The following is a 55,209-nucleotide window of genomic DNA, read 5'->3' on the forward strand; positions in this document are numbered from 1 at the left end:
GTGCGCCACCCGGTTGCGATTGCCGACGGCGTGGCGCAGAGCATCATCGTGCCGCTCGATGCATCGCACCTCGTCGCTCGGCCGGTCGCGACCAAGGGCGGCCCGCTGTTGCCGACCGCCATCGTGACGGTGAGTTCGAGCGAGTCGCCCGTTTCGATCTCGCGCGGCGGCGTTGCGGATCTCTATCTCAAGCCGGGCGAATACCACGTGACGGTCGCCGATGGCGCGGCACGATCGGCAGAGACGCTTAGCCTCGCAACCGGCGACGCCAAAACGCTCGACATCGCGCTCGCGAGCGGCCTCCTCAAGGTTTCCGCTACGGGACCTAATGGCAGCGCGCTTCAGGATGTCCTTTACACCGTCGATACAGACGATCCGGAAAGCCCGGACGGGCGGCGCGAAGTCGCGCGATCGCGCAGCCCGGACGCGAGCTTCACGCTACCGGAAGGCACCTATTATCTCGGGGCGATTTCCGGAAACGGCAGCGTCAGCAAACGCATCGCCATCGGCGCCGGACAGACGGTGACCGACAAGCTTCCGATCGTATTGGTTCCGGTCTCGATTTCGGCGCTCATTGCCGGGACTCCGGCACGCGCTGACGAAAACATTTTCTATCGCGTCGATCGTATCGACGGAGATCGCGTCAGCATCGCCCGGACGATCGGCCCTGGGACCACACTCGATCTTTCTCCCGGCCGCTACCGGATCAGCGCCTCGATTGCCTCTGCGCATCTGGCGGCGACGAAGGAATTAACAGTCGAAGCAGGCAAGCCTGCAAAGGCCGTCATCGACATCGCATCGGGCCAAGTGAATTTCGTACCGGCCGCCAATGCAGCTCCGACGTACGGCGACATTTCCTGGGAAGTGGCCGATGAGAACGGCATGCCGATCTGGCGGGCGAACGGAACGGATGCGACCGCAATCCTGGCGCCTGGACGGTATACGGTGCGGTTCGATGCACGAAACAGTCACGGCGAGGCATCGTTCGAAGTCCAGGCCGGCCAGACGCAGAAAATCGAGATTGGACCAGGATGAGCGCCACGTTGGGCATCATACGGCAGAAAATTCATTGCTCGCCCGGCCGCGCCGTCGGTGTGCTGTTGGCCGCGATGCTTTCGTTCATCACCGCTTCGGCGTCGTTTGCGCAGGAGCCCATTCCCGACGGACCAGCGCCGGCGCCGTGGGGTCCGAGCGGCGACAAGCGCAAGAACACGACAACGGTCGAGCGCGCAAAGACAAAGGGCGGCGTCAGACTCGTTGCGCTTCTGACGGGCGACGGCCAGCAGATCGAGCAAGGAATCGTGTGGCGCGTCTTCAAAGCGCCCCGGTCGGGGAAGGCGAAACTCGTGATGGAATCGCGGGAGGCCAGCCCGCTTCTCAAGCTTCCGCCCGGCGACTACACGGTCAATGCTGCGTTCGGACGAGCCAACCTGACGCGAAAGATCACGATCAAGCCGGACGGGCCGCCGTTCGAACCGTTCGTTCTCAACGCCGGCGGCTTGCGCGTTTCGGCCATGATAAATGGCAAGCTCGCGGCGCCGGGATCGGTGACGTACTCGATCTTCACGGACGATCGCGACGACGTCGAAGGCAATACGGCGATCATCACGGGCGCAAAACCGAACCTGATCATCCGGCTCAATTCCGGCATCTACCGCATCGTCTCACTTTACGGCGACGCCAACGCCAAGATCGAAACGGACGTGACGGTCGAAGCCGGAAAGCTGACGGAGACGACCGTGACGCATACTGGCGGCAAGGCGACGTTCAAGCTGGTGACGCGAACGGGCGGCGAAGCCATGCCGGATACGCGCTGGACCATTCAGACGGACGACGGTGAAACGGTAAAGGAGAGCGTCGGCGCGCTACCGACGCATGTGCTGGCACCGGGCGACTATCAGGTGACGGCGTCGTCGGGTGGACATCTGTTTCAAAACAAATTCTCGATCAAAGACGGCGACAACATCAGCGTCGAGGTTCTGATGACAAACGCCGCGGACGACGGCGACGACCATGTGTCGAGCGGAGCGACCACGATCGCGCCGACGACCGGTGTCGCACCGATGGACTTCAAAAATCCGTAAGTACCCAGTCGGTCGGGCAGCCGTTGTCGCGCATGCACTTGTCAACGCGCGCGTGCTGGACGGTGTCGCCGCTTTCGAGAAACGCTGTCCGGGCGAGCTGCCATTGCTCGCAGGCGGTGGTCAAATCGCCGGATTGGCGTGCGGCATCACCCAGCGCAAGGCGCGCGGCCGCGTGCGCCGCGTGAGGTCCATGGAGCGCGCCATAGCCGGCGGCGGATCGCAGTGCCGCCATGCGGGCACTCGAATTGCCATCTCGTGCGTGCGCCTCGGCGAGTTCGACATATAGACTTGCAAGTCGGCTCTTCTCGCCGTTGGCAACGGCCGCTTCGATTTTGGCGGTAATCGCTTCGGGGGTTTCATGGGCGACGGGCTCGGAAAGTGGCGGCTCGACCACCGGCCGGACCTGGGGAACGGCATGAAACGGTTCGCGGCCGACTTCTGGAGGGGAAGGCAGATCACCACGCCGATGACGACGCGCCGATCTCCATAGCGAGAAAAGTGTGAGGAGGACCGCGATCGGGATCGCAAACGCGATCAGCTCCAGCAGCTTGTGGTACGTGGGGTCGATTCCCATGGCATTTCCGTCGTCACGGACCGCGCAGCAATTTTCTTGCAGTGCAGCGTATCAGCGAAACGGCTCGGCGTACATGAGGCCGCCCTTGCTCCACAAGTTGTTGAGACCGCGCTCAAGCTTCAGCGGCGAACTCTGGCCGAAGGTGCGATCGAAGATCTCGCCGTAATTTCCGACCTGGCGAACGATCTGGTAGGCCCAATCACGCGACAGGCCGAGCGGCGCGCCCAAGTCGGCGTCGAGGCCGAGGAAACGGCGAACCTCATGCGACGGCGAGGCCTTCATGGTATCAATGTTGCTGCTCGAAATATTCATCTCTTCGGCGGCGATGAGCGCCATCGCCGTCCAGCGGACGATGGCGAACCAGCCGTCGTCGCCGAGGCGGACGGCGGGGCCGTACGGCTCCTTGCTGATCATCTCGGGCAGCAGCATGTGGTCGGCGCCGTTGGCCAAGCGGTTCTTCTCATAGGCGAGCAATGTCATGTCGCCCGTCAGCACCGTGCAGCCGCCGGAAGAGTATGTCTTGATCAGGTCCTCCCAGCGATCGGACGTGATGAGCTGGTATCGCATCTTGCGGCTGCCGAAGTAGTCGGAGATGGCCGCTTCGTCGCTGGTATCGACGAGGACGCAGATCGAAGCACCGGAGAGTTCCAGAACGCTCGCGATCGAGTGGTTGCGCGGGATGATGAATCCCTGGCCGTCGTAATAGAGTGGCGCGGCAAAGCGGGCGCCGAGTTCGGTGTCGCGCGTCAGAGTCCAGGACGTGCCGAGAAGAACATCAACGTCGTTGTCCTGGAGAGACTTGAAACGGTCGGCGGCGTTCAAGCTCAGGAATTTGACGGCGTCGCGATCGCCCAGGACCGCCGCAGCAAGTGCGGAGCAAAATTCGATATCCATGCCGCTCCAGACGCCACGCGTGCTGACCTCGCTGAAACCGGGGGCATGGTCCTGGACGCCGCAGACGACTTTGCCCCGCGCCCTGACGGCATCAAGGACGTTGAGCGGCGCTCCGATTGCGTCAATCGATGTGTTCAGTGCCAATATGCAGAGCCAGATCGAGGAAACCAAAACCCGCACTGCGATGTTCATCTGCACTCTTTCGGCCAATGCTTCACTCGGGCGGTAATCATTTCAGTCAGGGAGATGTCACGGACCGACAGCCCTGAAGCGGACGTCTGCGATAGTGCGCCGCCAGACATCTCGCGTCAGCAGGCAATGGTCAAGGCCTTGACCGCGCATCGAACTTGCGTCACGACGGCCGAACCCGCCCAGGAAGGTTAGAATGTCTGTAAAGAGAGAAGGCTCCGACAGCGAAGAGCAGCCCGAGACGGAAGTCGTTCACCTTGGGCGCAAGCCGTTCGAGCAGCACGGCTTCGTAAATACGCCCGTTTATCGGGGGTCGACTGTTCTTCATCCGACGCTTGCGGCGCTTCGCGCCTATTCGCAGCCCTATACCTACGGGCGGCGCGCAACGCCGACGACGCGGGCTCTAGAGGAAGCGATCGCGCATCTTGAAGGCGGCGCCGCTACGATCCTGACATCATCCGGACTTGCGGCAGTCTCTACGGCGGTCCTGGCGTTCGTGCAGGGCGGCGATCACGTTCTGATCGTGGACAGCGTCTATCAGCCGGCGCGCGCCTTCGCCGACAAGATGCTGAAGCGTCTGGGCATCGAAACGACCTACTACGATCCGCTGATCGGCAGCGGAATTGACGCACTGTTCCGGCCTAATACCCGGCTCGTCATGGTCGAAGCGCCCGGATCGCAGACATTCGAGATGCAGGACATTCCAGCGATCGCGGCTGCCGCGCGCGCCAGGAACATCTGGGTTCTGGCCGACAACACCTGGGCGACACCGCTTTACTGCAAGCCGCTGGCGCTCGGCGCCGATGTCTCGATCCAGGCGGCGACCAAATACATCGTCGGACATGCCGACGCGATGCTCGGGGCCGTCACCGCCAATGCGAAGGCGGCGAAATTCATCGACGATGCCAAGGAGCGGCTCGGCACATGCCCGGGTTCGGAGGAAACCTACCTCGGTCTGCGCGGCCTCAGGACATTGGCGGTTCGGCTGGCGCAGCATCAGCGCTCGGGCATTGCGGTAGCGGAATGGCTGAAGGCGCGGCCCGAGGTGGACCGGATCCTGCACCCCGCTCTCCCCGGCGATCCTGGGCACGCGATCTGGAAGCGCGACTTTACGGGCGCCAGCGGACTTTTCACGGCAGTCCTCAAGCCCGTCTCCGAGAAGAAGCTTGCGGCGTTTCTCGACGGGCTCAAGCTGTTCGGGATGGGCTATTCGTGGGGCGGCTATGAAAGCCTCGTCGTGCCATTCGATCCGACGTCCTATCGGACGGCGACGCGCTGGCATGGCGCGGGCCCGGCATTGCGATTCCACGTCGGGCTCGAGGCTGTCGACGATCTGATCGCCGACCTCGCCGCCGGATTTGAACGGATGAGAGACGCGTAAGCGCCGCGCTCCGCTTCGCGTTAGAAGCCCAGCACCTGGCGGATCATATCGCCGACACTGCCGTCGTATTTCTGATAGTTGCTGTTGGTGAGACCCATCGGCGGGTCGAGCTTGCTGTCGTTCTGACTGAAGCGCACTTTCTTCAGCGCTGACGTATCGACAGCGGCCAAGTGATCCCTGCCGACGTCAATCTGGTCCCATTTGCCAGCAAGCGCGAGCGTGATGCGGTTCTGGTGGCCGTACCAATCATTGTAATAATGCGCCTCGCCGTCGTCATCGACCCACACAGTGAAATAGCCGACGTGGACGGGAATCGGATGTTCGAGCGTGAACTCGTTGTCCATCGGCCCCTTGCGCACGAGCCTCTTCACATCGGGCGCCGCGGCACCGCGATCGATATCGAAAATCTGTTGCGCGAACACCTGCGGATTGCGAACCCGCATGCAGCCGTGGCTGAAGAGCCTAACGGACTCGTTGAAGAGCGACTTCGACGGCGTGTCGTGCAGATAGACCGAGTGCTTGTTCGGGAAGAGCAGCTTCACGAGGCCCAAGGCGTTGTCGTCGCCCGCCGGCTGATAGAACGTGTAGGCGCTCAAATTCGCTTTGGCCCAGTTCACCTTTGAGCTGTCGATGCGGCGGCCGTTGCGCATGACCACATAACCTTGACTCTCGATCGAGCGGCCGGACAGGAGCATCGAGAGCTTGATAGAATCCGGGATGTTCCAGCGCGGCTTCAAGACAATCGAGGTCATGTCCTTGGAGAAAATCGGCGTCTGCTTGTCTGTCGTGCCGACGACGACGCGATCGTCAAAGACTGTCTTGCCGTTGTCATCGAGCGCGATCGAGAACGAGGGAACGTTGACGAGAATATGCGTGTCGCCAAGCGAGCGCGGCATCCATCGCCATTCTTCCATATTGGCGATGACGGCGCTGATCTTGTCTGCTGCCGACTTGGTCTCGCTGCCGGAGAGCGCCGCGCGCGTCATCGGACCGACGATACCGTCGTCGGACAGGCCCTTCGACTGTTGAAAGCGTTTTACGGCGTCGGCGAGCTTTTCGTCGAAGAGCTGTTCGTTGCCGGGCTCAGAGGCGACGTCGAAGCGCTGCTTCAGCACCGCAACGTCGGGATCGCTTACGCCGCCTGCCAGCATCTTGCCGCGCTTCGGGATGACGAAGAGGCTTGCCTTGTCGCTCGGCCCGGCTCGCAGAGTGGCGAGGAGAGCTTTCAATCGCTGAAACTGTTGCTGCTGCGGTTGGAAGCCTCTCAGAAGCTCATCGGGATCAGGCTTATCGGCGAGGCGCGCGAGAACATCGGCGGCAGGTGTGATGACCGGCGTGCGATCGAGATAGGATGAGAGTTGCGTCTCGGGGTTGGGGATGCGGCCGCCCTCGGCTTGATGCGCATAGCGCAGAACGGCGGCGGTGAGGTCGACTTCAGCGGATGCGAGTTGATCGTCGGACCAAGTTGCTTGCACCGGCGATTGAACCGCTGTCGCAAATTTGAAATCCGACGCATCAAGGCCCCACTCACCTGCCCGCTCGAGTTCAGCGATCGCGAGATCCGCTGCTTGCGTTCGGCCCTTTTCGTCGACCCAAAGCGGGCGGCACCCCCTGCTCTGGTAGAAGGCTGTTACTGCCGCGCGGTCGCCATCAGCGAAGGCATTGGTGCCTGGGGCGGTCAGCTTGGCGCAGATTGCGGCGGGAAGGCCGGTCAGCGTCGGCGTTGGTTGGGCTGCCTCGGTCAGGGTGAGCGCAGGCTGTGTCGTCGTTTCCGGCGGCGAGAGAGGTTTTTCCTCCGCTACGGCCATCGATGGCGCCAGCGACATGCTGAGCGCGCAGCAAGCCGCGAGCAGCAGCCGCCTATGGTGCTGTTCAAGCAATGAAGATTTTGGAGGGTTCGAGGACAACGTCATTTTACGCACTCACTGGATATCATTCGATGACGGTCGACGGATGCAAAGTAAAGCAGCTGCGCCCAACTGCCACCATTCAGTTCGAGAAATGCACCCTGTGGTTAAATGTACATAACCAGTCCGGGTCAGATTTCCATCGCAAACAACCGTGCGACCTGCGACTTACCTATCCAATTGGCGATCCCGGCAGGGGTCGAACCTGCAACCTTCGGAGTCGAATTCCGACGCTCTATCCATTGAGCCACGGGACCGTGGAGTGAAGTTTCGCGAAACCAACAATCGCCTCTTTCGCACGTCATGAAAACAGTCGCACGATCGATTCTGCAATGCTCATTCCGAACGGCACTATGGTTGCCATATTCCGATTTGCGAAAAAATGCATTCGTTCGGGCAACTGACATGCGCAATCGTGGTTTGCAAGACAGCGGGGATGTCGACTTTTTCTGAGGGGGACCGTCGCGATTATGACGTTTGTCGAACAATCCTGCCGTCACCACGCCGGCGAGGTCTGGCGTTCGTGCGCCGATCTCGGTGAACGGCGTCACGAAATCTTCTCCTACATTTTGCGCTATTGCGATGTTTCCGGCGGCGAGCCGACGTCGTCGGCGTCGATCGCATTCCTAAGATGCGTTGCCTCTGCGAGCGCCGAAGCCTATCGCAGAAAGTCTCCGGCGGTCTCGGAACTGAAGGTCTCGCTGGCGCGCGAACCGAGGCTGATCGGCCGGAAATTTTCCGAATTTTATGCGAAGGCAGAAGCGGAAGTGCGGCTGCACCAGGACGTCTGCTCGAAGCTGTTCAAGCTTCCGTACGAACGCGCACGCTGAAGGCGGCGCGAAGTGCCCAAACCTCTGCTTTGCCGGCCGAATTCCATGTCCGGCGAGGCGCGGAACCATCGGCGCTCGGGGGCTGTTTCCGGTACGGAAACGTCAACAGCAAAAAGGAGAGACGGAATGAAACCCTTGAAAACAGGCGCCGTAGCGCTCGCGCTCCTTGCGGCGGGTTCGTTCGGGGCGTTGGCGGCCGATTATAGTTCGGGTGTCAGTCCGCAGACGCCGGGCTCGAAGCCGGCAACCGTGATGCCTGCACCCGCCGATCAAGGCGCAAGCTCGGGCGAAGCGGGTTCGGCGCCGACGTCGCCTGCTGGAATCCCGGCAGACCCGACGACGAATGAAAATGTTCAACCGGGTCCGTCGACCAACACGCCCAACGATCCAGCGGCAGGTTCCAATCCGGACGCGCGGGTGCCCAGCTCGCCCGCAGGGACCGGAACTTCCAGTCCGTAACTTCCGCCAAATGTAAAGAAGGCTCCCGATCATATCGGGAGCCTTCTTTTTTATTCGTGCGTATCCGGCTCCGGGCTCAGTACTCGCAAGCGCGATACCGCCGCCACCAGTATGAACTTCCGGTCTGGATGGCGCGGCGATAGAGCCAGGCGCAATCATCGCCGTCATCGCTGACATAATAATCGTCATAGTAGTAGTCGTCGTAATATGGGTAGCCCGCGTAGATCGGGTATCGGCGCCAGTAACGGCCATGGTGATGCCGCCAATTCTTGCCACCGTTCCAGTGGTTGCGGTTGTAATTGGCGTAGCCCCGGCCCGGGCCCCTTCCCGGCCGGAAAGCGCGGTCACCGCGCGGGACACGGCCCATGCGCGGTCCATCGAATGACCGGCTGCGGAAACTTTGGCCGCGGAAACTGTTGCCGCCAAAGCTCGGCCCGCTGCGGAAGGATCGCGCAGAGAAGCCTCCGCCTCCGGAATGTCCGGCGAAATTCCCGCCGCCTCCGAAGTGTCCGCCGCCGCCGCCGAAACCGCCTCCGCTAAAATGCCCCCCTCCTCCACCGCCGTGACCCGCGTTGGCGGGCACGCCTGCCAGGGCCAGGAGCAGGGCCGCTCCTAGCGCCGCGATAATGTTAAGCTTCATTCGAAGTAACTCCTTGGTCTCTCGGTATGGATGCCCTCACGACATCCGGTATCGCTTTAACCTGCCCGCAATTGCCGCAGTTCCTGGGGTCGGAAGGGCCCGCGCGTCCGCCGCTGCGCGCGTCTTCAGCCCTTTTGGAATGCGGCTGCGGGCAAGCGCTTCCGTTAGATAGGAAGCGGCGGCGCGGAAGCGAAGTATCTTTTCGTCTCATCGCGGCCATCGTTTCAATCGGCTTCACGGAACAAATTATCTCTGCGGGCTGTTTCATCTTCAGACGAATGCAACAGCATTCGTCAGGCGCCCGTTAAAAGGTGCCCGGACCGTGCGGGAGCGTCACCGCTCCCCGCGGTCTTTGCCTTGATCTAAGTCTAACGCGGACGCATGCTTGAGCCGTAAAGTCGTTGTTCAAGCTAGCCGTGCGAATTCCAAACGAAATGGCGAAGAAAAAGCTTTCCGAATATCGCGCCAAACGCGATTTCACGAAAACGGCCGAACCGAGCGGCACAGCGGTTGTGCGCCCGGCGCAGCACTTGCGTTTCGTCATCCAGAAGCACGACGCAACGCGGCTTCATTACGACTTCCGGCTCGAACTCGACGGCGTTTTCAAATCATGGGCCGTGACGCGCGGACCTTCGATCGATCCCAAAGACAAGCGTCTCGCCGTCGAAGTCGAAGACCACCCGCTCGACTACGGCGATTTCGAAGGCACTATTCCCAAGGGCCAATACGGCGGCGGCACCGTCATGCTGTGGGATCGCGGCTACTGGGCGCCGATTGGCGACAAAAGTCCCGAACAGCAATTGCGTGACGGCGAGTTGAAGTTCGTGCTGGCGGGCGAGAAGCTCGAAGGCAGCTGGGTTCTGGTCAAAATCAAGAACGATCGCTTCGGCGGCGGCAAGCGCAACAACTGGTTGCTGATCAAGCACAAGGACGAAGGTGCGCACGCTGGCGATGCCGACAAGATTCTATCGCTCGACCGTTCGGTGGCATCGAAACGAACGATGACGCAGATTGCGGCAGGGACAGGACGAGGGCCGGAGCCGTTCATTATGCGCGGAGGCCGGGCGAAGCGACCCGATGCTGTCTGGAATTCGAATGCTTCGTCAGGAGACGACGACCCTGAGCCCGCGGCTCGCAAAAAGCCGCTGAAACGGATGCCGGTGCGCACGATGGCAAAGGCCCGCTCCATGAAGCCTTCATCAAAAAGTACGGGAGCGGATGCGGTGCTCGGCATCGCGATTTCTCGCCCGGACAAAGCGCTTTGGCCGAAGTCCGATGGCGCGGCAGTCACCAAGCTCGATCTCGCGCACTATCTCGAAGCCGTCGGCGACTGGATGCTTCCGCATATCAAGGGTCGACCGTGCTCAGTGGTGCGGGCGCCGGACGGGATCGATGGTGAACAGTTTTTCCAGCGCCATGCCATGCGGGGAATGTCAGCGGAGATCGATCTCGTCCGGATCTCCGGCGATCGGGAGCCCTACATTGAAGTCAATTCCGTCGAGGGCCTGGTTGCCCTCGGCCAGATTGCGGCGCTCGAATTTCATCCGTGGAATTGCGCGCCGTTCGAGCCTGATGTTCCGGGCCGGCTCGTGTTCGATCTCGATCCGGCGCCCGATGTCGCGTTCGGTCGCGTCGTCACCGCCGCCAATGAATTGCGCGAACGGCTGGAAGCAGTCGGGCTCGCCGCCTTCTGCAAGACGACGGGGGGCAAAGGCATTCATGTCGTTGTACCCCTCAGAACGCGCCGCGGCGACGGCGTCGGATGGGACGAGGCGAAGATGTTTTCCGGCGCGCTATGCCAGCAAATGGCCAAAGACAGTCCGAACGATTATCTCATCAAGATGACGAAGAAGCTTCGCACGGGGCGGATCTTTCTCGATTATCTTCGCAACGATCGGATGGCGACCGCCGTCGCGCCGCTTTCGCCGCGAGCGAGGCCCGGGGCGACCGTATCGATGCCGCTGACGTGGGCGCAAGTGAAGCAGGGTCTCGATCCGAAGCGGTTCACGGTCGAGACGGTGCCGGCGCTTCTGAAGAAATCGAAGGCATGGGAGGACTACGATCAATCCGAACGCCCGCTGAAAGCTGCCATCAAGAAGCTTTTGGGAACTTAAAGCGCCGTGAGGGGAATGGGCCAGAGCACGCGCAAGCGGCCGAAACCTCGGCGGGCGGGAGACGGCAAAGCTGTCAGCGCCCCTCGCATGCCGTCAAAAATCGCCGGTGCGGTCAAGGCGGCGATGCCGGACTTCATCGAACCTTGCCTCGCCACGCTCGTCGCAAAACCGCCGACGGGCGATGAATGGGTGCATGAAATCAAATTCGACGGCTATCGAATTCAGGCGCGCATCGACAAAAACGGGGTCCGCCTGTTGACCCGTAATGGGCTCGACTGGACCGATCGCTTTGGCTCCCTTCCTAAAACACTTGCGCAATTTCACGATGGCACGGCCATTATCGACGGCGAAATTGTCGTCGACGATTTATCCGGGCGTTCGAGCTTCACGGCACTCGCCGAAGCGCTGAAAAGCGGCCGCAGCGACAAATTCATCCTGCACTGTTTCGATCTGCTTTATCTTGACGGGTTCAATCTCATCGAGGCGACGCTTCAGGATCGCAAAGCGCAGCTGGAGAAGCTTTTCGCTCGGCGATCGAAGGCCGGACCGATCCGGTACAGCGCGCATTTGGCGGCGGATGGCGCCCGCATGCTGGCCGACGCCTGCAATCTCGGTCTTGAGGGCATCATCTCGAAGCGGATCGATCGGCCTTACCGCTCGGGTCGGCATGAGGACTGGCTCAAATCGAAATGCATACAGGTCGATGAATTCGTCATCATCGGCTATCTCGTTTCGAGCACTGGGGCCAATGCCGTCGGCGCGCTGGTTGTTGGCTACTACGAGAAAAAGCAGTTGATCTATGCCGGTCGCGTCGGCACGGGCTACACGCACCAGATCGCGAGCGACTTGATGCGCAGGCTCAAACCACTGCGGATCGACGCAGCTCCCGTCAGCGCGTCACTGACGAACCTGCAACGCAGGGACGTCGTTTGGGTGAAGCCTGAGCTTGTTGCCCAGATCGAATATCGGGCGTGGACCGCCGATAGGTTGCTGAGACACGCGGCGTTCAAGGGCTTGCGAGAAGACAAGCGCGCACAAGACGTCCGTCGCCCCGTCGTCAAGACGATCAAGGGCTGAATGTCTCAAAATGTTCCGAAGACGATTTTCTGCGTCAGATGCGGCGTCATGATCATCCACATCCAGAGTGCGAACATCGGGTGCATTGGGATCTCCTGAATTTGCAACGCAATCAGGCTACTTCGCTACCCGTGTTCACTCCTCACAACACAGCGACGACGAATTCGCCGGCGCGACGCGATTTAATGTGCGTCAATGTATCACGAATTCAGTGCTTCCCAGACTAAAAAATCAGCGTCCTCGAGTTTTTCGCTTTTGTGCTTTCGACGGTTCACGCTTCGTCGGCTCGCGCTTTTGTGCGGAAGCAGCGGTTTTGGCGCGGCCGCCGGATGATTTCGTTTTCGACTTGCCGGTCGAACGGCGCAACGCCTCCATGAAATCTATGACAGTGCCGCCGGAAGGCTCATCGCTGCCGCCCGCCACTTCGGTCGCGAGACCGCCAGCGACTTTCTCTTTCACCAGGGCACGCAAAGCTTCTGCATAGTGGTTCTTGAATTCCGACGGATCGAATTTCCGCGTCCGCTCGTCGATGAGCTTCTTGGCCATGTCGATCAGCTCGGGGCGAAGCTTGCCGGTGCCGATATCTGAAAAGATTGCGTCGGCGTCGCGGACTTCGCTCGCGTAGCGAAGCGTCTCGATCAGCAGGCCATCGCCGCACGGCTTCATCGCAATAAGGTTCTCGCGACCGCGGATCGTCAGCTGGCCGATGCCATACTTCTTGGTCGCGCGCAGAGCGTCGCGGATGATGCGATAGCCCTCTTCGGCGACGTCGCCGTCCGGCAGCACATAATAGGGATTGTCGAAATAGAGCGGATCGATCGAGCAGGCTTCTACGAATTCGGTCAGTTCGACGGTGTGACGTGTGTTGAGCTTCAGCTTGTCGAGTTCGTCGGGTTCAAGGAGGACATAATTGCCGTCGTCGAGCTCATAGCCCTGGACGATGTCGGATTGCGGCACCACGCGGCCGCCCTCGCCCGCCACCTTTTGATAGCGAATGCGCTGTTTGGTTTTCCGGTCAACTTGATGCAATGCAACCTTGTCTTCGGATGCTGTTGCGCTGACGAGACGGATGGGAATGGTGACGAGCGCAAGCCGCAAATGTCCTTTCCAGAAGGACCGTGCCGTTGCCATGGCTCTACTCCTTGAGAACGCGATACTTAACTAAGCTTAGCACGTCCCGGGCGTCCGGCTAAGAGAGCTTCGGTCATCAACGCGCGTTAATGATGAGGGTTCCTTGAGCGGCTTTTTGGTGCTCGGGTTGCCCCGGCATAAACGGCGCCGTTCAATCCGGACTGATGATTGCGACCCAATCATATCGGTGGGCCAGCTTGCGCCGGTAGGCTTCGGCGTCCTCGCGGGTCGCAAACCTCAATGCCTGGTCTGCATCCGGCGTTTCGGTGTCGTTCTTGCCGAGGTAGAGATCGGGGCGGCCGACGTAGACGACATCGGGCTTCCGTTCGACCAGCATCCACTGCATCGTGCCGCCTCCTCAATTATGTGAGGTCGTCGCGATATAAATGCAGTTCGCGATCGGGCAAAATCAAAAGATATTGCGGCCGAAATGAATGGTGCACATCTTCAGCCTTCGCCGAGGGCATTCGGCCTTGTTTTGTTTCGGCGCTTCGGCCTCGCGCCAGCGCGCGTATATTCGAGACACCCAACGATCAAATCGAGTCCAGCCACACGACGATATGGCGCGGCCTTTGGCTTGATTTTCGTCAATTACGTCATATAGGCGAGTTGTCGTTATTGATATGCACGCCAATCGGAAACAAGTTGGTGATACGAAATTGCGCCGTCACGAGAAATACGAACATCTGATTGCGGCGGCAAAGCAGCTGGAAGCATTGCCGACGGCCGTCGCGCATCCTTGTGACGAGACTTCGCTGCGCGGGGCCGTCGAGGCTGCGGAGGCCGGCCTGATCGTTCCAATTCTGATCGGCCCACAGGATAAGATTGCATCTGTCGCGAAAGAGCACGGACTAAAGATCGACGGCTACGAGATCATCGACGTTCCTCACAGTCATGCCGCCGCCGACAAAGCCGTCGAAATCGTTCGCGCGGGCAAGGCCGAGCTATTGATGAAGGGCAGCCTGCATTCGGACGAGTTGCTCAGCGCTGTCACCGCCCATGACACTGGACTTCGGACGGGACGGCGCATCAGTCACGTCTTCGTCATGGATGTGCCGACGCACGCGCAGACGCTGTTCGTTACCGACGCCGCCGTCAACATCGCGCCCGATCTGATGGAGAAGCGCGACATCGTGCAGAACGCGATCGACCTTTTCGTCGGCCTCGGTCTCGGAACGCCGAAGGTGGCTATTCTTTCCGCTGTCGAAACCGTCACGACCGCCATTCCATCGACGATCGATGCGGCGGCTCTGTGCAAAATGGCCGATCGCGGACAGATTACCGGCGGCGAACTCGATGGTCCGCTTGCTTTCGACAATGCCATCAGCCCGGAGGCCGCACGGATCAAAGGCATCACGTCGCCGGTGGCCGGCCAAGCGCAGATCCTGGTCGTTCCCAATCTCGAGGCGGGCAACATGCTGGCAAAGAACCTGACGTTCATCTCCAACGCCGATGCGGCCGGAATTGTTCTTGGCGCGCGCGTTCCGATCATCTTAACGTCGCGCGCCGACAATGTCCGGACGCGTATGGCTTCCTGTGCCGTCGCCACATTGTTCGCCCATAGCAGGCGGGCCAGCGCACCGATCAGGGCCTGACGATGGCTGAGACGATTCTGGTGGTGAACGGCGGCAGCTCAAGCATCAAATTCGAGCTTTTTGAAATCGACCACGGCGATGCGCTGAAGCGCGTGCTGCGCGGCCAGATCGAGGGCATCGGCACCCACCCCCGTCTGATCGTAAAAGATGCCAACGGCGCTGTCGCCATAGATCAAACGTGGAGCATCGATGAAGTCGGCGAATTGCACGATGCGCTCGACAAGCTCGTAATATTTTTGCTCGACTTCGTTGGCGAGCTACCAATTGCGATCGGCCATAGGGTCGTGCACGGCGGTCCGGACTTCGTGGAGCCGACCGTCGTTACTCCGGAGCTCGTCAAGCGTCTTGAACATTTCATTCCGCTCGCGCCCCTGCACCAACCCAACAATCTCGAGCCGATACGGTTCGTGATGACGCGGCATCCGCATCTGTTGCAGGTCGCATGCTTCGACACGGCATTTCATCGGGGTCACCCGGAGGTCGCGGACCGCTACGCCATCCCTGAAAATCTCTATGTCGAAGGCGTGCGCCGGTACGGATTTCACGGCTTGTCCTACGAATATATCGCACAGCGGCTACGCGATGTTGCCCCCGACATCGCCGACGGCCGAGTTGTCATCGCGCATCTCGGTAACGGCGCGTCGATGTGCGCGCTCTCGGCGGGAAAGAGCATCGACAGCAGCATGGGGTTCACCGCACTCGACGGGCTGCCGATGGGAACGCGTCCAGGTCAGCTCGATCCTGGCATCGTTCTCTATCTGCTCAGCGAAAAAGGCATGGGTGGAAAGGAGATCGAGCATCTCCTTTATCATGACTGTGGCTTGAAGGGTTTGTCCGGCATCAGCAACGATGTCCGCGATCTGCTCACAAGCACAGATCCCAAAGCAAAGTTGGCGCTCGACTATCTCGCGTATCATATCGCCACGGTCGCAGGCATGTTTACGGCGGCGCTTGGCGGAATCGATGCTCTCGTTTTTACCGCGGGCATCGGCGAGAACGCGCCTGCGGTTCGCCAAGCCGTCGCGAACCGTCTTTCGTGGTTCGGCCTCGAACTTTGCGAGAACGCGAATGCAAAAAACGAGATCAGAATTTCGCGTGAAGGATCGCGCGTTTCCTGCTTTGTGATCCCGACAGACGAAGAGCTTATGATCGCCCGGCACACGCTGCGAATACTTCAGAGGCAAGCCGGCGGTGTGATCGAGGAGAAGCAGGCATGATCGATGTCGAATCGCTGAGCTTGCTCAAAGGTAAGAAGGCGCTCGTGACGGGCATCGCCAACGACCAATCGATCGCTTGGGGATGCGCGAAGGCATTCCGCGCGCTCGGAGCCGATATCGCGATCACCTATCTCAATGACAAAGCCAAGCCGTATGTCGAGCCGCTCGCAAAAGAGATCGACGCGGAACTGTTGCTGCCGCTCGATGTCCATCAGGAGGGACAGCTCGACGCGGTTTTCGAAGCAGTCGGCAAGAAATGGGGCAAGCTCGATATTTGCCTTCATTCGATCGCCTATGCGCCCAAGGCCGATCTTCAAGGACGCGTCGTCGATTGCTCCAAAGACGGGTTTCTGCGCGCGATGGAGATTTCGTGCTGGTCGTTCATCAGAATGGCGAAACTCGCCGAGCCTCTGATGACGTCAGGCGGCGCGTTGTTCACGATGACCTATTATGGCTCGCAGATGGTAGTCGAGCACTACAACATCATGGGGCCGGTGAAGGCAGCGCTCGAATCCGCCACCCGCTACATGGCGGCGGAGCTTGGGCCTGCGGGGATTCGCGTGCATGCGATCTCACCGGGGCCGCTCAAGACGCGCGCCGCATCGGGCATATCGGATTTCGACGAGTTGCTGCACAAGGCGCAATTGAAAGCGCCGACGCGGAGCCTGGTATCGATCGAGGACGTCGGGACGGCGGTCGCGTTCCTTGCTATGGATGGCGCCAAACTGATCACAGGCGAGACGCTTTACATCGACGGCGGATATCACATCATCGACTGACGGTGGCAGCGCCGTCAGCGGTTGGGCGAAGCGGATATTGGCGATCCCGGCTGGATTCGAACCAGCGACCCTCTGCTTAGAAGGCAGATGCTCTATCCAACTGAGCTACGGGATCTTGCGGTCCAGTCTATAGCCACAAATGCCGGTTGGATGAAAGCGGCTTGATTTCGGACGTGGAAAAGACGGCAGCCGGCCCATTGGCGCTCCGTCATGCCGTCAGCGGCGATCGGGACGATTTTTCTCGCTGCTGGGCAGCCCGCCAAATGCGATAGATCTTCAAGTAGCGATAGGATGCCTGGATCGCGGCATAGCGCAAGCCCTTGAGGCCGCCCATGCAATGCCGCCGCACGACGTAGTATTTGAAGAAATTCATCGGCAGTTCGGATAGCAGGCGAAGTCGAAGCGAACCGGCTCCGTTCGGGCTGGCGTTATCGACGAGCAGCCACGTCCTCTCGTTCAGTTTTCGCTTCATGTCGGCGAAAGAACGCATCGAGAAATGATGTATCGGCGCCTGCAGACGCCCGACGGCATGGCTGCCGGTGACGACGGAATTGTGAATGCGGGAATGACGGAAGCGCACGAAGCGCCGATTGTACAGGCGAACATACCAGTGATCGCGGGCAAGCGGCCTCGGTTTTGCGCAGCCCGGATACACCATCTTCAGCGGCATACCGTAGGCGACGAAACCGGGTCGTTCGTTCGCGAAGACGGCGAGAATTTCCTGCATCAGTTGTGGCGTGACGACCTCGTCGGCATCGAGGTTGAAGACCCAGTCGTTGCGGCATTGCTCTTCGGCAAAGCGCTTCTGTCCGCCAAAGCCCAGCCAGGGTTGCGTAATGACGCGGGCACCCTCGGCCAGCGCCACGCCAACAGTGTCGTCCGCGCTCTCGCTGTCGACGACGACGACCTCATCGACCCAAGGGCGAACGGCGCGAATGGTACGGGCGATACGATCCGCTTCGTTTTTCGAGATTATGAAACAGGAAACAGGAGCTCGTGCCATTCCGTAAATGCTCGTCGACCTATCTGCACAAAAATAGCCGACCGCTATGCGGACGCAGCTGAACATCCGTCGCATGCGGCAATCTCATCCGATGCGATCAAACAATTCGGCTGCCCAGATCGCATCGCGGCGATTAGGCAGCCGGAATCTCCTTGGAACAGGCCGCTAAGCGCGCTTCACCAATCGCAACAAGAACAACAATATGATCGCGCCAATCGCGGCGGCAATTATCTCTCCAAGAATACCGCCACCTAGCCTAAGACCGAGATACGGAAACAATGATCCGGCGATAAACGCACCGATGATGCCGACGATGATGTCTCCGGGCAACCCGAAGCCGCCGCCACTCATAATTTGTCCGGCCAGCCAGCCGGCCGCAGCTCCGATCAAGAGCCAGATTATCAATGCAGTGGGATCCATTTTTCTCTCTCCCTGTCAGCACGCTCACGACTTCGAAACATTGTTATGATCCGCGTCAAAACGTCCGCTGACAAGTTGGACATCGGCACTTGGTACGAGATCGTCTGATTCTCGAGCGCTGCCAATGCGCTATGCCCGCTCAAATTCTGAGCAGCGCCCGCAGCTTGTTCGGAAATTCTTCCCGCTGCCCGATGCTGTTGGGCAACAGATCAACCGACATAGGCCGGTCTAGGCCAGTCCCTGCTCGACATACACAAGATGAAGCTTTTATGTCGATTACGTTACAGTTCTGTGATGATGGGGACATGGCGTTGCTGACCCGAAACCGCTTGGTGGGGGCGGTCGGCGCGCCCGCTCAGGCACCATGGCGAACAGACTTCCATTCGACGAAAGTCAGAAACACCTGCTGCTGGTGGCAGGGGTTTCGGGGTCTGGAAAATCGACTTTCATCCGCGAACTGCTGCGAGGCAATCTGGGGCCTGAGATCAAGGCCGCGCTGCCATCCAGCGCGCGGCAATGGAACAATGTGCTCGGACGGGAGCGGCCGCGGTGGCGACCGTTCTCTCACGGCGACTGTGATAAGCCGCGCGGCCAGATTCTTCACTTTGAAATCACCGAAGGCTATCGGCGCGAACAACAAACGGGTAGTGCCGGAAAGGGGCTCCTTCCCTATGGCGCGCACGAGTTGCCTGCACTTTTGAAGCGTATCGCCGCGGTCGAAAAAATTCACGTGGTCATCGTGCGTCCTCCGCGCGAGACCATCATTCGACAACTGACAGAGCGGACGGCCGTGCTGCATCTTCCTGTCGCTGTCCGCGCGCTCGCCGCGCGCTTCGCACCGCAAATCCGCGCATTGGAGAAAGCTCTTCCGAACTGGATGACGGCCAACGCCGCAAAGGTGCTAGGGCGCTCATGGGCACATCGTGCGCGCGTTCGTTCCGTGAACGACAGATTGTGCGATCTCTATGCGCAGCCCAATGCCGTCGAAAGGCTCTATCAGCACTGGGAAGCGTCGTTGCAGGCTTTGTGCGCCGACAAGATCGCCGCGCCGTTCGTCTATGTCGAGTTCGCGCGCGCCAGCTTCGGTGCGAAAGCTTTTTGTCTGACCGAGCCGACCTTCGTGCCGCCTGCGCGTCGAGCCTCTGCACCGTCGCACGATTACCCGGCCGCGCCGATTTTCGCCGCGACGACCTGAGCGACTGCACCAGACGACCGTCCGTCATTTTTCCGAAATTATGTCCGGATCAGGCGGACCGCAGCCCGCCGGAACCCGACAGATTGCTCGCTCGGAAGCGCCGGACGGCGAGATAGCCGAGCCCCAGGAAAACCACGAGGTTCAGCCCCTGTGCGCCGATAAACGGCGGCTCAGACTGGGTCGGCGCGACTGCCTGAAGTGCTTGGACTTTCTGGAAAAGCTGAACGATGAGCACGAAGACGTTGAGATAGAGCGCGGTCGACGCCGACACGACATAAATCCATCGCCAGGCGCCGGCCAGATGCCGGCCGTAAAGCGCGAAAAGCGCGATCGCGAGTACGGCGAGCGAGATGATGCCGACGATGTGGGATGGGAGAAGCTTCGTGAACGGAAAGCCGAACCCCGTCACGCTGGTCAATACAGTCGTTGCAAGGAATATGGCCGTCAGCGCGGGCATTTCGGCGTCGGCCACAAACCCCAGAAAAACGATCAGTCCCGTCGCGATGCCGATGAGGCTCAACACGACATGCACCAGCGTGAAGGTATCCATGCCGAAGATCATTTCCCTGTCTCCGCGTTGCCGGGTTGGCCAGATCGATCTTGCTTTCTCCATAGTAGCAAGCGGAACGAATGTATGACAGCGTCTAGATGTCGATCGTCATGGATCGAGACCGCGGGAGTTGCCCGGCATTGGTGGCGCCGGCATCGAAGCTCAATCGCAGGAAAGCGCGACTGGCGTGCCTTTAATCCTGGCATTGCGTTTCCGGTTGGCCTACCACTTGGGCAAGGCGTGAGTGTTCAATTTGCCGTCGTGCCGGCACCAGCTGAAATGCGCGAGGCCGGCCAGTGAGTTAACGTCCCCGCGCGGCTATGGCATGTTCCTTGATCAATGCCCGATGATTGAATTCAAACATGCAGAGCGTGCCCCCGTGAGCCAGGACGACATGCATGGCTACACAGTGGCCTATGAGCGGGAAGAGATTTAGTTTCCCGTTTATGTCGTCGCTTTCGTCGGTGCAGTGCTGGCGACAATCGGTTTCGCGATCGACAACATTCTTTTGGTTGCACTTTCGCTCTTCGCCTTCGGCTTTGCCTACTATAATTTCCCGCTGCTGGAGACAGGCAAGCCGCGCATCGGCGCCGGGCAATATGGCATCTTTGCAGAGGGGCTTGGCATCGTCGCGTGGGGATCGATCAAGGAGATCGAGCTGGCGCCTGTGGAAGTCCGCGGATCGACGAGCAACGAGCTTCGCATCATGCTCGAAGACCCGCTCGATCGTGCGCTGATCGCCGATTGGCGGAAGCGGCCGTTTTACCGCTTTCTGATGCGACTGCCGTGGATCTCCGCGCCAAACAATGTCATCCGAATTCCGCTCGACGTTTTTGACCGGCCGGCAGATGAAATCATGCGTACCTTCAATCGCATGTTGACATTCTTCCGCCGCTGACTTGGACCCGCCCCCTTCCCCTTCGCACAGGCGCTATTGTCGGCGGAGAGTGGTATGCTATGGGGAGGTCGGGGGAATTCAGAGATATGCTTCGAGAAGAAGTCGTCCTCGTCGATAAAGAAGACAATGAGACGGGCGTCGCTGAAAAGCTCGAGGCGCACCGGCAGGGCAGCCTTCACCGCGCCTTTTCCGTGATGGTGTGGGACACTCGTGGGCGGCTGCTTTTGCAACGCCGCCAGATCGATAAGTATCACTCCGGTGGACTGTGGACGAATACGTGCTGCGGTCATCCGAGGCCGGGTGAAACGTCGGTGCAGGCAGCGGCACGGCGCCTCAATGAAGAGATGAATATCATTTGCCCGTTGGCGGCGATCGGGACGTTCACCTATCGGGCGGAACTCGACTCCGACCTGATCGAGCATGAATTCGTGCACGTCTTTCGCGGCATCTATGACGGCATCGTGGCGCCCAATCCGATCGAATGCGACGGCTATAGCTGGTCGAGCCCGGACGTCATCCGCCGACAGATTGCGGCGGTACCGCAAGCCTTCAGTGCCTGGTTTCGCAAGTACGTCGAAGCCGAATGGCCGATCGCGCCGCCCGGCTGAGCCAATAGATCACGGCTGCTGCGCGGCACGGCCGCATGCGATAAGCTTCCCGTCGAGCAAATCTTTGCAGCAGCGCGGAACCTCAGTGCGCGCCCACGCGTCGGGTCATCGAAGCGATTGCTTACGACGAAGCGAACATCATGTCGAAACACGTAGCAAAGACGACGCGGACTTCGCTGCATACCGGCGAAGCAAGCGGCGACCTTTTTGACGACCCGCCGACGCACGAACTGCGCAGTCTGGCTGCGCTCAACGAAGCCATGGCCGCCGAAGGCCCGAAGGTCGAAGGCGGCAAGCGTGCGGTTTTTGGCCAAGGTCCGATCGGGAGCGCTCTCGCCTTCGTCGGCGAGCAGCCGGGTGACCAGGAAGACCTGCAAGGAAGACCGTTCGTCGGGCCGGCCGGGCAACTCTTAGACAGGGCGCTCGCGGAAGCCGGGATCGACCGCGCGGAGTGTTACGTCACCAATGCGGTCAAGCACTTCAAGTTTCAACAGCGCGGAAAGCGTCGCATCCACCAAAAGCCGACTCTGGGTGAAGTGAAGCATTACCGCTGGTGGCTGATGAAAGAGCTTGAGTTCGTCCACCCGCACCTTGTGGTGGCACTCGGCGGAACCGCTGCTTACGCGCTTGCCGGCGCTCCCGTCACCATCGGCAAATCGCGGGGACCTGCCGACTTCGGCGCATTCAAGGGATTCATCACCGTTCATCCCTCCTCGCTTCTGCGCATACGCGAGGACGATGAACGCCAAGCAGCCTTCGCCCACTTCGTGCGCGATCTCAAGGCCGCAAAGACGATTTCCGATAATGTCACTTAGCGCTACTGGCGCGCCGGGTATCTGACTTTGCTTTCGATCGTTTCGGCCTCTTCGATCAATGCTTCGCCCAGTCCCAACGCTTGTTCACGCGTAAGGCCGTAGGCGGGTTCATCCTCAAAGCGGAGCATCACCACCGGCTCGTGGCGGCCATGACCGACTGCGAAACTGTCGGGAATTTTCGTCAAATTCGTCCCGCGTTTGTTATCGGCTTCCGCCAGAAGCAACGCGAGTGCAGCGATCGCATCCCGACCCAGCGAGATCGTCCGGCATTCTCCGGCGGCGTCGCAAAGAGAAATTTCAAGGCGGTTGTTCGACCGATCCCGTTCGGAGCGTGTCAGAATTTCTGCGTTGAATTTTTCGGACATTTGAAATTTCCCGGGCCTAGAGAATCGCAGAGCCATCCTGCCATTCTAAGTGCTCCGGGCAAAAAGAAAGGCCCAAAAGTTGGGCCTTTCCATCGCCGAAGTGGCGTTTTCGTCATCACAGAGAGTTGGACCAGGTGTCGAGTTCGCGCTTGGCCTGATCCTTGGCGTATCCGTAGCGCTTCTGGAGAATGCCTTCGAGCTGTTCACGATTACCGTTCACCTGCGCAAGGTCATCGTCGGTCAATTGACCCCATTTTTCTTTGACCTTGCCGCTGAACTGCTTCCAGTTACCCTCGATACGATCCCAATTCATGACATAACCTCCTTGTGTTGTGCCGGTTGAAACGTCGGCCGCCCAAGAGAGGTTCCGATCGACCCGGATTTTTGAGAAGTTTCCGTCGAAAAGCCAAGGCTCGCCGGGAACCAAACCCGCGGGTCCGGCGTCATTCCGATGCTGCGGTTGCGGATTTCGAACGCCGCGGTTGCGGATTTTTTTTCAATCGAGGCCGCGGACGCGAAATTTTTCTTTGGAGCGTAACGCGATGACGGCGGGCGGGAGTGAAGTATCCGCTAATTGCAGGCGCGGAAAATCGCCGTCGTCCCTAAGGCGGTATGTCCCGCGGAGGGGCCTTCGTCAAATTTTCAACGGCCTTTTAAGACGACTGGATGCCATTTTCGGCAAGCCGCAAAGCTCTATCGGCACGGGTTCGGAGAATGTGATGAAAGCCAGTGAGTATCTGGAAGCCTGCCACGAAAACGCGATCGACGCCTATACGGTCGAGGACGCCATTTTCTGGCACAACGAGATCATCAGCGAATTATCGGTCGAACTCAATTTAATCGGGGCGACGCGCTGGCCGCAAACGGTCAAAGAAAATATGGCGGCTGCGTTGCAAGAGCGGAGAAGTCAGCATGCGGCGGCAGTGACCCGACTGGCCGCGATCCTCGAGAGGAACGAGCGGTTGAGCTGGAGCCCGTAATGGCTGCCGCCTCCCGCTCGCACTCATGCGAAAGCTATTGGTTGCGCTCTTTTTTTGCGACCTTCGCCTCGCGCTTCTTCAAATTTTCCAGCTTGCGCTGACGGGCGATGATCCGGCGGCGGCGATTGTCCGACATCGTTGGCATCGGTTGTCTCCTCATATCTAAAACAGCGTCCCCTGCCGGACTTCAACCGGACCCGGGATGAGGTGCGCTTCCTAACAGGCGATATGCCGTTCGTCACCGAATACTTAACGCGATCGGCGGAGAGGCCCAGATTAAGCGGAAATAAAGCAACTTAGATCAAATAATTTGAAGTATTTGTCGCGTATTCTAAATGCGCTTTATGATCGCTTGAACACAGGAAGACGCGCGAAATGGCCCAGTTGGCTCAAGTCACCCATCCTCCGCACGACGACTGGGTGACGGAATTCAAGGAACGCGCGGTACCGCGTCTGCGGACACTGTTTACCGCCGAACGAGACTTCACCGTGCTGCCGGACATCATTGCCGAGCCGCTGCGGCGGTTGTCGCTCGCCGAAAAAAACGCCGACAGATCGTAGTTTCAAAAGAAGAACACCCTGGCCGGGGGAAGCCAGGGTGCGCGGGATTAACCACGGCTGAGGGAATACACCCGGGGGAAGGTGTGAACCGTGGTGCTGGTAATACGCTCTGGTCCGAGCACTCGTTCCTGCGACATTCGGTTCGCTGCGAGAATTTATTCCGGTCTCATTGGGAAGCGGAACGGAGCGATTGCCTCAAAGCGAGGCCAACTCTGTCACAATCGCCGCCCTCTGAAACAGCGGCAGCCTGAGAAGGCGGCTGCCCTCAACTTCGGCCATTTTCTTTAATTGCAGCCGCTTGTCCTCCAGGAACGTCAGGCCGAAGTCTGGATTATGGGTGACGATGGCGGTGCCGTTGTCGATGATGTCGGCGAGCTTGATGAGCTTGGCATGCCAAGGGGCACGCGAAAGCCGCCACGCGGATTGCGTGGCGCAGGCTTCTTTGCTGCCTTGTTCGGAATCCGTCAGCCAAAAGACGAGTTCGGCAACCGACGGGCCGAATTTCTCGATCAACTCATCGACAGTGGTGGCGGTTTTCTCCAGCGTATCGTGCAGGAAGGCGGCCGCGACAACGTCGGGCGATTTGTAGCCGTGGTCTTTCAGGATCGCGACGACGCCGTCGAGATGCTGGATGTAAGGCATACCGTCGTGAGTGCGCACCTGGCCATTATGTTTGGCCAGGGCGAAATCTCTGACATCCTGGATCGTGGTTGCTACCGTCATCGGATGTTCGACTGCTCCGCAATTACAACGCAGCGTGAGAGAATGCGCACTTTTTAGACGCGCAAGAGTACAAAGCAGTTTCCGAGGCGTGACGATCTGCCGTACGCGGAAAACAGGAACCAAGCCCGCGGATTTGCGGACACAGATATTCTTAGCCGGCAAAGAGCCGCGTGTTGACCAATGCGGGCGGCGGCGAATTTAAATAGCGGTGGATCATGGGGATATGCGGCTCGATCGCCTCGCGGCCGCTGGTGATCATTTCGTCAGCACGGTGAAAATCAAGGACTCCGATATCAGCCAGATCCGGTGCAACTAGCAAATCCGGAGGGTCACCCATCAAGCGCGCCCGCGAGATCCGGTCGTGAAAAATACTGAACGAGTTGAGAATGACCGACGTTATCCCCGGAGCCCCATCGCTTCGTCCAAAGAGCTGGCGATGGAGAAGCTGAAGCGCCCCTCGCCCATTCCAACGCGTGATCGGCGCTTCGTCGAGAGTTGCTTCTTCGATGAGTTCTTCTTCGTCATCGCCGATTGAAATTCCGCCCCGGCCGAACTCGGTCGTCAAATTGACGGCAACGACGACGCGCGCACCTAGTGCACGGCAAACCGAAACGGGAATCGGATTGACGAGGCAGCCGTCGACGAGCCAGCGCCCGTTGAGGCTGACCGGCTTCACGATGCCCGGGATCGCAGAAGACGCGCGAACCGCGTCGGTGACATAGCCGCGGCGAAGCCAGACCTCCTGGCCTGTGGACAGATCGGTGGCGATGGCCGCAAACCGCGTCGGAAGATCTTCCATCTTCACGCCTTGCAGGTGATCCTCGAAGCGGTCGAACAAGCGCTGTCCGGCGATAAGGCCGGAGCCCGAGACGCTCAGATCAAGAAAACTGAAGACGCGCCGTCGCGTCAATTCGCGAGCAAAACCTTCAAGGAGATCCAATCGTCCGGAGGCGTAATGTCCTCCGACGATTGCACCGATCGAGGTGCCAACGACAATTTCGGGTTCCAATCCGGCGTCCGCCAATCCGCGCAGGATGCCGATATGCGCCCAACCGCGCGCCGCGCCTCCACCCAGGGCCAATGCGAATTTCTGCTTCGGCATCGATGCGAACTCCCGGCATTCCTCCCAAGCGACTCAGAGCAAAACGCTCTAAGTAATATTTAGTTCGATCACGGGAATTCGCAAATCGATTTGGCGATCATCGCAAACGGACTAGGCTGGACGGTTGGTATGCAGTGCGCATTTGCAAATGCTAACGCTAGTGCAACGCAGTACCCTGGGGTCGACGGCTCGGAGATCAGAGCGCGAGGGTGCCTTCCCGTTCGGTCCAATAGAGGTCTGCCAGACGATCGAGAATGTCGTTGGGAAGAGGCGCCCTTGGCAGATCGGACTGCAGATAGCTGCGTGCAGGAATAAGCGGTCCATCCGCGCTTGAGACGCGTGCGTTGCCGAGGTCGATCAGCTTGTGCGCATCGGCATCAGGCCGTCTCTCCGGGTAAAGCCGCAAAGTATCCCACACGCCGGATTCCCATGCGCGTGCCATCGCCATAGACCAAATCCAAACTGCCATTGCGGGATGCATCTTTGTTCTCCTTGAGCAACACGATGCAAACGCGCCTGGAAACAGTTCAGTTTCGCCTGCGACTTTATCTCCGGAAGATTTATTAGGATTTACTGCGCTGAGCTGGAGATTGCGTCCGACTTCCTTCGCCGAGCAAATTCCTTCTGCAACTGCTCCATCTCCTCGTCCGTGCAGTTCTCCAAGTCGATGAGCATATTGCGTGCGCTCTCTGTGCTGCGTATCAGCTCATCGAGCTTCAGTTGTATGGCTTTCCCATCCCTGTTCTGGCTGTGCTGAATGAGGAAGACGGCGAGGAAGGTCACCAACGTCGTTCCGGTGTTGACCACGAGCTGCCAAGAGTCCGAATAGTGAAACAGCGGACCCGTCGCAGCCCAAATGATGACCGACAAAGTGGCGACGACAAATGCCGATGCCGAGCCGATTACGAGTGCTGACTTTCCAGCGAAATCGGAAAACCAACACAGTATCCTTTTTTGCCAAGGCTGCCGACAACCGGACGAGTCATCGGAAGCTGTGACGTGCCGGGTGTCCATCATTCTACGAGCCATGTCCGCCGCTAGCGCTGGAATAGCGATTTTCATACAGCAACGCGGCAACAACGCACTTACCATGCGCGTTGTTCCCGAGTGCTGTCGTAGCTGATTTGCGGCGATAAGGGAGGCTCGGGCCGGATCACGCGCCGGTGGCGTCTTTCACGCACTTCTTCGTGAAGCTGGTTTCCGCGGCGCCATGGAGCTTCTTATCCTTGGCATCTGCCGAGCATTTCGTTTTCGCGTCTCTTTCGCATTTCGTCATGAAGCTCTTCAACGCCGCGCCGGCAAGCTTCTTGTCTTTGGCCGTGGCATCGCAAGTGGCGGTATCTGCAAACGCGACGCCGCAGAGAGAAACGCTCATCAAAGCCGCAAGAATAATTCTCATCACTTCCTCCATCATGACCTGCTCGACGGCGCGTGTCCGCTTCGTCGGCAGACGGATGATATGCCGCGCTCGTGGCGAGGCATCGTCAATCCGCGGGCAACGAGCTTACTTAAATGTAAAGTTGGATGGGTAACGCCACCACGTAGCCAGAAGTTGCGCGTTTAGAGTAAAGCCTTGCCGGGCGGTTCGGGTTTGCATCAAATTGCTTGGTGAGACGGTTCAATGACACAGTCCGTGCGGCTCCTGATCCTGGTGCTTCTCGCGACGTTCCTCATCTCGCAGCCGAACGCTCGAGCCGATCCAGCGCCCCCATCGCTTCGCGTCGCGACGCGCGTCGTCGCGCCTCTTGTACAAAAGACGAATGGCCAGCTGACCGGCTTCAGCATCGATCTTTGGAATGCGGTCGCAGCGCGGCTCGGCGCGAAGACGACATTCATCGAAATGGGCGACGTTAACAGTCTGCTCAATTCCGTTCGCACGGGCCAAGCGGACCTCGGCATTTCAGCGATCTCGATCACGGCCGAGCGCGATAAAATCTTCGACTTTTCGCAACCGATGCTCAGTGCCGGCTTGCAGATCCTGGTGCGGGGAAAATCCGATCAAGGTGCGCCCAATCCGCTGCAAGGGTTCATGCGCCTCATTCTGTCGCCGATGATCCTGGTGTGGTTGGGAATTGCGGCCATTTTGATTGTGGTGCCCGCGCACATCGTATGGCTACTGGAACGTCGCCAATCCGGCGGGATCATTCCCGATCCGCGCTATTTTCCAGGAATATTTCATGCGCTGTGGTGGGCGGCCGGAACGCTTGCAACGCAGGCGGATCAAATGCCGCGCCAATGGCTGGCGCGCGCCGTCGCCATTCTCTGGATGTTCACCGGCGTGATCTTCGTTGCCTATTATACGGCGCAGCTGACGGCTGCACTGACCGTGGCGCAAATCCAAGGAGATATTAACGGCCCCGATGATTTGCCCGGCAAGCGTGTTGCGACGACACGAGGAAGCACGGCTGCAGCGTTTCTTAAAGAGCAGCATGCCCGCGTGGAAGAAGACGCCTCGATCGAGCAAGCCTATCAGGCGCTCTTGAACGGAACGGTGGACGCGGTCGTGTTCGACGCGCCTGTACTTTTATATTTCGCCGAACACGACGGCAAAGGCCGCGTGCAAATCGCCGGCACGGTTTTTAAGAAAGAGGACTACGGGATCGTGTTTGCGGAGGGCAATCCGCTGCGCAAGCGCGTCGATGAAGCGCTGCTGGAGTTGCGCGAGGACGGAACGTACGAGCGGCTCTATCAGAAATGGTTCGGCGCGAGCTGATCCCTGCCCATCCGCGAAGAGGTTCTATTTCGGCTGGATGCTTTGATCGCCACCCGGCTCACCCGGCGGAATGATCACCGGCATTTTATCTCCGGTCTTGGCGGGCGGCTGCTTTCGAATTTCGGGATCGACACCCGGCCGCGGTTTCAATACGCCTTCGTTCTCGTCAAGCTTTTTGCTCAACGGCTCCGTTGCTTGATTTTTGGCATTGCCATCAGTTTTTTGCCCGGCGTCGTCGGCAATTGCGGGCGAAGCAACACTGGCAACGGCAACGATCGCGGATGCGCAGAAAGCGATTTTGGTGTCGCGCCGCATTTGCATTCCTTCCGTTGAGCCAACGGTCGAGGAACGACAGCGGCGAGCAGGCGGTTCCATCTGCGCAGCGCAGGCGGAACAGAACAATCTGCCGCAAGTCTTATGGCGACCGTGCGTCGGTTCGCTGGCGGCCATTCGATTTTTTCATCAGACTGTTGAGCTGGCCAAACAGCATCGGCCCTTCGATCTGATCGTCCATATAGCCTTCCTCGCGCAGCTTCCTCCGAATATCGGCGACCGTCGCGCAACGGCCCGAATTCGCGAGTTCAAATGCACGCTCCAATTGTGAGACGCGACTATCCACGGTAATGCTCCCTAGGTTTCACGTTTCAAACTGGCCTCTTTCCACGGACAGCGTCATCTGTGCCCGCGCGACACCGTGCCGACGTGCGGGACCATTTTTCCTCTCGCCTTACTATCGGCTTCGCCGTTATCTGCGGTCGCTGGACAGCCTGAATCCGGCCTTCCAGCGGCTTGTCGGCCAAGCACACAATGGTTCGAGGTGCATTCGGGTTCCGGCTTAATCTGGATTTGTTCAACATGAGCCACCATAAGCAGCCTCCGCAGACGATGCGGATATTGATCGCCTGCAGCCCCGCGTACCGTAACAGGCGTGCGATCATGGAAGCGCTCGGGTCGATCTTCATCGATACGATCGAGCTCAATCGCGAATATTATTACTTCGAATGCCCGGCGATGGACGAGATCTTCGATGACGGCGCGTTCAACCGGGAAATTTTTCACGCGCTCGCGCCAGACGCGCACGCAAACCTGGACGATGTCTGGGAGCTGAAGTTCACTTATGTCGTCGTCGGCGGAGATGACGAGTTCGCGGCAAAGTTTCTCTCAGAGCTCGGCGGCGGAGATGCTTCGCTTGTGCGGCTTGCCTGATAAACCCGATTGGCTGAAATCGGCCGGGCGTAATATCGGCGCCCGGCCTTGCCGCATCTGCTTCAGTTCAGCGGCTGATATGTCCGCAGATCGTTTTCGGCGATCAAGCCTTTGACGGCGATGATCGCGCCGGATAGCCGGTTTCGGGTCGGGTAGCGCGCCGGCGGCTCCGACGTGAAGACCGAAGGTATATTCCGCATGGCCAATGAGCGGCAGAAGCTTACGGTGAGCGGATCCTGTGAATAAGGGAGCACGACGGCATCGATGGTTTTCGCTTCGAGCAGCCGTTCCGCGAATGCGAGACTTTCGACGACATGCGCCTTCGCGCCCGCAGCAATGAATGATTGCCGTAACCCGAACGCAGCTTCGCCATTCGGATCGACGATGAGAATAGAAAGATCTTTGAGTGACGTCATAGTGGGTACCTTGCGGCGCGATACGGTCGCGCTTTCCGCTTGGAGCGAGGTCTTTCTGACCAAGCAGTCCCAGGATGACAGCAACGCATCGGGGCAACGTAGCTGACCGAAATTTCCAAAAGCCCCGGTGGCGAGAGCGTACGCAGCTGGACGGAGTTCATGCAAGCGGTAGTTCGCGAGTTGGGTGCACAATCGTCGTTGCATCGCACATTTCAAAGCATTCAAAAATTCCCGAAAAATTGCGGCTAAATCGATGCCGGTGCGAGAATAGAAGCGACCAATCCGTGCTTCATGCAGAGATAGACCAGCTCGATATCGGATTGCACCGCGAGCTTCGATTTGATGGTGTAGTGATGATTAGCAATCGTCTTCGGACTGAGATTGAAGGCCTGCGCGATCTCGTCGGTCGACTTGGCATCGATGATCATTCGCAGGATTTCGAATTCCCGCGGAGTAAGCGCATCGATCGGGGATACCTCATCCATCAGGCGGCTGGCCGCGATGATGCGATTGATCTCATCGCACAATGCCGTCTTGCCGGCATCGATCGTACGAATGGCGCTGATCAGAACGTCGGGAGAACTGCTCTTGGTGATGTAGCCGCGCGCGCCCGCTCGAAACGTCTGCTGGGCGTAAGTTGCATCGGCGTGCATCGTGAACATCAGGATGCGCGCGTTTGGGTCGAGCTGCCTGATCTGACGGACAAGATCGATGCCCCCGCGCCCGGGCATTGAAATGTCGGCGATCACGACATCGGGAAGCGTCGCTTTGAAAGCGGCGTACGCCGATTGCGCGTCTCCGGCCTCTGCAACAACCTCGATGCCGTCATGCTTATCGATGAGGCGGCGATAACCCTCGCGGACGATGGCGTGATCATCGACCAGCAGGACGCGGATCTTTCTCACGCGGCACCTCCGCTGGGTTGTGAAGGAAATACGACGTGGAGGCCAAAGCCACCACCTTGGAGAGGACCCGCATTGAACGATCCGCTCAACGCAAGGACACGCTCGCGCATCCCGATTAGGCCCGATCCGGGGAACGGCTTGAGCTTGGCACTGGGTGCCGAGCCGATGCCATCGTCGGTAATTGCCAGTTCAACTTTCCTGCCGTCGGCACCGAGGAGCTGGTTGAGCGTTACCCTGACATGCTGCGCATTGGCGTGCCTGGCGGCGTTGTTAAGTGCTTCCTGGATGATCCGATAGACGTGCGCCCGAGTCTCGGAATTGAGCTCCTCGATATCGCCATCGGCCTCGATCGTGTAGCGCGTGCGGCCTTCGCAATCCTTGTTGTGACCGGCGACAAGGCCTTCGAGACTTGGAAGCAGGCCGAGATCGTCGATTTCCTGCGGACGAAGATATGTCAGAGTCCGCCGAAGCGAAGCCATTAGACTCGACGCCATGGCTTCGAGTTCTTTCGCCTCACCTGCGAGCCCGGTCGCATCCTGCTGCGCCGCAATTCGGAGGCAAGCCGCGAGCGCGCTCAGCGCGCTCAGCTTCTGCGCAATCTCGTCGTGCAACTCGCGGGCGATATGCCTTCGCTCCTGCTCCTGCGCGTCGACCAGCCGTCGCGCAAGCTCGGCGCGCTCGGAGGATGCGCGTTTCAAATCGGCGACAAGCGCATTGAAGACTTCACTGATGCGATTGATCTCGGCAACGCGAAATGAGGGCAGGCGCACGCCGAGATCCCCTTTGGCAAGGCGATCGATACCTTGCAGGATCTCTGTCGTCGGGCGCAGCGCATGATCTATGATGTAGTACGTGACGATGCAGAGCAGCGCGACGAGAAGAATCGCAAATCCAGAGGCAGGCGCTATGGTTTGCCACGTTGCACCCGCGATTGCCGCGGGAGTGAAGCTCGCGACGACGCTCCCCTCCCCTGTGCCGCGATATGATACCGGCTCCGATACGGTTGCATCGCCGGGAAAGAGAAACGTGTAGGCGTCGATGAACCAGGAAGGCGTCGGATTGACGACAGCATCGATGCCCTCGCAGCTCGACCGCGATACCGAGCCATCGCGCGCAAGCAATTGAACGCACTGACCGGGTTGCAGGGCGTAGCTTGTTACGAGGTCCCAATCGGGAAATCGTTTAGGAAGATCGAGCATCGTGTCGATACGCAGCAGCTGCAGATTGAGCTGACGGCTGACGGATTGCGCCAATTCCGCGTTTTGATGGTTCGCTGTTCTTGAAACGCTGCAGACAGCGATGAAGCCTCCGACAAGAGCGCACGCCGTCGCGACCAGGGTGATCCTGCGCACAAGCAGCCACTTCAAACTCATTGCAATCTCCCACATGAGGGACGCCTGGGTATCGTCAAATTATCGGGACGCCAGCGCAGTGTGAAGCGCTGCCGCGCTTCGTCAGGCAATTTGCCCGGCTTCCTCGGGCGTAACGCCGTTGTTCGCAACTCAAGGTTCACTGATGTTCGTGGACACGGCATGCCGCCGCGCGGCACCGCAATCAAATCCAAAAAACGGAGGAAGAAGCGTGACTGGATGCAAATTCGACGAGAGCAACATTGCCTGGCGGCAGCTCGAGGGCTTCGACGATCTTTGGTTCTATGTCTACAACGTCGATCGCAAGAACGGCATTGTCGACGCGATCTTCAAGTTCGCCGCGAATTCGCGGATAGCGCTTCATCAGCACAAGGTGCCGTACATCACACTTGTGCTGCAAGGCGAGCTCCGATTTTACCGGCCCAACGGCGAGCAAAAGGAAGTGCGCCCGGTCGGCAGCTATGTGGTCGGGGTCGCGAATGGCGATCCGCATATCGAAGGCGGCGGTGACGAAGATGTGATCGTCTTCTTCAGTTTCCGCAATTCTGAAGATGTTCTGTTTGTTTTTCTCGACGAGCAATTGAAGCCCGTACTGCCATTCAGCATCGGCGATTTCGAAGAGCAGCTCAAAGCGCAAGGGCCGGCGAAATGGCAGAAGGCAGCATGAACGCTTGCGGACGCCGGAAACCCGGCGTTCGCTTTGCCGTATCGGGTGCCCGATGACTGCTGTCTTGCGGTTTGACGGCGGAATGCTATGGGTCGCGTCCCAGCATCCGCCCAAAGCCGAAGCGCAGCATGACAAAATCATCCAAGTATACACCGCCGAAGATCTGGACGTGGAATGCGCCGAGCGGCGGACGATTCGCCAATATCAATCGTCCGATTGCAGGCGCGACGCATGACAAGGAGCTGCCGGTCGGCAAGCATCCGCTTCAGCTTTACTCGCTTGCGACTCCCAATGGGCAGAAGGTCACGATCATGCTCGAAGAGCTACTCGCGCTCGGCCACGCGGGAGCGGAGTACGACGCGTGGCTGATCCGCATCGACAAAGGCGACCAGTTCGGAAGCGGTTTCGTCGATGTCAATCCGAACTCGAAAATTCCGGCGCTGATGGATCGCAGCGGGCCCATGCCGAGGCGCGTATTCGAATCCGGTTCCATTCTGCTTTATCTGGCCGAAAAGTTCGGCGCGTTTCTGCCGGACGATGCCGATCAGCGAACGGAAGCACTGAACTGGCTGTTTTGGCAAATGGGCAGCGCGCCCTATCTCGGCGGCGGGTTCGGCCACTTTTATGCATACGCGCCGACCAAAATCGAATATGCGATCAACCGGTTCGCGATGGAGAGCAAACGGCAACTCGATGTTCTCGACCGCCATCTCGCGACCCATGACTTCATGGCGGGCGACGACTATTCCATCGCCGATATTGCGATCTGGCCATGGTACGGCAATCTCGTCAGGGGCGAGCTTTACGGCGCCGCCGAGTTCCTACAGGTGCAGGACTATAAGCACGTCGTCCGTTGGGCGGAAATCATCGCCGAACGCCCGGCGGTGAAACGCGGCCAAATGGTCAACAGGGTTTCCGGACCTCCGGCTCTACAGCTTCATGAGCGCCACGACGCCAGCGATTTCGAAACGAAGACGCAAGACAGGATCAAGGCGTGATGTTTGGACGAGGTCTTTAGCAGCCGCGGCTCGCCATGCAGCGGCCATAGCCCGGCTCGTCGACGCCCCATTGCCCGAAGCAGCTGTGCTTCACATCGCGACAGTGCAGTTCATAGGTGCTGCGCGGTGGGATGCCTGAGTTGTCGCCATTGTAGATAGCTGACCACGGCACATCGACGAAGACGCCGGCGTCGGGACCTCCGCCGCCATGATCGCCACGATGGCGGTCGCTCATTCCGTCTGCGGCAGCAAGACCGGCAAACATGGTGCAAGCAACGGCGGCGCCCAACAGTGCCTTCATGAAAACTCTCCGAGTCGCGGCGTGTTTTCATTCAGCTTGCGCGATGAAACTTGCGGCGAGGTGTCTTTGGGCTGGAATTTCGCGCGTCGGTTATCGGCGGCGGAAAAGGCGTTCCAAAAGGACACAACGACGGCCGGCCCAGGGCTTTTTCTGGCTCTGAACATAAAACCCGGGCTTCGGCAGCAGCCACCGCGACGTTCGCGACCGAGCGGATCGAAAGATTAAAGGGCGCGGAACTGTCGTCCAGTATCCGGGATTATGACCCAATGACAAATCGTGACCCGCTCAATCACAGGCAAAGCAAGCCGCATCCGATGCTGGAAGAAGACCCGCATTGGATCGAGATCTTCCGAGAACGCGTGTCCGAGAGGCTCAAGCAGGTCTTTCAGGAAGACATGGATTGGAGCACATCGCTGCCGATCCTGGAATGTCTGAACCGTCTGCATGAGGCAGAGGCGGCCCGTAGTGGGCCCGAAGAGCCGGACGATTGATTGGTTGAAACGCGGCGATCCATCGGGGAACAAAGGTTCAACGAAGGGCGTTGGCATTCAAAATACCCACCAATCGAGAGGACCTGAAAATGGCGCGAACGGGAGCGACGGAAGACATAAAGTCAGCGTCGTATGACGTGACCGATAAAGCGGTCGAGGCCGGCAGTCGGGCGATTGATAGCTTGGAACGGTCCGCAGCCAATCTCCAGGAGGCCGGCGAGCGGCTTGCCGCGCGCGGGTCGGAACTCGGCGATAATATGCAGAAAGTCGCAAGGAATTTCTCGACGGCGCTCGACAAATCGGTGACCGAACAACCGCTGACGACGCTCGGCATGGCGGTCGCAGCGGGCTTTGTCCTCGGCGCAATTTGGAAAGCGTAAGCCGAACAGCGGGAGAAAATCAGTGTTCGCCAGCCTGTTTGCGAGAGCTGAAGCCAGCGTCGACAATGCTATCGGCGACCTCGGCGCACGCGTGTTGATCGCAATTCCGTTCATCGTTGCTGTGGGCTTCGCGGCCGCCAGCCTTTCGATGGCGGTCAATCGGAGTTATGGGCCCGAGATCGGCAATCTGATCGTTGCTGCTGCGTTCCTGGTGCTTGGTTTGATCATCGCAATCTTCGTCCAGTTGCGAAAAGCGAATTCCCCGCAGATCGAAGCAGCGGCCGGCCAGCCCGGTGAAGAGGCGGCGCCGGCGCAATCGATCTTCGACAATGAGCAGTTGATGGGTATCGTTTCGACAGCGGCGCCGATACTCCTGCCGGCTCTGTTTCGAACCGCGACGAAGAATTGGCCGCTGATCCTCGCCGTCGCGGCGGGATTGTATGTCTTCAGTTTTTCCGAAAATGCGAGCGATCCGAACAATCCGCAAATGCAGCCGCCACAAGCGTAATGGAGGAGACACTGTGACATCCTTCGACGAAAATGCTCTGGAAAATGCTCTGAATGAGCGTGATGGCAACGACAGCACGCTTTTGAGCCGGCCAGCGGTGGCGCTGCTGGCGGCCGGAGCGATCGGCTTCGCGGTCGGTGCAGTGGTGTGGCGATACCGGCGTACACATCCGGAAAAATTCGCGTCGATCGATCGAGCCGTCGAGTTGGCGCGATCCGGCGCCGCCGATAGCTTTCAAAAGTTGCAGAGGCGGTTGCGGAATGAGGGGTATTCGCCGGGTCAAATCGAGCGACGTGCGAAGAAATATCTGTCGCAGATGATGCAGTCGGCACAGCGGAGCCGATGAATTGATTACCGGTCGCGGTCGGTAACACCCGCTCCCAAAAAGAACACCCCGACGAGCGAGGGCTGCTGCCGGGGTGTGGAATCTCTCCAAAATTTGCCAATGATGGGGAGATGAGCTTTACGTTCGCCCCTCAAATGATTCGCAGCAACCCCGTGTCAAGCTGTTATCAACAGCCGAAGCACGCGCCTCGCCCCAGCGGTCCGGTCATCAACTGATCATGCCGATCACCGCCCCGCTCATTAAAGTCGCGAGCGTGCCTGACAGGATTGAGCGCGTTCCAAGCGCCATGATGTCGTGCTTGCGTCCGGGCGCCATCGCCGTCATGCCGCCGACAAGAATGCCGAGGCTGCCGAAATTGGCGAAACCGCACAGGGCGTACGTCATGATGAGACGCGAACGCGGGCTTAGAGCGTCGGGCGGGAGGTGCGAGAAGTTCAGGTAGGCGACGAATTCGTTGAGGACTGTCTTCGTTCCCATCAGGAGCGAAGCCGTTCCGAGTTCTCCCCACGGGATGCCGATCAGCCAAAGCAGGGGCGTGAAGATATAGGCGAAGATCCTCTGCAGCGTGAGCGCTTCTCCTCCAATCGGAAGCTGGCCAAGTGCGAGATTGACCAGAGTGACAAGCGCCACCAGAACGATAAGCATCGCGATAATCGTCGCAACGATGCCAATACCGTCGATCGTTCCGCGCACAATGGCTTCCATGGCGCTTTGGGGCGGATCGGCAATTGAAAGCTCACCCGCCTCGTCGGGATCGGGAACAAACGGCACCATCACGGCAGCGATCGCTAATGCCGCCGGTGTGCTGATGATCGAGGCGATCAGTATCTGCCCGAGGGCGTCGGGAATGACGGAGCCGAGCAACGCCGCGTAGATCACCATCATCGTGCCGGCAATGCCGGCCATGCCGCAACTCATCAGCGCGAAGAGCTCGCCGCGCGACATGGTCGTCAAATAGGGGCGGACCAGTAGCGGCGCTTCGACCATACCGACGAAGATATGCACGGCTCCGCCTAGCGCGAGAGCGCCGCCGATCCCCAGGGTGCGCCGAAGCGCAAACGCGAGCGCTGCCACGATGCGCTGAAGGATGCCCCAATAAAGCAGCAGCGATGCAATCGCACTGATGACAAGAACGAGCGGAAAGGCTCGGAACGCCAGAATGAAGCTCGCCTGGAGATTAGCTTCCACAAATGGCACGGGACCACCGCCGAGATAGCCGAAGACTAGGCCGGTCCCTGCATCCGTCGCCTGCTGGAGAGCAGTGACGCCGTCGTTCAGCAGGAGGAATATCTTCGTCGCTGGGGGAAATTTGGTGAAAAGCACAGCAAGGGAGATTTGCAGCGCCACTCCGGCGATCACGACGCGGAACGGGATTCGCCAGCGATCCTCACTGAAGATCCAGGCGATAAGAAGCAGTCCGGCAATCCCAGCGATGCCATGCAAAATGTCCATTCGGCAAATCCCCCAATCGGCCGGCGCGACATCAAGACTATATGCATACTGAGAGGTTTTGGCCGCGCATCTCGTCTCACCGTGACGCCAGGGAGATCGCTGCATAGCAAACGCTCGTCTCGGCTCACCTGCCCGTCAGCGGCGCTTCCAGATGAAGATCGAGGTCGCGGCGAAATTCCAGACGACACCAACGAAAATGCCGGCAATGGCCGACAGCCACCACGTGAAGGACCGCTGGAACAAAACGTTGGCGATGCCGACGTTGGCGATGGCCCCGAACGAACAGACCGCAAAGAAGCTCAATAGTCCTTTCAGGATGGGCCAAGTGCCTTTGAGCCTCTTGTCCCGATACGTCAGGATGTTGTTGAGGAAGAAGTTGAACGTCATTGCGGCGACGGTCGCCAGACTCTGGCTGTAGACGAATGGCTCGCCAAGAAAGTGCAAAACCGTCAGCACCGACATGTGTACGAAGACGCCGAGGCCGCCGACCAGCGAGAACATGATGAACCGGACGGGGATCCACCGGCCGACCAATTTATCCAGGATGAGATTGATGTATTCGAGGGCGATGACGGAATTGAGCTTGCTCTCGCCGTGCTCGCGAATGCCGAACGTGTAGGGCAATTCCTTCAGGCGCGGTGGCGTCGGCGATGAGGCCATGATGTCGAGCAATATCTTGAAGCCCTGGCCCGACAGCTGCCGCACGGCGCCGTCGAACGTCGTACGGCGGATCATGAAGAAGCCGCTCATCGGATCGGTGCACTGGGCGTCCGTGATGAGACCCGACAGATACGTTGCGATGCGGCTCATGCGAACGCGGCTGGCGTCCCATTCGCCGGTGCTGCCACCCTGCAGATAGCGCGATCCAACAACGAGGTCGGCCTTGTCGGACTGCAGTTCTGCGAGCATGGCGGGCAGGAGACGCTCATCATGTTGCAGATCGCCGTCCATGACAGCGACGAATGGCGCGGACGTGCTGAGAATTCCCTCGACGACCGCGGAAGACAGACCTCGTCTGCCGATCCGGCGCAGCGAGCGAATGAAAGGATATTTCCGGCAAAGCCCGTGGAGCACTTGCTCGGTGCCGTCCGTCGAGTCATCGTCGACAAATACGATTTCCCAATTCTGATCCGGAAAAACGGCCCTTATCTTGTCAACCAACAAGGGCACGTTGGCGACTTCGTTGAACGTGGGAACGACGATCGAAAGCGCAGGAACGGCGACGGCATCTAATGCGGGCACCTTCCCCGCCAGTTCAGCTTCAATCGTCACGGCCACCGCACCTGATTTCGTTATCCACTCTCGACATCAAGGCAGTTCGTATAGAACCACCGCAACGTGGCAAGGAAGCTAACGGCGAAACATCCGCCCAAGGGTTGCAAATACGTCACGAATGCCACGCTCGGGACCGCGGCAGCATATCCAATTTGCTGATATATATAGGTTTTATGTCCATAATGGTACCTACGGCGTATTTGTAACCATTGCACCGAGAAATCCCGGAAACAGGTTTCCGCGTCATCGGTCGACCGCGGCTTGGCGCCAGCGTGCAACGAATTCGTTAAGCTCATTCTCGGCTAAGTCCGAGACGACCGTGTAGTCGAAATCGCGACCGTGCCAGCGGATGACTGAATAGCCATCCTTCGTTGCCGCCAGAGAGGGGTCCGACGTCGCTCTTTGATCGGAACGGGGTATCGCGACAACGCTGATAACGTGGGCTCGGCGATGATAAACGATCACCGGCACCGGCTTGCCGTCGATGATCTCTACGCGGCCGCCCGCCAGAGGGAAGCCGTCGCCCGACAGATCGATGACCTGAGGCGACAGCGCGAGCTTGCTATCGAACCACGGCTTCACGGTATGCCGGTCGCTTGAGGCGACATCGAAAGGCGCCGCTGCGAGGAGCGCGCGCTGATGATCGGCGACGATGCCGGCGATCTCATTCGCTTCCGGGTTCGGGCGCAGCAGTCCGTACATGCCGCCCACGCTGACAGCAGCGGCGAGCACGGCCGCAGCAGCCATCTGGCGCCAATCATTCCATCGTGGAACGCGCGGGGGCAGCGGTATGACATTGTTCTCTGTAGAGGCGGCTAAAGGTACGTCTGCGATCGCGGCGATGCGCTTGCGAAAATCATCGGAAGCGCGTTCAGCTTGCAAATGCCCGGCCAACGTCTTTCGTAATTGCGCAAGGCGGTCGTGCTCGGCACGAAGCGCCGGATCGTTCGCCAGGCGCCTCTCGATATCCAGTACCGATGCCGCGTCCAGCTCGTTGTCGAGATAGGCATTAAGCAGGAGCAGCGATTCTTCTCGCGATGACCAGGACGGAGGCTTGTTCATGCGGCGCCCGCCTTTCCTTTGCCCGCCATGCCGATGCGCTGAATAAGCATGTTTCTGGCGCGTGCCAGGCGCGACATGACGGTTCCGATCGGGATCGAGAGAACCTTTGAGATGTCCTGGTAGCTGAGGCCTTCGATTTCTCTCAGCACCAGCACCTCGCGATACGACAGGGGGAGCGCCGCAATCGCGAGGTGCAAATGTTCGGCATCGGTTTTGTCTATCAGCATGGCTTCCGGCGAGGTTTGCGTCGCGACCATCTCCAGGCCCGCTTGCTCGAACAAGCTTTCATCGTCGGTCGTGATAACCGCCTTCGGCCGATTTTTGGCAATCCAAGTGAAAGCCGTATTCCGAACGATGGCGAGCAACCAGGCGCGTGCGTCCGTATTCCTTACAGCCGCGATCGCAGCGAAGGCGCGCACACAGGCGTCCTGGACGACGTCCTCGGCGTCGGTCGCATTGCCTGTCAGCCAGCGCGCCAACGACAACGCGTCGTCGACGTGCGGAAGGACTGCTTCGTTGAACCGTTGCCGGTCGTCCATTGGGCCTCGGGCTTGGAGCGTATGTTGCGATACATACGCGGCGGCGTGCTACTTCGCTCGTTCTTTCAAATATTCGATAACGTCGGCCCTGTCCTGGGCTGCGTCGAGATGAAAAAACATCTTCGATCCCGGCACGAGCTTTTGCGGATCGGTGAGCCATTTGTCGAGGGTATCTTCGTTCCAGGTGACGCCGGAGGCCTTGAGGGCGGCCGAATAGCTGTAATCGGGAACCGATCCTGCCTTTCGACCAAACACACCGCGATGTTTCGGACCGACGTCGTTACTGTCGAGCGAATGGCAATCCTGACAGCTTTGGTAGAGTTCTTCGCCATGGGCGGCACTCGCGGCGGCGCGCGCATTAGGGGCTGCACAGACCATAGCAGCCGCCAGCGCAGCCAGGAGCTTAGTAGTGCGTCGCATATCGGGTTCCTAGGTTTTTTCCGCCAACGACGTATCGTTGATGGCGAGCGGGGAAGAATTTCTTTTGAAAGTAACGCTCGTCAGCCCGAGCATGCTGCGGAGCTTCTCCACCGGAACGACCATCGGGCCCGGAGAGGGCGCCGCGCCTGGCGCCGGTTGCGGGAATGCCGTCGAGCGGGCGGTGTGGAACGTGACGTTGCCTTCGACCTTCTGCATCAGCTGATGAATATGGCCGTTAAGAACGGTGACTGAACCGAAGCGCTTCAGATAGCCGAGCGCGACCGCAGCGTCGTCGGTGCCCCATCCCCAATTCGGGTAGACCGACCACAGCGGAATATGTGCGAAGACGACGATCGGCGTCGATGATTTCAGCGGGCGGAGGTCGTCCTCAAGCCATTCGAGCTGTTCAGGGCCGAGGAAGCCCAACCCGAATTTCTTGAGGTTGACGACATTGTTCAGGCCGATGAAGTGCACGCCACTGTGATCGAAGCTGTACCAGCCGCCGCCTTTCGTGCCTTGGCCGTAACGCTCGAGATACGCCTTCTGCGTCGCTTCGTCGGTGATGTCGTGCTCGCCAGGGACGTAATGGGTTTTGATGCGCGTCGAGCCTATGATCTGGTTGGCATCGTCGAATTCGGCGGGCTTGGCGCTATGCGTGATATCGCCGGTGTGAAGGAGGAAAGCGGGCTTTGCCGGCAGAGCGTCGATGCGGCCGACAGCTTCCTTCAAGGTATCGATTGCATGCGGATTTGCAGGCTTATTGAAGCCGACGTGACTGTCTGAAATCTGCAAAAATGTGAATCCGCTTTTTGCCGCTTCGGCGGCCTCGGCCTTATCGAGCAGCGACAGCGATTTGGGCACGCCGCCGGTGACTGTCCAAAGCACGCCCGTTCCCGCCCAGATCATGCATTCGAGCGCGTGACGACGGTTGATGCCGTCGTCGTCTCTATTGTCCGTCATGGAAATATCCCTTTGTCAGGCTCCGCAAAAATTGGCGGATCGAAAGGGAAGACTCAGTCGGGCGGCGATTTATTCCGCCGGGTCGAAAAAAAATTATGCGCCTGCTCGAGGGCGCCGAAAATGTTGAGACGGTATACCGAATGCTTTATTTTTGGGCGAAAGCTTTTTCGATGACGAAGCTTCCCGGGTCGCTGGTATTGCCTTCGATAAAGCCGCGTTTTTCCAGCATGGTCGACAGATCGCGAAGCATTTCGGTACTGCCGCAGATCATCAACCGATCTTCGTTCGGATCGAGTTCGGGAAGTTCGAGCGCGTGCCGCAAGGTGCCGCTTTCGATGGCCGCCGTGATGCGACCCTGGTGGTGAAACGGCTCGCGCGTCACGGTCGGGTAATAGAGCAGCTGGTCCCGGACAGACTCGCCCAGAAACTCATCTTTCGGCAACTCCTCGGTGATGTAATCGCGGTAGGCGAGTTCGGCGGCGTGGCGCACGCCATGCACCAAGACAATCTTGTCGAACTGCTCGTAGGTGAACGGATCGCGGATAATCGACAGGAACGGCGCAAGGCCGGTGCCGGTGGCCAGAAGATAGAGCCGTTTGCCGGGGAGCAAATAATCGAGCACCAAGGTGCCGGTCGGTTTCTTTCCCAAGATGATGCGCTCGCCCGGAGCAATGGACTTGAGGCGCGATGTGAGCGGGCCGCCCTCGACCTTGATGCTGAGAAACTCAAGGTGGTCGGCGTGATTGGCGCTGGCGATGCTGTAAGCGCGCATCAGGGGTCGCTCGCCGACCATCAGCCCGAGCATCGTGAATTGCCCGTTGTTGAAGCGAAACGCGGCGTCGCGCGTCGTCGTAAAGCTGAACAGCCGCTCGGTCCAATGGCGAACGCTCAGCACTGTTTCCTGATGCGGTGCGGCCAATTTCAATCCTTTGCTTCCGAGATCTGCTCCGACCAAGCCGATGTATCCCCGGCGCGACTTGCGTAGCGGAACGCCTTGACGAAATCCGGCATCGCAATCTCTGCGCCAACGCGCGGATCGGCTACCGGCGGCTTTTGACTAAGCTCGAGTGCGACCATGCCCGCCCAGCGGTCGGATGCGAGATCGGGTTCCTCATCCCCAGGGAGTGCATCATTCACCTTGGCGGCCACTTCGTCCAGTTTCAGCTTGATGACCTTGGTGGCTTTCCACTCCTGTTCGCTCGGGAGTCGCGCGTAATCCCATAGTCCCGGTGCGAGCCTATCGGTGAAAACGGAAAGCACGTGCCGTTTCTCCTCCTCGCTGGTCACGGACGCCTCCCCAAATGCCATCACGGAGCGGTAGAGCACATTGTGGTTCATTGCCGCCCTGGCAAACACGATGCCGTCGATGTGCGTGACGCTGAAGCAGACCGGAATATTTTTCTCTTGTGCTTTCAACATGCGGCTGGCCGAAGACCCGTGCCAGTAAACATGATCATCGATTCGCCAATGGCTCGTCGGGGTAACATATGGCGCGCCGTCGAAGACATATCCGATCTGGCAGATGATACCGGCATCGATGATGGCGTTGATGCTGTCGCGATCGTACTTGGCGAGCCAATGGTAGCGACGCAGTCTGGTGCGGTCGGAGGGGGCGAGATCGGTCGGTTGCTCCATTTCGATGTCCGTCTTTGGGGCTGATGATGACGGAGGGATAGCGCACCAGTGGCCTGCGCTATTCATCCACTTACGGAACATCAGCCAGACCACTTGCACGGTAATGGTCTGGGGCGCGATAGCGAATGAGGCAGATCAAAAGCCTTAGTGCTTTCGGATGTTTTTTATGACGCGCATCAGACGAACAACGGCCGCGTAGCTTTCTTGCGGCGTGAGCGCGGCAAATCCCAAAACGAAGCCCGGCGTTCCGCCGCGCCTGATGAAAAGCTCACCGAGAGACGGGAGCAGAATGCCCTGCTGTTCCGCTTTTCTCCTTACCTCGGTCTCGAGGCCGCCGTCGTAGAGATGCCACGTCGCCTGAAATCCGCCGGCGGGAATCTGCAGTGAACCGAAAGGCGCCAGGTGCCGATCGACGGCTTCGACGAACGCGTCGCGGCGCGCTTTGAAGAGTTGGCGCATGCGGCGGATATGGGCGGTGAACTCACCCGTTGCCATGAATTCCGCCAGTATGGCCTGATTGAGGATTGCGGAGTGGCCGTCGACAAGAGTGCGCATAGCGACCAGGGGCGGCACGAGTTCTTTCGGTGCGACCAAATACGCGAGCCGAATGGCGGGAAACATCGTCTTCGTGAACGTGCCGAGATAGAAAACGTTTCCCGATGTATCCAATCCCTGGATGCACGAAATGGGCGCGCCGTCGTAGCGATACTCGCTGTCGTAATCATCCTCGATGATGAAGCTGCGATTGGCCTTGGCCCAATCGATAAGCGCCACACGCCGTTCGAGGCTTAGCGTCGCCGTCGTCGGGTATTGATGCGAGGGCGTGACGTAGGCGCCGCGCGGGGCTGGCGAGCGGCGGATCAAATGGTCCACCAGCATACCGTTATGATCGACATCGATCGGGAGCGCCGTTGCGCCCGAGACGGCAAGGGCCGAGCGAATGCCCGGATAACCGGGATCCTCGACCGCTAGCTGATCGCCTGGATCGAGCATCATCGTCGTTATCAGAAGCAACGCTTCTTGGGAGCTCGTGAGAACGACGACGTTTTCGGGGCTGCACCTCACGCCGCGATAGGCGCCGAGATAGCGGCTTATCTCTTCGCGGAGTTGCTCGAGACCCTGCGGATCGCAATACGTCAGCGCATTCGTGCCAAGACGTTTCGATACGCGCGAAGCGGTCTGCCTCCAAAGGTCGAGGGGGAATGAGCGCACGTCGGGATACGCGGCATGAAATGCTATCGGCACCGGATCGTGGACGCCGCCGGAGCGAAAGATCTTCTTGCCTCGTTCGGACAATCGAAGACTGCGCGATTTTCCACCTGGGGATGATTTGAAGGTCGCCAACTGCGCGCCGGTCTCGGAGACGAAGGTGCCGCTTCCCTGCTGCCGGATGATGTATCCTTCGGCTTCGAGATGCTGATATGCGAACTCGACGGTTTCGCGCGCTACGGCCAATTCCTTGGCGAGAAGCCGCGACGACGGCAGCCGGTCGAAGGCCTTGAGGCTGCCGTTGCCAAGCTGCCGCCGGATCGCATTTTGAATTCGAATGCCGATCGGCAGCTCATAGCGCTGCTGGTCTTGCAGCAACGCAACGAGCGTTCCGGTGAACTGGCTGCGCATTTTGAAGTGGTCCGGAGAAATATAGCCAAATGGCGGGATCAGCGATCCAATTACAAGCCGGCACTTTATGATGCGACGTGTTTCTACTCAATGTATTTTGCGATTCTAGACCGAATGCGCCCCGCGACCACCAAGCTGCCCTCGACGATGCCGCGACTTGCAATGATCCTGAAAAGACCTCGGCTCGATTTTAATTATTCCTGTTTTTCTTAAAGTGCCCCGGACGTCACCTTCAGCGTAGCATTGTCTCCGCTGATAAGGCCGCCCGGATAGAAGTTCGGAACATCGGCCTTGACCGTTACTGGTGCCGGGAGAGACGAGACCGCATTGTCAAGCCACCCTTTGGCGGGCGGCATCGTGGCAACAATCGAGAATTCCAGCTTGGATGATGGTTGGATCAGCGCGCTCTCGTTGGAATAGGCTCTGTAGAACAAGACAGTGCCGCTGAACGCATTACGACCGGAAACAGAGATCGGCGCAAACGGAACTTTGGGCCGCTTCATTCGCGCGGCAACGTCGTCCCGGCTGCCGAAGTATTGCGCGTCCGCCAGATAAGCGCTGTTGAAACGCTCGACTTTGTCGCTTCCGGGAGTTTTCGCCTGAAGCTGCAGCGAAAGCACGGTTCCGTCGCGCGCCCCACTATTGGCAATCGTAATCGAAACGGCCAGGACCTCGAATGGTCCGTAGGGGTCGCGGGTGTATTGGACGTTTTCGGATACGTAGAGATCTATTTGCGGCTGCTTCAGGGTCGATTCCCATAAGGATACGATTGACGCGATTAACGCCAATCCGGATATTGTCGACGCGAACCAGTTGCGCGTGTTCATGACGTCCCCATGTGCGATGTCGAAGGGTTCGCTGATCGGCTTCGGCGAATTTGAAGATTTCAACTTGCACCCCGTTCTTCAAAGCTAGTGCTTTCCTTCGAAATTGCGGGAAGAGTTAGTCCAAGGGCTGATTGAATTATGGTCGAAGCAGCAGTTTGCGGCCGCTCCGCAGTGAAGAGATTCTGCTGCAATCATCTTTGCACGTTCATTTGCGAATTCATTGACCATATCGGCCGCGATCTGCATCGCAGCATTGGATTTGTTTGACTGCGGTGCAAAAAAGCTTAGAAGCATTTATTGAGAAGCGGGCGGTTAATACGCGTTACCAGTTGTCTGGTTATGCCAATTCATCTTTTAATTCATTCGGCAGAAGTTTCCCGGTGCCCGGAGTCGCCAGGCACGCTAAATTGTTTTCTTCCCCCAATCGCGACGACAACCGCCAACCTTCATTTGATCTGGAACAACGCAAACAGCGGCGCGGTTCCGATGAGTAATTCAATTTGTGACAAGCAGACTTGGATGCCGACCTAGTGTCGAGGCGAGCGGCAACGAGCAACAGAGGTTGTGTAGAATTATGAAGATCGTCTTTAAAACCTGCATTGCGCTTCTGCTCCTTATGGCTTCCTTGTCGAGCGTCTCCCATGCCGACGAGCAGAAATTCACGAAGCAGCAGCTCGACCAGATGCTTGCTCCAATTGCCCTTTATCCCGACGATCTTCTTTCCAACGTGCTGATGGCTTCGACCTATCCGCTCGATGTCGTCGAAGCGGCGAGATGGCGAAAAGATTCCGCGAATGCCGGACTGACGGGCGATGCGCTTGTGGACGCGCTCAAGGCGAAATCTTGGGACCCAAGCATCAAGGCGCTCGTCCAATTTCCCGACGTCCTGAACATGATGAGCACCCAGCTGGACTGGACCCAGACCCTTGGTGACGCTTTCCTTGCCCAGCAGGATGACGTCATGAATGAAGTGCAGTTCTTGCGGCAGAAAGCTGACTCGAGCGGCCATCTCAGAAACAATTCGCAGCAGACCGTCACGCAGGACGATGGCGCGTATGTCATTCGCCCGGCTGATCCCGATACAGTCTATGTTCCCGTTTATGAACCCTCGGTGGTGTACGGTCCGTGGTGGTATCCGGATTATCCGCCTTACTATTGGGGCTACCCCGGCGCCGTCTTCACCGATGGCTTCTTCTGGGGAGCCGCCGGCATCGCGATCGCCGGTGGCATCTGGGGCTGGAACAATTGGGACTGGCACCACCACCGTATCGATATCAACGCCAACCGCTGGAACCGGATCGATGGCGACCGCCGCCGGATGAACAACAACTTCTGGAGACACGACGCGCGTCACCGCGGCAACATTCCGCGCGGCGCCAAGCACCTTGACCGCGCCGATATCGAGCGCCGACTGCAGCGCACCGACCACAAGTCGCTCAACAACAACTTCAATCACGGCGAGCAATTGCGTCGCAATGGTCGCGAATTCAATAAGGCCAGAGGCGGCAAAGCGAGATCAGGCCAGGTTCGCCGCGGACCGAGCGGAAAGAATTTCGCGAAGCCCAACCGTCCGCATAATTTCCGTGCACGCCCTCACGCCAACCGGTCGGCGGTTCGGGCTCATCGCGGCGGCGGAGGCGGCAGACGCGGTCGACGGAGATAGGCAGGCTCAGAACGAGACTCGACGTTCCTTGATCGTGAGAAGTTCTTTGAGATCTTCGATGAGATTCGCGGCAATAGCCGGAGGACGCCCAGGGTGGGATGGATTCTTTCGCCTTACCTGGAGCCGCCGTTTATTCCCAATCGTTGGCCTCATGAACGTCTCACTCCGATGGCTTCGGTCAAAAAGGTCCTTTTTTGTGCGGCGTTGTTGCAGAATGGTTAGCGCGCTCTAAGCTGGGAGATAGGCGCTTCTCGACAACCGAGAAGCAGCGCCGCAGCGACGAGCAAAAAGGACCCCTTTTGATATGTTTTCCACGCATTCTCGCAAGGTGCTTTGCGCTCATCGGCGCTGGCGGGCACGGCTGCGCTTTGCTGCATGTTGATTGGCTACGCTCGGGTTTCGACCGACGAACAGAATTTGGATTTGGAGCTCGATGCGCTTCAGCAGGCAGGTTGCAGTCGTATCTTTTGTGACCGTGGTTTTTCCGGAGAACTAAGGGGCGCCCGCCCCTCGATGACGCGATCCACACGCTTCAGTCGTGTGACACCCTTATAACCTGGAAACTTGATCGGCTTGGCCGAAGTCTGTCGCATCTAAGTTCCCTGGTCACGGATCTTCAAAGCGTCGGGGTCGCCTTAAGGTCCATCTCCAATACGATAGATACATCCACTGCTGGAGGCAGACTTCAGTTTCACATGCTGGGAGCGCTGGCTGAATTCGAGCGCGCGCTGATCAGCGAGAGAACGAAAGCGGGGATGGCCGCTGCGCGAATGAGAGGTGTAGCTCTTGGACGCCCATCCAAGCTCATTGAGGCGGAAATCAAAGATATCAGTGGCGACAATGCCCCAGTGCCTTCTCGGCGATCGCAAAGCGACTTGACGTATCCACCTGCACGGTCAGACGCGCGATATCAAACCGTCGAAAGGTCTGTGCGTGAAGCGGCTGTAATTCGATCCCACATCGACTTTCACGGCACTCAAAATGACTGCAAGGTCCCAGAAGCTGACATCTGCTGCTCAGCTGCAGCAAAGCCTTTTTGCCGGGGCGGACATGTCTGCTGTCGGAGGTTCGGCGGACGCTTCAGCGTGAGCGCCAACGAGCGCTCGCGACCCAAAGCGGGCTTGCAGCATCGCGGCTGCCTCCGGCCCGCTAACTCAAGCGGGCCGGTAGTTTTAGTTAAAGATTAGTTCGACCCTCTGCTGGCAGCCTCCATGCTCGCCATGACGTTATCGAGGTTGAAGCTTGCGGGCTTCTGACGAACCGGAAACTCGCTGAAGCTCGTCAGCCATTGGGCAGCAAGCCCCTGCATGGGAACCTGAACGAAGACGTGCTCGGCCAGCCATTTATCGTATTCGATGGACTCATCGCCACGCTCGAATGGATCGGAGCGCACATTGAAGAGTTTCGGCACCCGCAAGTCCGTGAACTGGCCTTGCCAGACGCCAAGCCCTTTGTGGTTTTGCTCGAGGAACACGCACTTCCATTCCTTGAAGCGGATTGCGACGAGCTGACCGTCGTCATTCCAATAAATGAATTCCTTGCGCGGTGGATCTTTCGCTTCGCCCTTGAAGAAGGGGATGAGGTTGTAGCCGTCGAGGTGAACCTTGAAGGTCTTGTCGCCAATCTGCGCGCCCTTGAGACATTGGGCTACGATATCGGGATTCCCGCCTGCTGCCGCAAAGGTCGGGATCAGATCGTAGTGCGAAAACATTTCATTGTAGACCGTGCCGGGCTGAATGGTGCCCGGCCAGCGTATCAGCATCGGAACGCGATATCCGCCTTCCCAGTTTGTCGCTTTCTCGCCGCGGAACGGCGTGCTGCCGCCGTCCGGCCACGACATAACCTCCGCACCGTTATCGGTGGTGAAGATAACGAGAGTATTGTCGGCAATGCCGAGATCATCGAGTTTCTTGAGTAACTGACCGATATAGCCATCGAGTTCCACCATGCCATCCGGATAGATCCCGAAACCAGTCTTGCCTTGCGACGCAGCTTTCAGGTGTGTCCAGATGTGCATACGCGTGGAGTTGAAGTAGCAAAACCACGGCATGCCGGCTTTGTGGTTGCGATCGATGAAATCGAGCGCGGCCGTAAGGAACTCCTCGTCGACGGTTTCCATGCGCTTGGTATCGAGTGGTCCGGTGTTCTCGATGACCTGTTTGCCGACGCGGCCATAGCTCGGGTCGTCTGTCGGATCATCCTTGGCGCTCGCCTTGCATTTCAAGACGCCGCGCGGTCCGAACTTCGCACGAAAGCGTGGGTCCTTAGGATAATCCGGATTCTCGGGCTCCTCCTCAGCATTGAGGTGATAAAGGTTGCCGAAGAACTCGTCGAACCCATGCGCGGTTGGCAGGAATTCGTTACGGTCGCCGAGATGATTCTTGCCGAATTGGCCTGTCGCATAGCCGAGCGGCTTCAGCGCTTCGGCGACGCTCATATCTTCGGCGTGCAGGCCGACTGTCGCGCCGGGCAAGCCGACCTTTGTCAGACCGGTGCGTATCGGCGATTGCCCCGTGATGAAGGCTGCGCGCCCTGCCGTGCAACTTTGCTCGCCGTACCAGTCGGTAAAGACCGCGCCTTCCTTGCCGATCCGGTCGATGTTGGGCGTTCGATAACCCATGATGCCCATATTGTAAGCGCTGACATTGAACCAGCCGATATCGTCAGCCATGATCATTAGGATGTTCGGTTTGGCAGCGGAGCTCGGAGATGTCGTCGATGGCTTTGCATCTTCCGCCCGAGCGGTCGAGGCGTTCGTGGCCGCTAACGTGAGCAGCGATGCGCCTGTCATGAGAATGCTTCTGCGATCGGGATTTGCGGATGTCGTTTTGACGTCGTCTGCTTCTCTGATCATGGCATTGACCTCACGTTCGACGAATGGTGATCATTCGCGATGAAACGAAGCGGCCTGCCCGTCTAGCGCGCGCACTGTCGGAGTGGATCCGATGGAAGTCAAAAACATTTGTCGCTGCGCTGCGCAAGATATGAGGATGGTAAAGATCGCGTACGCTAAATGGCTGCTCTTGGCCCATAGCGCCAATAGCCCGAGGTCGGCTTTCTGACCACCGCGACTTCGAGCCATTAAACCGGGCCGGTCGTTGGTCGGTCCCAGAAGCGGCGGTAGCGCCGACAACGGTTGTGCTGGTGGTTGCCGCTCATACAAACGTCTGCTTACGCATCCTGAGCGGCAATCAACGGGAGATTCGAGATAGCCGCGGATAACCCCAAGCGCACATGTCCCGGGGACCGGTTCCAAGCCGGAGATCCGCAGCCGAGCTATTCCAGCCTCAACAGAACTGCTCGATCCATTACAAGACGGGATTTTATGTGCCCATTGCCTCGCGCAACTATGGCACTTACGGCGTCTGCGGGGACCACGATCCATGCGGGTTTGGCAATCGTCGGGATTGCATTCTGATCAATGGTCGTCGTCCGATGCGCAAAGTATGCAAGTTCATTCAGAGCCGTATCCCAACCTATCCGGTAGACTGGAGCTTGCGCGCGAGCGACAAGCTCGCTTATTTGTGCGCCGTCGACCTTCGAATGATTGTACGCGGGCGTGAGCAGCCCATCAGAAGCGGAGTGGATTGCCGCGTACCCGAGCAAACCGAGGGTTATCGATATCGCGCCGGCAACGAGAGTAGGCCACCGCTCTAACAATGCGTCGTATGCGATACCTGCAAGAACACACAGCGGCAGCACCATCGGCAAAATATAGCGGGGATTGATCTCGGCGGGCCAAAACAGAATGACGAATGTGCACGTGAGCGCATAGCAGCCCAGAGCCATGATGAAATGCCGAGGCACTCTTTTCCCGATGGATTTGGCACCTGTCAGCAAGAGGGGGACGACAAGCAACGTCGCGGGAATGGATTCGAAAAAGAAATCGATGGCATTGGCAAATGGATGCGGTTCGGTAAACCCGTTGGGCGAAAGCCGCGTGTATCGCAACCATTCGCCTTGGTCGCCTGGGACGAATACGTTAGCGTACCACAAACCTATCGGGACCGCGGCCAAAAGGCTGGCTAGAAAAAGACCCGGAAGTTGCCACCACGTCGATGTCAAAGCCGCGAAGGCGACGATGCCAAGCGCGAAGTAGGCTACCGGCTGAGGCCCCTTTAACAGCGCGGCTATTGCCAGCAAGCAGCCGATGCCGAACCAGCGGCCAACAGAAATTCGTCCGGTGGTATAAGAATTCCACCAAGTCAGGAACGTCGCGAACAGTATGACTGCGAGGGGCAGATCGGCGACCGCTGTCACGTAATATCGGATCACCACGGGCGATGACAAAAATGCCAACGCGCCGAACATTGCCGCGCCGGCACTGGCCACGCGCCGCAAGGCGTTCCGGATGAGAAAAGCGCCTGCGAGAAGGGAAAGAATTATTGGAAGTCGTGCGACGAACGGACTGACATGGCCAAATGGCATGCTCATCGCCGCTATGATCCAGGATAAAAGGGTCGGACGTTCTATCCAGCGCAGATTATATAGATGAGGTGTCAGCCAATTGCCGTCGTCCAATGCGCTTTGGGCTATCGTTACTGTCAGACCTTCAACATAGTGATAGCCATGACAAAGCGCTGGTGGCACCGACACCAAAAGCCACACACCAATGATCAGCAAAGGTGAGAAATCTCGGCGGGCGATCGCATCCCATAGTTGGATGCCCCGTTCCGCGAACCGTTGAAGGGCCGAGACTCGCCACCTTTTGTGGAAGTAGACACCAATTATTTCATTCGTCATTGGATGTTTTCTTGCTCGTCAACGAGAATGCCCGGAGGCTCGATCGTCGACGTGAAGTGATTTCGATCGAAGGCGGAATGGTGCCGAATTTCATACCATTATGTATGCGTCGCGCTTTCGGAGCCGCTTGGATGCGCCAAAGCAATGACGTGATGCTCGGGAAAAACGTTTGTATGAAGACCTATCGTATAGGCCTGTTGCAGGTGGAGCTTGGCTAAACAGCCTAGCCTACAAAAGGGTGATCATTTTGCCGCAAAGCCACCTCCAAACGCGCGAAAGCTCAAGAGGTCAATGACTGAAGACGGCAAATAAATGGTATGAATACGAAAGAATTTGCGCGGGCTCTTCGCGCCTTCGCCGAGCTCGCGGATTTCGAGAGATCACATGAAATCCATGGTTTTGCGGACTTCATCGAGCAAGGCGGCAATGAGACGATTTTTTCGCGACTGAAGCGGCTGAGCCCTTCGCACAGCTATCCTCGCCGGCTCAAAGACGGTTTGGAAGCAATCGAGACAGGCCTTAAATCGACAGGCGCGACGAAACAGGCAAACGTGTTTCGCGACTTTCAAAAACTATTTGCGGGACGTCCCGGCGCGACTTTGACAAAATTCATTGACGAGATTTCGGTATCGACGCAATTGCCGGATCTCGGCGCTCCACGTTTCAAGCGGGCGAATCTCGATCTCGCGAGAGACGTATCTCACAGGCTCACCGAGCCATGCCTCGATATCAGATCGTTTCAACAGATCATGGAAAAGCTTCGTTCACCAGCGGAGATCGATACGGCTACGCTCACGTTGATCGCGAACCTCGTTCTCGGAAACCGATGCGTGTACCGGGATCGCAAAATGGCGATTGGCGCCATAGAAAGACATTTTCGGGGTCGGTTGTTTCGCTCGATGGAGACCTGCAATGAAAGCGGATAATTCATCCAAGAGTTCGCACACCCTCTGAGAAGAAAGTTTTTCTATGCCGGAAATGTCGCCGTGGCTCGTATCGGCAATTTTGTCTGCCGTCTTCGCGGCGCTTACCGCGATCTTCGCAAAGATCGGTGTGCAGGGCATCGATTCCACTGCGGCGACATTCGTCCGCACCTTGGTCATCGCGGTCACTCTTTTCGGTATCGTAACGGCACGGCACTCGATGCCGCCGCTGAATAGCATTTCGGTAAAAACCTACTTTTTCCTAGTACTGTCCGCGCTCGCGACCGGCGCATCATGGATCTGCTATTTCCACGCTTTGCAGCTTGGCGATGCGGCCAAGGTGGCGCCGATCGATAAGTTTAGCGTTATTCTCGTCGCCATTATGGGAGCGACGTTCTTGGGAGAGCGGCTCTCATGGGTAAATTGGGCGGGCGTCGTTCTGACCTCGATCGGCCTGCTCATGGTAGCGATGCGTTGATCAATTTTCCCCGGAGAAGCGGCCAGTGAAGGGCGTACGCTTGACTCACATCGAACCGATTTTTTCTAAAGTCGCTCAGGTCACGATTTTTTTCTGGATGATGAAAATCCTGGCGACGACGCTCGGCGAAACCACCGGCGATTTCATTTCTATGACTCTCGGTCTTGGATATTATGCCGGACTTGCGATCACGTTCTCAATTCTCGCGCTGGTGCTTTGGGCTCAGGTCACGACCAAAGCGTATCATCCGCTGTTGTTCTGGACGTCGATCATCGCGACGACAACGGCGGGCACGGAAATCTCGGACTTTATGGATCGCTCGCTCGGGCTCGGATATTTCGCTGGTTCCATCATTCTTGCGGCGGGATTGATTCTCGTCCTCGCCGTCTGGCATTATCGCGAGGGCAATCTTCGCGTCTATCCGATCGTTCGCCGCGATGCAGAAGTCATGTTTTGGGCAGCAGTCTTGTTGTCTAATAGTCTCGGAACCGCCTTCGGCGATTATCTAGTCGGCGATGCTGGCTTGAGCTTCGTCCAGGGTGCGTTGGTAACGGCGGGAATCATCGGCGTCGTTGCGGTTCTTCACTATCTGACGCGAATCGACGACGTCGTTTTGTTTTGGATCGCCTTCGTCTTCACCCGGCCATTCGGTGCGACGTTTGGAGACTTTTTGACGAAGCCGATCACCGATGGCGGACTGAATTTGCCTCGTGAGTACGCGTCGATGATGACGTTGGGACTTCTCCTGGCGGTTCTATACGTCTCGATACGCTGGACGGAGCAAAAACCTCCAGTGCGTTCCAGTTGATGTGATAACCGGAGCGTTCGCGGTCCATCGCGTTGGCCGTTAGTCCTCAGCCGAATGACCGCCGAACCTGACCTCGGCAATGAGGCCTGGATTGTTATCGGCGAGTGTTACGGTTGCGTCGTGGAGCGCAGCGATCGCCGCAACCAAGCTCAAACCGAGCCCACTTCCACGCGTTGTCCGGCTTTTCTCCAGGCGATAGAGACGCCTGAAAACCTTTTCGCGCTCTTCGGTGGGGATGCCGGGGCCCGTGTCTTTGACCCGAACGATCGGGTGTTTGAGGTCACCCGAGATCTCGACCTCGATATTTGCCCTGTCGGGGCAATGTATGATCGCGTTTTCGATGAGATTGATGAAAAGCTGATTCAGGAGACGACGGTCGCCGCGAACGCTCGCCGGGCTTGCACCGTTGGAG

62 protein-coding genes, 2 tRNA genes and 1 pseudogene (2 of these 65 only partly in view) are annotated in these 55,209 nt (G+C 58.6%); 28 read left to right on the forward strand and 37 right to left on the reverse strand.

The window, feature by feature from the left end:
- Positions 1-1,035 carry the 3' portion of a vWA domain-containing protein gene (locus tag QM780_RS06400; RefSeq protein WP_415069647.1) on the forward strand. Its footprint begins 915 nt before the window's first position, so the window shows 1,035 of its 1,950 coding nt (coding positions 916-1,950); its start codon lies beyond the left edge, outside the window; the stop codon is at positions 1,033-1,035.
- On the forward strand, positions 1,032-2,084 hold the full coding sequence (locus QM780_RS06405) for a hypothetical protein (RefSeq protein ID WP_415069648.1): 1,053 nt from the start codon (positions 1,032-1,034) through the stop codon (positions 2,082-2,084). Before QM780_RS06400 ends, QM780_RS06405 begins: the two co-directional genes overlap by 4 nt.
- Here the strand turns inward: QM780_RS06405 and QM780_RS06410 are convergent.
- Both QM780_RS06410 and QM780_RS06415 read right to left on the reverse strand, forming a co-directional pair.
- A complete protein-coding gene (locus QM780_RS06410) occupies positions 2,071-2,658 on the reverse strand; it encodes a hypothetical protein (RefSeq protein ID WP_415069649.1) in 588 nt (195 codons plus the stop codon). The two genes, QM780_RS06405 and QM780_RS06410, sit on opposite strands and share 14 nt — an antisense overlap.
- Before the next feature lie 51 nt (positions 2,659-2,709).
- Entirely contained in the window at positions 2,710-3,744 is a 1,035-nt protein-coding gene (locus tag QM780_RS06415) for an amino acid ABC transporter substrate-binding protein (protein WP_415069650.1), read from the reverse strand.
- A 193-nt stretch (positions 3,745-3,937) separates the two neighbouring features.
- Between QM780_RS06415 and metC the strand changes: the two genes are divergently transcribed.
- On the forward strand, positions 3,938-5,122 hold the full coding sequence (metC, locus tag QM780_RS06420; RefSeq protein WP_415069651.1) for a cystathionine beta-lyase: 1,185 nt from the start codon (positions 3,938-3,940) through the stop codon (positions 5,120-5,122).
- 20 nt (positions 5,123-5,142) lie between these two features.
- Here the strand turns inward: metC and QM780_RS06425 are convergent, their stop codons facing one another.
- Together QM780_RS06425 and QM780_RS06430 are read right to left on the reverse strand one after the other, a co-directional pair.
- Positions 5,143-6,948 (reverse strand): L,D-transpeptidase family protein, encoded by a 1,806-nt coding sequence (locus QM780_RS06425; RefSeq protein ID WP_415069652.1) that lies wholly within the window; start codon positions 6,946-6,948, stop codon positions 5,143-5,145.
- Positions 6,949-7,210: 262 nt separating this feature from the next.
- A tRNA-Arg gene (locus QM780_RS06430) sits at positions 7,211-7,286 on the reverse strand.
- A gap of 213 nt (positions 7,287-7,499) precedes the next feature.
- Between QM780_RS06430 and QM780_RS06435 the strand changes: the two genes are divergently transcribed.
- Complete coding sequence (locus tag QM780_RS06435) at positions 7,500-7,859, forward strand: hypothetical protein (RefSeq protein ID WP_415069653.1); 360 nt, start codon at positions 7,500-7,502, stop codon at positions 7,857-7,859.
- Between the two features lie 126 nt (positions 7,860-7,985).
- The gene (locus QM780_RS06440; RefSeq protein WP_415069654.1) at positions 7,986-8,318 is read left to right on the forward strand and encodes a hypothetical protein; all 333 of its coding nucleotides are present in this window, start codon (positions 7,986-7,988) and stop codon (positions 8,316-8,318) included.
- Between the two features lie 76 nt (positions 8,319-8,394).
- On the opposite strand, the gene QM780_RS06445 is transcribed toward QM780_RS06440, so the two are convergent.
- Positions 8,395-8,958 carry a hypothetical protein gene (locus tag QM780_RS06445; protein WP_415069655.1) on the reverse strand — a complete coding sequence of 188 codons (564 nt, stop codon included), beginning with the start codon at positions 8,956-8,958 and terminating at the stop codon, positions 8,395-8,397.
- Positions 8,959-9,392: 434 nt separating this feature from the next.
- On the opposite strand from QM780_RS06445, the gene ligD (QM780_RS06450) reads away from it, so the two are divergent.
- Both ligD (QM780_RS06450) and ligD (QM780_RS06455) read left to right on the forward strand, forming a co-directional pair.
- Positions 9,393-11,072 (forward strand): non-homologous end-joining DNA ligase, encoded by a 1,680-nt coding sequence (ligD, locus tag QM780_RS06450; protein WP_415069656.1) that lies wholly within the window; start codon positions 9,393-9,395, stop codon positions 11,070-11,072.
- 87 nt (positions 11,073-11,159) lie between these two features.
- On the forward strand, positions 11,160-12,149 hold the full coding sequence (ligD, locus tag QM780_RS06455) for a non-homologous end-joining DNA ligase (protein WP_415069657.1): 990 nt from the start codon (positions 11,160-11,162) through the stop codon (positions 12,147-12,149).
- Between the two features lie 231 nt (positions 12,150-12,380).
- Here ligD (QM780_RS06455) and QM780_RS06460 read toward each other — a convergent pair whose 3' ends face one another.
- Together QM780_RS06460 and QM780_RS06465 are read right to left on the reverse strand one after the other, a co-directional pair.
- Positions 12,381-13,280 (reverse strand): Ku protein, encoded by a 900-nt coding sequence (locus QM780_RS06460; protein WP_415069658.1) that lies wholly within the window; start codon positions 13,278-13,280, stop codon positions 12,381-12,383.
- Between the two features lie 151 nt (positions 13,281-13,431).
- Positions 13,432-13,626, reverse strand: coding sequence for a hypothetical protein (locus QM780_RS06465; RefSeq protein ID WP_415069659.1), 195 nt, complete (start codon positions 13,624-13,626; stop codon positions 13,432-13,434).
- A 277-nt stretch (positions 13,627-13,903) separates the two neighbouring features.
- Between QM780_RS06465 and QM780_RS06470 the strand changes: the two genes are divergently transcribed.
- Genes QM780_RS06470 through fabI form a run of 3 tightly spaced genes read left to right on the forward strand, consistent with a single transcriptional unit; the run spans position 13,904 to position 16,871 of the window.
- Positions 13,904-14,875, forward strand: a complete 972-nt coding sequence (locus QM780_RS06470) for a bifunctional enoyl-CoA hydratase/phosphate acetyltransferase (protein ID WP_415069660.1) — start codon at positions 13,904-13,906, stop codon at positions 14,873-14,875.
- Between the two features lie 2 nt (positions 14,876-14,877).
- Positions 14,878-16,092 (forward strand): acetate/propionate family kinase, encoded by a 1,215-nt coding sequence (locus tag QM780_RS06475; RefSeq protein ID WP_415069661.1) that lies wholly within the window; start codon positions 14,878-14,880, stop codon positions 16,090-16,092.
- Positions 16,089-16,871, forward strand: a complete 783-nt coding sequence (gene fabI, locus QM780_RS06480; RefSeq protein WP_415069662.1) for an enoyl-ACP reductase FabI — start codon at positions 16,089-16,091, stop codon at positions 16,869-16,871. Before QM780_RS06475 ends, fabI begins: the two co-directional genes overlap by 4 nt.
- Positions 16,872-16,909: 38 nt before the next feature.
- Here fabI and QM780_RS06485 read toward each other — a convergent pair.
- From QM780_RS06485 to QM780_RS06495, 3 genes are all read right to left on the reverse strand, one after another.
- Positions 16,910-16,986, reverse strand: a tRNA-Arg gene (locus tag QM780_RS06485).
- A gap of 93 nt (positions 16,987-17,079) precedes the next feature.
- Positions 17,080-17,874, reverse strand: coding sequence for a glycosyltransferase family 2 protein (locus QM780_RS06490; RefSeq protein WP_415069663.1), 795 nt, complete (start codon positions 17,872-17,874; stop codon positions 17,080-17,082).
- 165 nt (positions 17,875-18,039) lie between these two features.
- Positions 18,040-18,294: a GlsB/YeaQ/YmgE family stress response membrane protein gene (locus QM780_RS06495; RefSeq protein ID WP_415069664.1), complete on the reverse strand. Its 255-nt coding sequence runs from the start codon at positions 18,292-18,294 to the stop codon at positions 18,040-18,042.
- A 364-nt stretch (positions 18,295-18,658) separates the two neighbouring features.
- On the opposite strand from QM780_RS06495, the gene QM780_RS06500 reads away from it, so the two are divergent.
- Positions 18,659-19,489, forward strand: coding sequence for a hypothetical protein (locus QM780_RS06500; RefSeq protein WP_415069665.1), 831 nt, complete (start codon positions 18,659-18,661; stop codon positions 19,487-19,489).
- A gap of 49 nt (positions 19,490-19,538) precedes the next feature.
- On the opposite strand, the gene QM780_RS06505 is transcribed toward QM780_RS06500, so the two are convergent.
- Positions 19,539-20,051, reverse strand: a complete 513-nt coding sequence (locus tag QM780_RS06505) for a hypothetical protein (protein ID WP_415069666.1) — start codon at positions 20,049-20,051, stop codon at positions 19,539-19,541.
- A 457-nt stretch (positions 20,052-20,508) separates the two neighbouring features.
- On the opposite strand from QM780_RS06505, the gene QM780_RS06510 reads away from it, so the two are divergent.
- The 3 genes from QM780_RS06510 to QM780_RS06520 all read left to right on the forward strand — a co-directional run bounded on the left by QM780_RS06510 (position 20,509) and on the right by QM780_RS06520 (position 22,360).
- On the forward strand, positions 20,509-20,937 hold the full coding sequence (locus tag QM780_RS06510; protein ID WP_415069667.1) for a hypothetical protein: 429 nt from the start codon (positions 20,509-20,511) through the stop codon (positions 20,935-20,937).
- A gap of 86 nt (positions 20,938-21,023) precedes the next feature.
- A complete protein-coding gene (gene idi / locus QM780_RS06515) occupies positions 21,024-21,545 on the forward strand; it encodes an isopentenyl-diphosphate Delta-isomerase (RefSeq protein WP_415069668.1) in 522 nt (173 codons plus the stop codon).
- A gap of 140 nt (positions 21,546-21,685) precedes the next feature.
- Positions 21,686-22,360, forward strand: coding sequence for a UdgX family uracil-DNA binding protein (locus QM780_RS06520; protein WP_415069669.1), 675 nt, complete (start codon positions 21,686-21,688; stop codon positions 22,358-22,360).
- A 2-nt stretch (positions 22,361-22,362) separates the two neighbouring features.
- Here the strand turns inward: QM780_RS06520 and QM780_RS06525 are convergent, their stop codons facing one another.
- Positions 22,363-22,725 (reverse strand): hypothetical protein, encoded by a 363-nt coding sequence (locus tag QM780_RS06525; protein WP_415069670.1) that lies wholly within the window; start codon positions 22,723-22,725, stop codon positions 22,363-22,365.
- Between the two features lie 115 nt (positions 22,726-22,840).
- Complete coding sequence (locus tag QM780_RS06530; protein WP_415069671.1) at positions 22,841-23,038, reverse strand: CsbD family protein; 198 nt, start codon at positions 23,036-23,038, stop codon at positions 22,841-22,843.
- Between the two features lie 229 nt (positions 23,039-23,267).
- On the opposite strand from QM780_RS06530, the gene QM780_RS06535 reads away from it, so the two are divergent.
- On the forward strand, positions 23,268-23,705 hold the full coding sequence (locus QM780_RS06535; protein ID WP_415069672.1) for a hypothetical protein: 438 nt from the start codon (positions 23,268-23,270) through the stop codon (positions 23,703-23,705).
- A 375-nt stretch (positions 23,706-24,080) separates the two neighbouring features.
- Positions 24,081-24,266 (forward strand): hypothetical protein, encoded by a 186-nt coding sequence (locus QM780_RS06540; RefSeq protein ID WP_415069673.1) that lies wholly within the window; start codon positions 24,081-24,083, stop codon positions 24,264-24,266.
- 195 nt (positions 24,267-24,461) lie between these two features.
- On the opposite strand, the gene QM780_RS06545 is transcribed toward QM780_RS06540, so the two are convergent.
- The 5 genes from QM780_RS06545 to QM780_RS06565 form a co-directional block, all read right to left on the reverse strand.
- Positions 24,462-24,989, reverse strand: a complete 528-nt coding sequence (locus QM780_RS06545; RefSeq protein ID WP_415069674.1) for an HD domain-containing protein — start codon at positions 24,987-24,989, stop codon at positions 24,462-24,464.
- Positions 24,990-25,140: 151 nt separating this feature from the next.
- Positions 25,141-26,091, reverse strand: coding sequence for a patatin-like phospholipase family protein (locus QM780_RS06550; protein ID WP_415069675.1), 951 nt, complete (start codon positions 26,089-26,091; stop codon positions 25,141-25,143).
- Positions 26,092-26,287: 196 nt separating this feature from the next.
- A complete protein-coding gene (locus tag QM780_RS06555) occupies positions 26,288-26,560 on the reverse strand; it encodes a hypothetical protein (protein ID WP_415069676.1) in 273 nt (90 codons plus the stop codon).
- A gap of 101 nt (positions 26,561-26,661) precedes the next feature.
- Entirely contained in the window at positions 26,662-27,183 is a 522-nt protein-coding gene (locus tag QM780_RS06560; protein WP_415069677.1) for a low affinity iron permease family protein, read from the reverse strand.
- 61 nt (positions 27,184-27,244) lie between these two features.
- Entirely contained in the window at positions 27,245-27,490 is a 246-nt protein-coding gene (locus QM780_RS06565; RefSeq protein WP_415069678.1) for a hypothetical protein, read from the reverse strand.
- Between the two features lie 222 nt (positions 27,491-27,712).
- Between QM780_RS06565 and QM780_RS06570 the strand changes: the two genes are divergently transcribed.
- On the forward strand, positions 27,713-28,804 hold the full coding sequence (locus QM780_RS06570; protein WP_415069679.1) for a transporter substrate-binding domain-containing protein: 1,092 nt from the start codon (positions 27,713-27,715) through the stop codon (positions 28,802-28,804).
- 24 nt (positions 28,805-28,828) lie between these two features.
- Here QM780_RS06570 and QM780_RS06575 read toward each other — a convergent pair whose 3' ends face one another.
- The gene (locus QM780_RS06575) at positions 28,829-28,987 is read right to left on the reverse strand and encodes a hypothetical protein (protein WP_415069680.1); all 159 of its coding nucleotides are present in this window, start codon (positions 28,985-28,987) and stop codon (positions 28,829-28,831) included.
- Positions 28,988-29,219: 232 nt separating this feature from the next.
- On the reverse strand, positions 29,220-29,423 hold the full coding sequence (locus tag QM780_RS06580) for a hypothetical protein (protein WP_415069681.1): 204 nt from the start codon (positions 29,421-29,423) through the stop codon (positions 29,220-29,222).
- A gap of 236 nt (positions 29,424-29,659) precedes the next feature.
- Between QM780_RS06580 and QM780_RS06585 the strand changes: the two genes are divergently transcribed.
- Positions 29,660-30,010, forward strand: a complete 351-nt coding sequence (locus QM780_RS06585) for a hypothetical protein (RefSeq protein WP_415069682.1) — start codon at positions 29,660-29,662, stop codon at positions 30,008-30,010.
- A 62-nt stretch (positions 30,011-30,072) separates the two neighbouring features.
- Here QM780_RS06585 and QM780_RS06590 read toward each other — a convergent pair whose 3' ends face one another.
- From QM780_RS06590 to QM780_RS06600, 3 genes are all read right to left on the reverse strand, one after another.
- A complete protein-coding gene (locus tag QM780_RS06590; RefSeq protein ID WP_415069683.1) occupies positions 30,073-30,426 on the reverse strand; it encodes a hypothetical protein in 354 nt (117 codons plus the stop codon).
- Positions 30,427-30,671: 245 nt separating this feature from the next.
- Entirely contained in the window at positions 30,672-31,331 is a 660-nt protein-coding gene (locus QM780_RS06595) for a response regulator (protein WP_415069684.1), read from the reverse strand.
- The gene (locus QM780_RS06600) at positions 31,328-32,704 is read right to left on the reverse strand and encodes a histidine kinase (RefSeq protein WP_415069685.1); all 1,377 of its coding nucleotides are present in this window, start codon (positions 32,702-32,704) and stop codon (positions 31,328-31,330) included. The genes QM780_RS06595 and QM780_RS06600 overlap by 4 nt, the downstream gene beginning before the upstream one ends.
- Before the next feature lie 208 nt (positions 32,705-32,912).
- Here QM780_RS06600 and QM780_RS06605 point away from each other — a divergent pair, with 208 nt between their 5' ends.
- Positions 32,913-33,368: a regulator gene (locus tag QM780_RS06605; RefSeq protein WP_415069686.1), complete on the forward strand. Its 456-nt coding sequence runs from the start codon at positions 32,913-32,915 to the stop codon at positions 33,366-33,368.
- 128 nt (positions 33,369-33,496) lie between these two features.
- The gene (yghU, locus tag QM780_RS06610; RefSeq protein ID WP_415069687.1) at positions 33,497-34,366 is read left to right on the forward strand and encodes a glutathione-dependent disulfide-bond oxidoreductase; all 870 of its coding nucleotides are present in this window, start codon (positions 33,497-33,499) and stop codon (positions 34,364-34,366) included.
- A 16-nt stretch (positions 34,367-34,382) separates the two neighbouring features.
- Here the strand turns inward: yghU and QM780_RS06615 are convergent, their stop codons facing one another.
- Positions 34,383-34,667, reverse strand: coding sequence for a hypothetical protein (locus QM780_RS06615; RefSeq protein WP_415069688.1), 285 nt, complete (start codon positions 34,665-34,667; stop codon positions 34,383-34,385).
- A gap of 266 nt (positions 34,668-34,933) precedes the next feature.
- On the opposite strand from QM780_RS06615, the gene QM780_RS06620 reads away from it, so the two are divergent.
- The 4 genes from QM780_RS06620 (at position 34,934) to QM780_RS06635 (ending at position 36,392) form a co-directional block, all read left to right on the forward strand.
- The gene (locus QM780_RS06620; protein ID WP_415069689.1) at positions 34,934-35,158 is read left to right on the forward strand and encodes a hypothetical protein; all 225 of its coding nucleotides are present in this window, start codon (positions 34,934-34,936) and stop codon (positions 35,156-35,158) included.
- A gap of 89 nt (positions 35,159-35,247) precedes the next feature.
- Positions 35,248-35,538 (forward strand): hypothetical protein, encoded by a 291-nt coding sequence (locus QM780_RS06625; RefSeq protein WP_415069690.1) that lies wholly within the window; start codon positions 35,248-35,250, stop codon positions 35,536-35,538.
- Positions 35,539-35,560: 22 nt separating this feature from the next.
- Positions 35,561-36,046, forward strand: a complete 486-nt coding sequence (locus tag QM780_RS06630) for a hypothetical protein (protein ID WP_415069691.1) — start codon at positions 35,561-35,563, stop codon at positions 36,044-36,046.
- Positions 36,047-36,059: 13 nt separating this feature from the next.
- Positions 36,060-36,392, forward strand: coding sequence for a hypothetical protein (locus tag QM780_RS06635; protein ID WP_415069692.1), 333 nt, complete (start codon positions 36,060-36,062; stop codon positions 36,390-36,392).
- 207 nt (positions 36,393-36,599) lie between these two features.
- Here the strand turns inward: QM780_RS06635 and QM780_RS06640 are convergent, their stop codons facing one another.
- The 10 genes from QM780_RS06640 to QM780_RS06685 all read right to left on the reverse strand — a co-directional run bounded on the left by QM780_RS06640 (position 36,600) and on the right by QM780_RS06685 (position 46,245).
- The gene (locus QM780_RS06640; protein ID WP_415069693.1) at positions 36,600-37,844 is read right to left on the reverse strand and encodes a NupC/NupG family nucleoside CNT transporter; all 1,245 of its coding nucleotides are present in this window, start codon (positions 37,842-37,844) and stop codon (positions 36,600-36,602) included.
- A gap of 135 nt (positions 37,845-37,979) precedes the next feature.
- Positions 37,980-39,116: a glycosyltransferase gene (locus tag QM780_RS06645; RefSeq protein WP_415069694.1), complete on the reverse strand. Its 1,137-nt coding sequence runs from the start codon at positions 39,114-39,116 to the stop codon at positions 37,980-37,982.
- A 246-nt stretch (positions 39,117-39,362) separates the two neighbouring features.
- Positions 39,363-40,181 (reverse strand): anti-sigma factor family protein, encoded by an 819-nt coding sequence (locus QM780_RS06650; protein WP_415069695.1) that lies wholly within the window; start codon positions 40,179-40,181, stop codon positions 39,363-39,365.
- Positions 40,178-40,720 carry a sigma-70 family RNA polymerase sigma factor gene (locus tag QM780_RS06655; RefSeq protein ID WP_415069696.1) on the reverse strand — a complete coding sequence of 181 codons (543 nt, stop codon included), beginning with the start codon at positions 40,718-40,720 and terminating at the stop codon, positions 40,178-40,180. Before QM780_RS06655 ends, QM780_RS06650 begins: the two co-directional genes overlap by 4 nt.
- A gap of 48 nt (positions 40,721-40,768) precedes the next feature.
- Complete coding sequence (locus QM780_RS06660) at positions 40,769-41,140, reverse strand: c-type cytochrome (RefSeq protein ID WP_415069697.1); 372 nt, start codon at positions 41,138-41,140, stop codon at positions 40,769-40,771.
- 9 nt (positions 41,141-41,149) lie between these two features.
- Positions 41,150-42,100, reverse strand: a complete 951-nt coding sequence (locus tag QM780_RS06665) for a metallophosphoesterase family protein (protein WP_415069698.1) — start codon at positions 42,098-42,100, stop codon at positions 41,150-41,152.
- Between the two features lie 145 nt (positions 42,101-42,245).
- Positions 42,246-43,019, reverse strand: a complete 774-nt coding sequence (locus tag QM780_RS06670; RefSeq protein WP_415071979.1) for a ferredoxin--NADP reductase — start codon at positions 43,017-43,019, stop codon at positions 42,246-42,248.
- Between the two features lie 2 nt (positions 43,020-43,021).
- Positions 43,022-43,735: a pyridoxamine 5'-phosphate oxidase family protein gene (locus QM780_RS06675; protein WP_415069699.1), complete on the reverse strand. Its 714-nt coding sequence runs from the start codon at positions 43,733-43,735 to the stop codon at positions 43,022-43,024.
- 144 nt (positions 43,736-43,879) lie between these two features.
- Positions 43,880-45,355, reverse strand: a complete 1,476-nt coding sequence (locus tag QM780_RS06680; protein WP_415069700.1) for a PLP-dependent aminotransferase family protein — start codon at positions 45,353-45,355, stop codon at positions 43,880-43,882.
- Positions 45,356-45,564: 209 nt separating this feature from the next.
- On the reverse strand, positions 45,565-46,245 hold the full coding sequence (locus QM780_RS06685; RefSeq protein ID WP_415069701.1) for a hypothetical protein: 681 nt from the start codon (positions 46,243-46,245) through the stop codon (positions 45,565-45,567).
- A 511-nt stretch (positions 46,246-46,756) separates the two neighbouring features.
- Here QM780_RS06685 and QM780_RS06690 point away from each other — a divergent pair.
- On the forward strand, positions 46,757-47,845 hold the full coding sequence (locus tag QM780_RS06690) for a DUF3300 domain-containing protein (protein ID WP_415069702.1): 1,089 nt from the start codon (positions 46,757-46,759) through the stop codon (positions 47,843-47,845).
- A 375-nt stretch (positions 47,846-48,220) separates the two neighbouring features.
- Positions 48,221-49,032: pseudogene (locus QM780_RS06695) on the forward strand (recombinase family protein).
- Here QM780_RS06695 and QM780_RS06700 read toward each other — a convergent pair.
- Both QM780_RS06700 and QM780_RS06705 read right to left on the reverse strand, forming a co-directional pair.
- On the reverse strand, positions 49,029-50,699 hold the full coding sequence (locus QM780_RS06700) for an arylsulfatase (protein WP_415069703.1): 1,671 nt from the start codon (positions 50,697-50,699) through the stop codon (positions 49,029-49,031). The pseudogene QM780_RS06695 and the gene QM780_RS06700 overlap by 4 nt on opposite strands.
- Positions 50,700-51,121: 422 nt before the next feature.
- A complete protein-coding gene (locus QM780_RS06705; RefSeq protein ID WP_415069704.1) occupies positions 51,122-52,588 on the reverse strand; it encodes an ArnT family glycosyltransferase in 1,467 nt (488 codons plus the stop codon).
- A gap of 978 nt (positions 52,589-53,566) precedes the next feature.
- On the opposite strand from QM780_RS06705, the gene QM780_RS06710 reads away from it, so the two are divergent.
- On the forward strand, positions 53,567-53,989 hold the full coding sequence (locus QM780_RS06710) for an EamA family transporter (RefSeq protein ID WP_415071980.1): 423 nt from the start codon (positions 53,567-53,569) through the stop codon (positions 53,987-53,989).
- Between the two features lie 25 nt (positions 53,990-54,014).
- On the forward strand, positions 54,015-54,797 hold the full coding sequence (locus QM780_RS06715; RefSeq protein ID WP_415069705.1) for a hypothetical protein: 783 nt from the start codon (positions 54,015-54,017) through the stop codon (positions 54,795-54,797).
- A 39-nt stretch (positions 54,798-54,836) separates the two neighbouring features.
- Here the strand turns inward: QM780_RS06715 and QM780_RS06720 are convergent, their stop codons facing one another.
- A protein-coding gene (locus QM780_RS06720; protein WP_415069706.1) for a sensor histidine kinase crosses the window boundary here: on the reverse strand, positions 54,837-55,209 show its 3' end. Its footprint extends 947 nt past the window's final position; 373 of the gene's 1,320 nt are visible here — the last part of the coding sequence; its start codon lies beyond the right edge, outside the window; its stop codon occupies positions 54,837-54,839.

Source organism: Hyphomicrobium sp. (assembly GCF_047600905.1).
Classification (GTDB): Bacteria; Pseudomonadota; Alphaproteobacteria; order Rhizobiales; family Hyphomicrobiaceae; genus Hyphomicrobium_B.

Bases quoted from the DNA above. Each gene is read 5' to 3' on its own strand.
- QM780_RS06405 (WP_415069648.1), top strand. From the start codon at position 1,032: ATGAGCGCCACGTTGGGCATCATACGGCAGAAAATTCATTGCTCGCCC.
- QM780_RS06410 (WP_415069649.1), bottom strand. From the start codon at position 2,658: ATGGGAATCGACCCCACGTACCACAAGCTGCTGGAGCTGATCGCGTTT.
- QM780_RS06415 (WP_415069650.1), bottom strand. From the start codon at position 3,744: ATGAACATCGCAGTGCGGGTTTTGGTTTCCTCGATCTGGCTCTGCATA.
- metC (WP_415069651.1), top strand. From the start codon at position 3,938: ATGTCTGTAAAGAGAGAAGGCTCCGACAGCGAAGAGCAGCCCGAGACG.
- QM780_RS06425 (WP_415069652.1), bottom strand. From the start codon at position 6,948: ATGTCGCTGGCGCCATCGATGGCCGTAGCGGAGGAAAAACCTCTCTCG.
- QM780_RS06435 (WP_415069653.1), top strand. From the start codon at position 7,500: ATGACGTTTGTCGAACAATCCTGCCGTCACCACGCCGGCGAGGTCTGG.
- QM780_RS06440 (WP_415069654.1), top strand. From the start codon at position 7,986: ATGAAACCCTTGAAAACAGGCGCCGTAGCGCTCGCGCTCCTTGCGGCG.
- QM780_RS06445 (WP_415069655.1), bottom strand. From the start codon at position 8,958: ATGAAGCTTAACATTATCGCGGCGCTAGGAGCGGCCCTGCTCCTGGCC.
- ligD (WP_415069656.1), top strand. From the start codon at position 9,393: ATGGCGAAGAAAAAGCTTTCCGAATATCGCGCCAAACGCGATTTCACG.
- ligD (WP_415069657.1), top strand. From the start codon at position 11,160: ATGCCGTCAAAAATCGCCGGTGCGGTCAAGGCGGCGATGCCGGACTTC.
- QM780_RS06460 (WP_415069658.1), bottom strand. From the start codon at position 13,280: ATGGCAACGGCACGGTCCTTCTGGAAAGGACATTTGCGGCTTGCGCTC.
- QM780_RS06465 (WP_415069659.1), bottom strand. From the start codon at position 13,626: ATGCAGTGGATGCTGGTCGAACGGAAGCCCGATGTCGTCTACGTCGGC.
- QM780_RS06470 (WP_415069660.1), top strand. From the start codon at position 13,904: ATGCACGCCAATCGGAAACAAGTTGGTGATACGAAATTGCGCCGTCAC.
- QM780_RS06475 (WP_415069661.1), top strand. From the start codon at position 14,878: ATGGCTGAGACGATTCTGGTGGTGAACGGCGGCAGCTCAAGCATCAAA.
- fabI (WP_415069662.1), top strand. From the start codon at position 16,089: ATGATCGATGTCGAATCGCTGAGCTTGCTCAAAGGTAAGAAGGCGCTC.
- QM780_RS06490 (WP_415069663.1), bottom strand. From the start codon at position 17,874: ATGGCACGAGCTCCTGTTTCCTGTTTCATAATCTCGAAAAACGAAGCG.
- QM780_RS06495 (WP_415069664.1), bottom strand. From the start codon at position 18,294: ATGGATCCCACTGCATTGATAATCTGGCTCTTGATCGGAGCTGCGGCC.
- QM780_RS06500 (WP_415069665.1), top strand. From the start codon at position 18,659: ATGGCGAACAGACTTCCATTCGACGAAAGTCAGAAACACCTGCTGCTG.
- QM780_RS06505 (WP_415069666.1), bottom strand. From the start codon at position 20,051: ATGATCTTCGGCATGGATACCTTCACGCTGGTGCATGTCGTGTTGAGC.
- idi (WP_415069668.1), top strand. From the start codon at position 21,024: ATGCTTCGAGAAGAAGTCGTCCTCGTCGATAAAGAAGACAATGAGACG.
- QM780_RS06520 (WP_415069669.1), top strand. From the start codon at position 21,686: ATGTCGAAACACGTAGCAAAGACGACGCGGACTTCGCTGCATACCGGC.
- QM780_RS06525 (WP_415069670.1), bottom strand. From the start codon at position 22,725: ATGTCCGAAAAATTCAACGCAGAAATTCTGACACGCTCCGAACGGGAT.
- QM780_RS06530 (WP_415069671.1), bottom strand. From the start codon at position 23,038: ATGAATTGGGATCGTATCGAGGGTAACTGGAAGCAGTTCAGCGGCAAG.
- QM780_RS06535 (WP_415069672.1), top strand. From the start codon at position 23,268: ATGACGGCGGGCGGGAGTGAAGTATCCGCTAATTGCAGGCGCGGAAAA.
- QM780_RS06540 (WP_415069673.1), top strand. From the start codon at position 24,081: ATGGCCCAGTTGGCTCAAGTCACCCATCCTCCGCACGACGACTGGGTG.
- QM780_RS06545 (WP_415069674.1), bottom strand. From the start codon at position 24,989: ATGACGGTAGCAACCACGATCCAGGATGTCAGAGATTTCGCCCTGGCC.
- QM780_RS06550 (WP_415069675.1), bottom strand. From the start codon at position 26,091: ATGCCGAAGCAGAAATTCGCATTGGCCCTGGGTGGAGGCGCGGCGCGC.
- QM780_RS06555 (WP_415069676.1), bottom strand. From the start codon at position 26,560: ATGGCAGTTTGGATTTGGTCTATGGCGATGGCACGCGCATGGGAATCC.
- QM780_RS06560 (WP_415069677.1), bottom strand. From the start codon at position 27,183: ATGGTAAGTGCGTTGTTGCCGCGTTGCTGTATGAAAATCGCTATTCCA.
- QM780_RS06565 (WP_415069678.1), bottom strand. From the start codon at position 27,490: ATGAGAATTATTCTTGCGGCTTTGATGAGCGTTTCTCTCTGCGGCGTC.
- QM780_RS06570 (WP_415069679.1), top strand. From the start codon at position 27,713: ATGACACAGTCCGTGCGGCTCCTGATCCTGGTGCTTCTCGCGACGTTC.
- QM780_RS06585 (WP_415069682.1), top strand. From the start codon at position 29,660: ATGAGCCACCATAAGCAGCCTCCGCAGACGATGCGGATATTGATCGCC.
- QM780_RS06590 (WP_415069683.1), bottom strand. From the start codon at position 30,426: ATGACGTCACTCAAAGATCTTTCTATTCTCATCGTCGATCCGAATGGC.
- QM780_RS06600 (WP_415069685.1), bottom strand. From the start codon at position 32,704: ATGAGTTTGAAGTGGCTGCTTGTGCGCAGGATCACCCTGGTCGCGACG.
- yghU (WP_415069687.1), top strand. From the start codon at position 33,497: ATGACAAAATCATCCAAGTATACACCGCCGAAGATCTGGACGTGGAAT.
- QM780_RS06615 (WP_415069688.1), bottom strand. From the start codon at position 34,667: ATGAAGGCACTGTTGGGCGCCGCCGTTGCTTGCACCATGTTTGCCGGT.
- QM780_RS06620 (WP_415069689.1), top strand. From the start codon at position 34,934: ATGACAAATCGTGACCCGCTCAATCACAGGCAAAGCAAGCCGCATCCG.
- QM780_RS06625 (WP_415069690.1), top strand. From the start codon at position 35,248: ATGGCGCGAACGGGAGCGACGGAAGACATAAAGTCAGCGTCGTATGAC.
- QM780_RS06640 (WP_415069693.1), bottom strand. From the start codon at position 37,844: ATGGACATTTTGCATGGCATCGCTGGGATTGCCGGACTGCTTCTTATC.
- QM780_RS06650 (WP_415069695.1), bottom strand. From the start codon at position 40,181: ATGAACAAGCCTCCGTCCTGGTCATCGCGAGAAGAATCGCTGCTCCTG.
- QM780_RS06655 (WP_415069696.1), bottom strand. From the start codon at position 40,720: ATGGACGACCGGCAACGGTTCAACGAAGCAGTCCTTCCGCACGTCGAC.
- QM780_RS06660 (WP_415069697.1), bottom strand. From the start codon at position 41,140: ATGCGACGCACTACTAAGCTCCTGGCTGCGCTGGCGGCTGCTATGGTC.
- QM780_RS06665 (WP_415069698.1), bottom strand. From the start codon at position 42,100: ATGACGGACAATAGAGACGACGACGGCATCAACCGTCGTCACGCGCTC.
- QM780_RS06675 (WP_415069699.1), bottom strand. From the start codon at position 43,735: ATGGAGCAACCGACCGATCTCGCCCCCTCCGACCGCACCAGACTGCGT.
- QM780_RS06680 (WP_415069700.1), bottom strand. From the start codon at position 45,355: ATGCGCAGCCAGTTCACCGGAACGCTCGTTGCGTTGCTGCAAGACCAG.
- QM780_RS06690 (WP_415069702.1), top strand. From the start codon at position 46,757: ATGAAGATCGTCTTTAAAACCTGCATTGCGCTTCTGCTCCTTATGGCT.
- QM780_RS06700 (WP_415069703.1), bottom strand. From the start codon at position 50,699: ATGATCAGAGAAGCAGACGACGTCAAAACGACATCCGCAAATCCCGAT.
- QM780_RS06705 (WP_415069704.1), bottom strand. From the start codon at position 52,588: ATGACGAATGAAATAATTGGTGTCTACTTCCACAAAAGGTGGCGAGTC.
- QM780_RS06710 (WP_415071980.1), top strand. From the start codon at position 53,567: ATGTCGCCGTGGCTCGTATCGGCAATTTTGTCTGCCGTCTTCGCGGCG.